Here is a 53153-nt window from a genome sequence, read left to right as displayed (position 1 = left end):
GGTACTTCACGATTGCATCACGACGTACGAATGGCGCCAGGCGACACGCCCGGCGCCATTCGCCACTTTTGCCCCATCTACCTCGTCTTTCTCTGGCGTCCATCACGACACGGTAAAGAACTTGAGTTTCTTCTGTAACAGGTGAGGGTAGTCACACGAATCACTGAATGACCGCGTCAATTACGCAGTGCCTGTCAGCGGTCCTCGGGTCAAACGGTCGGGGAAGGACCGCAACCATGAAGATGCACAGTGTTCGTCAGACAGTCATCACCGCCCTCAGGATGATCACGCTTGCCGGGGCCCTCGCCATCGCCGCACTTGCGGTCTCGATGGGCACGTCGGCAGGCACCGCCAACGCGGACTCCATGAACTGGGACGCCATCGCACAGTGCGAATCGGGCGGCAACTGGGGGGCGAACACCGGGAACGGCCACTACGGCGGACTCCAGTTCAAGCCCGCGACCTGGGCCTCCAACGGTGGCATGGGGTCGCCGGCGACCGCGTCGCGGGAGGAGCAGATCCGCGTCGCGGAGAACGTTCTCGTCAGCCAAGGCTCGGGCGCCTGGCCCAAGTGCGGTGCCCAGGGCGGCGCCCCCACGATCTGGAACGTGTCGAACTCCACCGCCGCGCCGACCGGCTGCCAGGCGATGCCGACCAACGGCTTGCTCGGATTCGTCAACTTCCGCCAGATGTGCACCGCCCTACTCAACCCGCTGGGGACGTTCGGACGCTGAACTCGTTACCGTCCGGGTCGACGAGGTGCTCCGGGTCGACCTGGTGCTGCGGGTCGACGAGGTGCTCCGGGTCGACGAGTGAGTCCGGCCAGTCGGACACGGTCCACCGCCACCGGTTGGGAGCCACCCGCTGGTCGTCCACCTCGTTGAACTTCCACACGACGTCGAAATCTCGCGTCACGTCCATCCAGCCTGCGCACCCGGAGAGATAGCGGGGCACCCCATCCGGGCCGGGATCGACATCCGCGCCGACCGCGGCCGCCCACCACGCGGCCAACCGCCGGGGGTCGGAGCTATCGGTGCAGATCGCGAACACCTGCGCCAGGGGCACCGGTTCGAGAGCCGGCTCGATGAACGCGCAGAACTCATTGCCCTCGACGTCGGCCATGGTGGCCCTCATCGGCGGGTAGTCGTCCAGCACAGTGGCCCCCAAGTTCAGCAGGACCGCTAGCTCGCGGACGTAGACGTCGAAGTGCACCCGGTTCTTGACGGTCTTCGGCTGCCGCTCCGACTCGACTGTCATCAGGCGTCCGAAGACCTCGTCGCCGAGCGCGGCGCGCCAGAAGCGCGTCACCGCCGTTGGGTCCGCCGCCTCGACGACCAGTGGACCGAGGGTGACGGTCATCGCTCGACGGGAAGGACGAAGGCCGAGCGCCCCGCCACCGCCGCGAGGTGGCGCGTCAGGACGACTTCGGGCACCACGGCCGACGCCCGCATCGCCGCGGCGCTGAGAAGCGCGGGCTGTGCGTTGACGATCCGGCCCACGAGTCTGGACTCTAGTGCCAATGCGCGAGTCCGCGGCTTGCGGAACGCCGCGAATCTCGCGAACACCCCTGGAAGGTCGGCGGGAAGGGTGGGTCCAGAACCGAGGACGTGCGCCAGCGTGGCGGCGTCCTCCAGCCCCTGGCAACCACCCTGCCCCAGGTGGGGGCGCATCGGGTGCGCGGCGTCCCCGACGATGACGACGGGACCTCGCGACCACTGGCGGGCCACCTCGCGGTCGTAGAGGTCATTGCGCAGCACGGCGTCCTGGTCGGTCGCGTCGAGCAGCGCCGGGATGGGGTCCGCCCACGCTCGGTACTTGGCGCGGAGGTAGGCCAGTTCGCCGACGGGTGAGGCGGTGCCCTCGGGGCGGCGTTCGGTGCCGAACCAGTAGGTGTGGTCGGGCCCGAGGGGTACGTGGCCGAATTCGGTTCCGGCGCCGACGGTCTCGCCCGCGAGCTCGAGGTCCAGGGCATGCTCGGCGATGCCGCGCCACGCGGTGTAGCCCGCGTAGCGGTGGCGCAGCGACCCGTTGAGATGGCGCGCCACCATCGATCCGACACCGTCCGCACCCACCACCGCGGCGACGTCACGAATGCTGTTGTCCGACATCGTGACCCGTACGCCCGTCGCGGTGAGCACCAGCTCCTCGGCGGCGAGGCCCGATTCGATGGTGCCGTCGGCCAGGGCGTCGACGAGCAGGTTCGTCAGCACCGCGCGCCGCACCACCACCAACGGTTCGCCGAGCGCCTTGACGATGCGCTCCGGGGCGGGGTGCCGAAGCCACGAGCCATCCGACCACCGCATGGCGCCCGCTGCGACGCGCCCGCCTGCGGCACGGACGGCGTCGCCGAGCCCGATCTCGTCGAGAGCGGCCAGGGCGTTGGGCCAGATGCTGATCCCGGCGCCCACCGAGGTATCGATGCGCTCCTCGACGATCGTCGCCTCGAAGCCGCGGCGCTGGAGCGCCACCGCGGTCGCCAGCCCTGCGATCCCTGCGCCAACGACCAGAATTCGCTGCGTCACACGACGAAACTAGCCGTCTCGGCTCGACCTAGACGTCGAACACCAGCAACGTGCTCGATGCGGTCGCGACCAGTGCACCTGCCGCGTCGGTCACGACGCCCTCGGTGAAGCCGACCCGCGATCCCGACTTGACCACGGTGCCGGTGGCGGTGAGCAGACCGCTGGATACTCGGACGGCCTTCAGGTAGTTGACCTTGATCTCGATCGACGTATAGCCCTTGCCCTGAGGCAGCGTGCTGTGCAGGGCGCATCCCAGAACGGAGTCCAGCAGTGTGCAGACCAGGCCCCCGTGAACGGCGCCGATCGGGTTGTACGCCGATTCGTCTGGCTGACAGGCGAACACCACCCGACCCGGCTCGGCTTCGACCATCGTGAAGTCCATCAGTCCCGAGATCGGCGGTGGGGGCAGCGTGCCGTCGACCATCGCCCGCAGGTAGTCGATCCCCGGCATGGACAGCCCGGCCGACGTGGTGGGCGCGGGGTCATGCCAGGTGACGACCTTCGAGCGCTTGGCCCCCCAGCCGCGAAGCTCGGTGTCGGCGGTGATGTCGGTGGTCACGTGGTCTCCTCGGATTTGACGAAGGTGCGGTAGCGCGACGGTCGGAGGGGATCGTCGGCGGCGACGGCGTGTTCAGCGCCCCACGCGAGCAAGGCGTCCAGAACGGGAAGCAGGTCCCGGCCCGACGCGGTCAGTCCGTACTCGTCGCGTCGGGGGTGGTCCTGATAGGGCGTCCGTTCGATGACACCCGCGGCCTCCAATGTCCTGAGGCGCGCGGCGATCCGGTCGCGGGGTGCCCCGGTGCCCGCCACGATGGCGCCGAACCGGCTGGCCCCCAACGCGATCTCCCGGACGACGAGCAGTGCCCACCGCTCGCCGACGACCTCCAGCGCGGCCGCGATCGGGCACGGTCGACCCGCCAAATCGGCAAGCGGCACGGTCGACATGGTGTTAGCGTGCCAGGAGTGAGTTTGAAAATCAAACCTAAGTTGAGATCGCTGCGGCCGATCGCGGCAGGCACGGCCCTCGTCCTGGTGACCTACGTGACCCCGATGGGAACCCTCGCCGCGACGGCGGTCGGCGTCGGCGCCGGGCCCGGTGCGCAGGCATGGCTGCTCAGTTCGATGTCGGTCGGCCTGGCGGCCGGGCTGCTGGCTGCGGGAGTAATCGGGGACAACGTGGGGCGGCGACGCGTCTATGTCGCCGGACTGGCCGCGCTGGCCCTCGGCGCGCTCGGTTGCGCCGTCGCGGCCAACTCCGCCGTATTCGTCGCCTGCCGCACCGTCGAGGGGTTGGGCGGCGCGGCCGTGCTGGCCTGTGGTTTGGCCATCCTCGCCAACGACTTTCCCGAGGCGCGCAGCCGCACCCACGCGACGGCGGTGTGGGGGACCAGCGTCGGCGTCGGCATCACGGGTGGGGCGCTACTGGCGGCGGCGTTCGGGGCGACTCGTTGGCGGGAGCCGTACCTGGTGGTTGCGGTGCTCGCCGTGATTCTGTTGTGGCCCAGCCTCTCCCGTATCGGCGAGTCACGAGCGGCCACTCGTCGACGGCTCGACGGCGGTGGGCTCGGGTTGTTCGCGACCGCCATGGTGCTCCTGGTGTGTGCGCTGACCCTGGGCCGGGGTGGCCTACACGTCGTGCCCGTGGTCGTCGGTGCGGCCGGGCTGCTGACGTTGATTGCCTTCGCGATCACCGAACTGCGAGTGCGGGCACCCTTGGTCGAGCCGAAGCTGCTGCGACACTACCGCTTCCGGGCCGCGACCATCGGCTCGCTGACACTCGGTGCCGGCATCATCGCGTCGGTGTCGTTCGTCCCGACATTGGCTCAGGTCGGGCTCGGGTCCGGGCTGTGGGCGGCGAGCCTGCTGGTCGTGGCGTGGTCGGGAACCAGCGTGGCGACCGCGTATCTCTCGCGCCACGTCAAGCGACCCATGCACGGGCCCATGCCGATCGCCGTGAGTCTGGTGGTGGTGGCTGCGGGCCAGGCACTCGGCTACGGGCTGGACGCCGCGTCGAGCCCATGGCGACTGGTGCCGTCGTTGCTGGTGGCCGGGGTGGCGACGGGACTGCTCAATGCACTGCTCGGCCGCGAAGCGGTGGCCAGCGTCGAGGCCGACCGTGCGGCCATGGGGAGCGGGGCCAACAACACCGCCCGCTACTTCGGGGCCGCGGTCGGCATCACCCTGTTCGTGGTGATCGCCACGCACGTGGGCGACGACCTCGCCGCGGGCTGGAACGTCGCCATTCTCGTCTCGACCACGATCTCGCTGCTCGGCGCGGCCGTCGTCGCCCTGGTGGGTCGAAGGCCCCGCGTCGAGGCGGGGGTGTCGTAGGCGTCGTCGGATGTCCTAGACATGTTCTCCCGCAATGAATTACACCCGGATCAGTAGGCGGGAGGCTCGCCTTCGGCGGCAGGTCCCTTCTCGATCGGGGTGTGTTCGATGATGGCCTTGTAGGCGGCGTTCTCGTGCTTGATCATCCGCACGAAGAAGCCCACGAACAGCAGGACCGCCAGGATGAACACGATCCATACGCCGACCGAGAAGCCGCCGAAGGTGAACACCACCGTGGCATCGTCGTAGTTGTCGAATGGGTTGAACATCTACTTCGCCTCCTCGGCGACCAGCAAGTCGGTGCCGTTGACTCGCATTGCGGTGACGGGAATCCCCTCGGGGTACGGGGTGGCGGGCACCTCGGAGAGATCCAGGCCCTGCTCCTCGACCTCCGGCGGGATGCGCAGCATGTTGAGCTTCTTCAGAACCCACGACACCAGGTACGCAGGGATGAAGCCGAGTGCGGCGAACGTCAGTGCACCGACGAGCTGACCCCACAGCGAGATCGGCGGCAGACCTTCGGCATTGGGGTAGCCCGCCAAGAAGATGCCGGCCATCACCACGGAGTACAGGCCGATGCCGCCGTGGACGGAGACCGCGCCCACCACGTCGTCGATCTTGAACTTCTCGATGAGCCTGCCGATGAACGGAATGATGGCGCCGGCACCCAGCGCGATGATGAAGCCCAGCGCGGGGTGGTACAGGTCCATGCCCGATGCGACGCCGATGACGCCTGCCAGACCGCCCGAGATGGTCCAGAAGGGCTCGCCCTTCGACGTCAGGTAGGCGCCGATGATGCCACCCGCGAGACCCATCAGGGTGTTGAACGCGAACGCGGACAACGTCGTCGGGGTGCCGTAGATGGTGGCGTAGCCGGCGTCGGTGTAGATGACACAGCCCATCAGGAAGCCGAAGAATCCGGCGAAGATCAGCATCAGGCCGAGCATCGTGAGCGGCAGGTTGTGCGGCCGGATCGTGACTGCGCTGCCATCGGAACGGAAGCGGCCGATGCGCGGGCCGAGGTTGATCAGGACCCCGAGCGTCGCGAACCCCGCGATCATGTGCACGCATCCGGCGGCACCGACGTCGTGGAAGCCGAGTTTGAGCAGCATCCAGCCTGCGCCGTGCCAACCCCATGCGGCGCCGATGATCCAGACCACCGAGCCGACCAGAACGGTGAGAATCAGGAAGGCGCTGGTGCGGATTCGTTCGAGCACGGCGCCGGACATGATCGATCCGGTGGTCGCGGCGAACAGAGCGAACGCACCCCAGAAGATGCCGCTCGCGGGATCGTCGATGTTCGGGCCCATGTTGTCACTCCACGGCAGGGCCGCCTTGGCCGCGTCGGTCATCTCGATGAACCCGCTCGGCATCGCGTTGTAGAGGAACCAGCCGACGAAGAAGAACGACGCGACGATGGTGGCGAACGCGAGCAGGTTCTTCATCGCCGTGGCCAACACGTTCTTCGATCGCGATGCGCCGACCTCGTAGGCGAGGAAGCCCGCGTGGATGAACATCATCAGCGCGATGGACATCCAGTAGAAGAACTCGTTGTTCGTCGCCGTCATGGACGATATGGCGTCCTCGACTTCTGGGGTCAACGCAACCTCCGGGGGACGGGAACCCCGCGCGGGCGGGTTTCTTGGTAGTGGCCCTGATGTACCAATGGTGTACGAAGCTTGACGCTAGCTGTGGAGTTGTGAAGCACCGGTCACCGCGCGTTAAATCGCGATGAAGTCGAGGCACGTCACGTCGTGACGCTCCGCCCCGATCGCGCGGAGGGGGCCACCCGGGTGAGTAGCGTCGTTCCCCATGACCGACGGTGACCCGCTGCTGCGCAATAGCGTCGGAAGCGCAGTCGAACGCGATCCCGCCGAACCGCTGACCGCCCCCGGCCTCGAGGGCGCGATCGCACGCAACGTCAGGGCGCTGCGGACCCAGGCGGGATTCTCCGTCTCGGAGATGGCGGAGAAGATCGCGATCTCCAAGGCGATGCTCTCGAAGATCGAGAACGCCCAGACGTCCTGCAGTCTGGCGACACTGGCGCGGCTGGCGGCCGGGCTGGACGTGCCGGTGACGTCGCTGTTCCGCGGCGTCGACGCCGAACGAGCCGCCGTCTACACCCCGGCGGGGACCGGACCGCGGATCGCCCGCAACGGAACTCAGGTCGGCCACCACTACGAGCTGCTCGGTGCGCTCCGCGGTCAACACAAGCGGCTCGAATCGCTGCTGGTGACGCTCACCACCGACAGCGAGACGTACCCGCTGTTCCAGCACCCCGGCACCGAATTCATCTATCAACTCCAAGGGGTGATGGAGTACGGCCACGGCGCCTCGGTCTACCGGCTGGCTCCCGGGGATTCGCTGCAATTCGACGGCGAGGGTGCGCACGGTCCGACGACGCTGATCGAACTCCCGATCCGTTTCCTGTCGATCATCGCCTTCCCCGACGGCGCGCCGTACTGACCGTCGGGAGACCGACATCGAGGACGTCTTCGGCGCACCGGTCGGCCCGTGGCCGGGGCGTCTCGTTCCGGGTGGACCCACGGCCGGCCCCGGCGACGCCGATGATCGCGACGGAGAACGGGGTCGACTCGACGCGCGCCGAGCCCACTGTGCTACGCAGGGAGACATGAGCAGCCCGACGCCCTTCGGCGACCTCGATGCATTTCTGGCCATCCCGCGCGTGTCTGGTCTCGCAGTGTCGCCCGACGGAGCTCGTGCCGTGACCACGGTCAGCGAGATCAACGAGGCGGGAACCGAATTCGTGACCGCGGTGTGGGAGATCGACGTGTCGGGGCAGGCTCCGGCGCGTCGGCTGACCCGCGGTGCGAAGGGCGAGTCGGCGCCGGTGCTCACCGCGGCTGGCGACCTGCTGTTCATCGCGTCTCGTCCGACCTCCGACGGCGCCGAGGCGGGCGATGGGCCGCCGGCCTCGCTATGGCGACTCCCCGCGTCGGGCGGCGAGGCCGAGGCGCTGCTCGACCTGCCGGGCGGCGTCGACGCGGTGTACGCGGCCCGCGATGCCGACGTGACCCTGGTGATGGCCGGGTTGATGCCGTCGGCCACCGGTGTCGAGGACGACGGGCGGTTGCGCAAGCTCCGCAAGGACAACAAGGTCTCGGCCCTGTTGCACACCAGTTATCCGGTTCGTCACTGGGATCACGACATCGGGCCTGCGCAACCACACCTCATCGGGCTGGACGGCGTGCGCGACCTGACTCCCACGCCCGGTGACGGGCTTCGGGAAGCGGCCGCCGACGTCAGCGCCGATGGATCCTTCGTCGTGACGTCATGGTCGGTGCCGGGTCCCGACGCGTCGCTGCGCACCGTTCTGGTACGCATCGACGTCGCGACGGGGCAGCGCACGACGATCGCCGACGATCCGGTAGCCGACCTGGGCCGACCGGCGATCTCGCCCGACGGCTCAGCGGTCGCGTTCCTCCGCGAGACACACTCCACGCCGGAGCGAGCGCCGCGGATCACGTTGGCTCTCTTGAAGTTCGGTGAACCGTTCACCGAGCTCGCCACCGACTGGGACCGCTGGCCGAACTCGGTGAGCTGGACTACCGACGGAACGGCGTTGATCGTCACCGCGGACGAGGCGGGCCGGTGCCCGGTCTTCGTCGTCGACCCGGTCACCTCGTCGATCACCCGGCTGACCGCCGACGACTACGGCTACACCGACGTCCGCCCCGCTCCCGGTGGCGTCGTCTTCGCGATCCGCAGCTCGTATGCCACGCCGCCGCACCCCGTTCGCATCGATGCCGACGGCGCCATCACGCGCCTGCCATGCGTCGAGATGCCTGCGCTTCCAGGCGAACTCACCGAGGTGACGGCGACCGCATCCGACGGCACCGAGATTCGATCCTGGCTAACGCTGCCGGACGGTGACGCTCCGGCGCCGCTGGTGCTCTGGATCCACGGGGGGCCGCTCGGCAGTTGGAACGCTTGGCATTGGCGCTGGAACCCCTGGTTGCTGACCGCCCGTGGGTACGCCGTGCTGATGCCCGATCCCGCGTTGTCGACGGGCTACGGTCAGGACTTCATCCAACGCGGTTGGGGAGCCTGGGGATTCGCCCCGTACACCGACCTGATGGCGGCCACCGACGCAGCGCTGGCGCATCCGAGGGTCGACGAGACCCGCTCCGCGGCGATGGGGGGTTCGTTCGGCGGCTACATGGCAAACTGGATCGCCGGCCACACCGATCGATTCGATGCGATCGTCACGCATGCCAGCCTGTGGGCCCTTGACCAATTCGGTCCAACCACCGACGGTGGCTATTGGTGGGCGCGTGAGATGACGACGGCGATGACGGAGCGGAACTCGCCGCACCGCCACGTCGGGGCGATCACCACCCCGACGCTGGTGATCCACGGCGACAAGGACTACCGGGTGCCGATCGGCGAGGGGCTGCGGCTGTGGTTCGAGCTGCTCACACAGTCGGGGCTCCCCGCCGCCGACGACGGCACCAGCCCCCATCAGTTCCTGTACTTCCCGACAGAGGGGCACTGGGTCCTCGCGCCGCAGCACGCCAAGGTCTGGTACCAGGTGGTCCTGGCATTCCTGGGACGCCACCTGCTCGGTGAGGAGTCCGGGCCGCCCGAGATCCTGGGGTAGGGCCCGAGGCGGCCGGGTCCGCCCGACCGACCGGTAGGTTGACACCATGACAGCTCCCCAGCGTGAGTTCGACATCGTGCTCTACGGAGCCACCGGCTTCGTTGGCAAGTTGACGGCCGAGTACCTCGCCACCGCGGGCGGCGGGGCCCGCATCGCCCTGGCCGGGCGGTCCCCGAAGAAACTGCTCACCGTGCGCCAGTCGCTCGGCGACGCCGCGCAGGAGTGGCCCCTGATCGAAGCCGACGCCACGTCGCCGTCCACTCTCAACGACATGGCCGCGCGCGCTCGGGTCGTCATCAGCACCGTCGGGCCGTACACCAGGTACGGGCTGCCGCTGGTGTCGGCGTGTGCGGCGGCAGGCACCGACTACGTCGACCTGACCGGCGAGACGATGTTCATTCGCGAGAGCATCGACGTGTTCGGCAAGGAGGCGGCCGACAACGGCGCCCGCATCGTGCATTCCTGCGGATTCGACTCCGTCCCTTCCGATCTCACGGTCTACGCGTTGTACCGACGGGCTTCTGAGGATGGTACGGGCACGCTCGGTGAGACCAACTTCGTCGTTCGCGGCATGGCGGGCGGGCTCTCCGGGGGCACCGTCGCGTCGATCATGGAGGTGTTCCACACGACGTCAACCGACCCCGTGGCGCGACGTGCGATGAACGATCCCTACACCCTGACCACCGACCGTGGCGCCGAGCCCGAACTCGGCCAGCAGTCCGATACCCCGTGGCGACGCGGTCGTGACATCGCGCCCGAGCTCGACGGCGTGTGGACGGGCGCGTTCGGGATGGGGGCCACCAACTCCCGGCTCGTCCGCCGGAGCAATGCCCTGCTGGGCTGGGCGTATGGCCGAACCTTCCGCTACGCGGAGAACATGAGCCTCGGCTCGTCGGTGATCGCGCCCGTCGCATCGGCACTGGGCACCGCCGTCAACGCCGCCGCGTTCGGCCTCGGCAGCAGGTACTTCGACAAGCTGCCGCGCCGAGCCCTGGAACGCATTCTCCCCAAGCCGGGCTCCGGTCCGAGCGAACGGGCCAGGGAGAACGGCCACTACAGGGTCGAGACGTTCACGACCACGACGTCGGGTGCCCGCTACCGTGCGACGATGGCGCAGCGCGGGGATCCCGGCTACAAGGCCACCTCGGTGTTGCTGGGGGAGTGCGCGCTGGCGCTCGCCTTCGACCGCGACGATCTCTCCGACCTCCGCGGCGTCCTGACCCCCGCGGCCTGCATGGGCGACGCCCTGCTGAGGCGGCTGCCAGCAGCGGGTGTGACGTTGCAGGTGGAACGGCTGTGACACGGGATCCCCGGGGTTAGTGTCGATTTGTGCTCTTGCACACCCCAGCGACGAAGGTGGACGGCTCATGGCTGGTCTTGACGATCTCTTCAATCAGATTCCGACTCAACAGATTGCCGGCAAACTCGGCGTCGACGAGGGCGAGGTGAACAGCGCGGTTCACACGCTGGTTCCCCTGCTGCTCGGCAGCTTGCAACAGAACGCCAAGAACCCAGGACACGTGTCGAAGATCGAGAATGCCGCGTCCCATCACGCCGCCAGCGGACTCCTCGACGGTGGGGTCAGCGTCGACCAGATCGACGAGGCGGACGGCTCCAAGGCGGTCGCCAAGATCTTCGGCGGCAACGGCACCGATCAGGTCGCGGCGGCGCTGGCGGGCGGCGGCGCAGGCAACAGTGGTCTGCTCAAGCAGCTGCTGCCGATCCTCGTGCCCATCGTGCTCGCCTACCTCGGCAAGCAGCTGACCGGCGGCGGGGGAGGCGCGGCACCCGCCAACCCCCAGTCGCCGGGGTCCGGCGGTGGCGGCATCGGTGACATCCTCGGCAGCATCCTGAGCGGTGCCGGTGGCGGTGGCAGGGGCGGCAACGACAACCCGCTGGGCAGCATCCTGGGCAGCGTGCTCGGTGGTGGCCAGGGGGGCGGCGGGCTCGGCGACATCCTGGGTGGGCTGCTGGGTGGGAAGAAGTAGGCGGGCTTTTGGGTGGGAAGAGGTAAGGGTGGGCTGCTGGGTGGGAAGAAGTAGGCGGACTTCGGGGTGGGAAGAGTAGTTCCTAGACTGTCTGGGTGACCGCAAGCCCGAAATCCGCAGATCGCCCAGGGGTGGAGTCCCTCCCCAAGTCATGGGACCCGGGCGCGGTAGAGAGCGACCTGTACCAGGGGTGGGTCGACGCGGGCTATTTCACGGCCGACGCGTCGAGTGAGAAGCCCCCGTACTCGATCGTGCTGCCCCCGCCGAACGTGACTGGCAGCCTGCACATGGGCCACGCGTTGGATCACACGTTGATGGATGCCCTGACCCGCCGCAAGCGGATGCAGGGCTACGAGGTGCTGTGGCTGCCTGGCATGGACCATGCAGGCATCGCCACCCAGAGCGTGGTGGAGAAGCAGCTTGCCGCGGAGGGCAAGACGAAGGAAGACTTCGGCCGCGAGCTGTTCATCGACAAGGTGTGGGACTGGAAGCACGATTCCGGCGGCACCATCGGTGCGCAGATGCGTCGGCTCGGCGACGGCGTCGACTGGAGCCGCGACCGCTTCACCATGGACGACGGCCTGTCCCGCGCCGTACGGACCATCTTCAAGAGGCTCTACGACGCCGGGCTGATCTACCGCGCGGAGCGGCTGGTCAACTGGTCGCCCGTGCTCGAGACGGCGATCTCGGACCTCGAGGTGAAGTACGAGGACGTCGAAGGCGAGCTGATCTCCTTCCGCTACGGGTCGATGGACGACTCGCAGCCACACCTGGTGGTGGCCACCACCCGCATCGAGACGATGCTCGGTGACACCGCCATCGCCGTGCATCCCGACGACGAGCGGTACCGGGCGCTGGTCGGCAAGAGCCTGCCGCATCCGTTCCTGGACACGCAGGTGGTCATCGTCGCCGACGCCCACGTCGACCCCGAATTCGGCACTGGCGCAGTCAAGGTCACGCCCGCGCATGACCCGAACGACTTCGAGATCGGCGTGCGGCACAACCTGCCGATGCCCTCGATCCTGGACAGCAAGGGCCGCATCGCCGGTACCGGCACCCGGTTCGACGGCATGGACCGGTTCGACGCCAGGGTGGCCGTCCGCGAGGCCTTGGCGGCGGAGGGTCGCATCGTCGAGGAGAAGCGGCCATACCTGCACAGCGTTGGGCACTCCGAGCGCAGCGGTGAGCCCATCGAGCCGAGACTCTCCCTGCAGTGGTGGGTGAACGTGGCATCGTTGGCGACGGCCGCCGGTGACGCGGTCCGCAAGGGCGACACCGTCATTCACCCTGCCAGCCTGGAGCCGCGATGGTTCGCCTGGGTCGACAACATGCACGACTGGTGCATCTCGCGGCAACTGTGGTGGGGACACCGCATCCCGATCTGGCACGGTCCCGACGGTCAAATGGTCTGTGTCGGGCCGGACGAGACGCCGCCCGACGGGTGGGAGCAGGATCCCGACGTGCTGGACACGTGGTTTTCGTCGGCCCTGTGGCCGTTCTCCACGATGGGCTGGCCCGAGCGCACTCCCGAGATCGAGAAGTTCTATCCCACCAGCGTTCTCGTCACCGGCTACGACATCCTGTTCTTCTGGGTGGCCCGGATGATGATGTTCGGCACCTTCGTCGGTGACGACGACGTGATCACGCTCGACGGCACGCGCGGTGCGCAGGTGCCGTTCGAGAACGTCTTCCTGCACGGCCTCATCCGCGACGAGTTCGGGCGCAAGATGAGCAAGTCGAAGGGCAACGGCATCGATCCGCTGGACTGGGTCGAGACGTTCGGTGCGGACGCGCTGCGCTTCACCCTGGCCCGCGGCGCCAACCCGGGTGGCGACATGTCGATCGGCGAGGACCATGCCCGCGCGTCGCGCAACTTCGCCACGAAGTTGTTCAACGCCACCAGATTCGCGTTGATGAACGGGGCGACGATGAGCCTCGGCGACGAGCAGACGGTTCAGTCGGCGCTCCTCGATGCCGGCGCGCTCACCGATGCCGATCGGTGGATCCTCGGCAGGCTCGAAGAGGTTCGCGCCGAAGTGGACTTGGCGTTCGACGGCTACGAGTTCAGCCGTGCCTGCGAGTCGCTCTACCACTTCGCGTGGGACGAGTTCTGCGACTGGTACCTCGAGCTGGCCAAGGTGCAGCTCGCGGCGGACGCAGACGGACCAACCAACGCCGTGCTCGCCACCGTGCTCGACGCGCTGCTCAAACTGCTGCACCCGGTGATGCCGTTCGTCACCGAGACACTGTGGAAGGCATTGAGGGGGGACAGCCCTGGCCCCGAGTCGGTGGTGATCGCCGCTTGGCCCGAGCCCTCTGGGTTTGCCTTGGACGGCACCGCCGGTCAGCGCATCGCGGACATGCAGAAGCTGGTCACCGAGGTACGACGGTTCCGCAGCGATCAAGGCCTCAACGACCGTCAGCGGGTGCCTGCCCGGCTGGTGGGGATCTCGGCCGCCGACGTCGACACCCAAGTCGATGCGATCACCGCGCTGGCGTGGCTGACGGCGCCCGCCGACGACTTCAATCCCTCTGCGGCAGTGGAGGTGCGGCTCTCGCGCGGCACCGTCCTCGTCGAGCTCGACACCTCGGGCACGGTGGACCTGGCGGCCGAGCGCCGACGGCTGGAGAAGGACCTGGCCGCCGCGCAGAAGGAATTGGCGCAGGCCTCGACCAAGCTGGGCAACGAGGAGTTCCTCGCCAAGGCCCCCGACGCCGTCGTCGACAAGATCCGGGGACGTCAACAGGTGGCGACCGAAGAGGTGGAGCGGATCACGGCCCGGCTCGCCGGACTCGCATGACCGCACCCACGCCCGACGAGATCGCCTCGCTGCTGCAGGTCGAGCACCTTCTCGACCAGCGGTGGCCGGAGACCAAACTCGAACCGAGCACCGCCCGAATCGCCGCGCTGATGGAGCTGCTCGGTTCGCCGCAGCGGACGTATCCGACCATTCACGTCGCGGGCACGAACGGCAAGACGTCGGTGGCCCGCATCATCGACGCGCTCCTCACGGCGCTGCACCGCCGCACCGGCCGCACCACCAGCCCGCACCTGCAGTCCGCGGTCGAACGCATCTCGATCGACGGTGCCCCCATCACACCGGCCCGCTACGTCGAGGTCTACCGCGAGGTGGAACCGTTCGTGGAACTGGTCGACAAGCAATCCGAGGAAGGCTTGCTGCCCGGCGGACCGGGCCCTCGGATGAGCAAGTTCGAGGTCGTCACGGCGATGGCGTTCGCGGCGTTCGCCGACGCGCCCATCGACGTGGCGGTGGTCGAGGTCGGCATGGGTGGTCGCTGGGACGCCACGAACGTGGTCGACGCCCCCGTCGCCGTCGTCACCCCCATCGGCATCGACCACACCGAGTACCTCGGCGACACGATCGCCGAGATCGCCGCCGAGAAGGCCGGGATCATCATCAGGCAGCCCGAGGATCCGATCGCGCCTGGGGTGGATCTCAGCACCGTCGCGATCATCGGCAAGCAGGCCCCCGAGGCCATGGAAGTCCTTCTGGCCGAAGCGGTCAGGGCCGACGCCGCCGTCGCCCGCGAGGACTCCGAGTTCGCCGTGCTTGGCCGCAAGGTCGCGATCGGCGGGCAGCTTCTCCAGCTGCAGGGCCTCGGCGGTGTCTATCCCGAGGTATTCCTGCCGCTGCACGGTGAGCACCAGGCGCACAACGCGGTCGTCGCGCTGGCGGCGGTCGAGGCGTTCTTCGGCGCGGGTGCCGATCGCCAGCTCGACGTCGACGCGGTGCGCGAGGGCTTCGCGAACGTCACCAGCCCAGGCCGTCTGGAGCGAATGCGCAGTGCCCCAACCGTATTCATCGATGCCGCGCACAATCCCGCGGGTGCGGCCGCGTTGGCGAGAGCACTGGATGAGGAGTTCGACTTCCGATCTCTGGTCGGAGTCGTCTCGGTGATGGCCGACAAGGACGTCGACGGGATCCTCGAGGCGCTCGAACCCGCCTTCGACCAGATCGTGGTCACCACCAACGGGTCACCGCGCGCGATGGACGTCGAGGGTCTGGCGTTGCGGGCCGAGGAGCGGTTCGGCCCCGACCGGGTGATCCCGTCGGCGACGTTGCCCGACGCGATCGAGACCGCTACCGCGCTCGCCGAGCAGAACGGCAACGACGAAGCCGGGTTCTCGGGCAGCGGAATCGTCATCACGGGATCCGTCGTCACCGCGGGCGCGGCGCGCACCCTGTTCGGACGGGATCCCGCGTGAGCGACCCAGCCGAACCGCCGGTGAATGCGCCCGATCCCTGGAAGAGCTTCCGCGGCGTGATGGCTGGCACGTTGATCCTCGAGGCGATCGTCGTGCTGCTCGCCCTGCCCGTCGTCTCGTTCTCCCACGGCGGGCTCACCGCGGTGAGCGGCGGATACCTGATCGGCATGGCCGTCGTGATGATCCTGCTTGCGGGGATGCAGGGCAGGCCGTGGGCACTCAAGGCGAACATCGCCGTGCAGGTGGTGCTGATCGCCGGGGTGATGATCCACGCCGTGATCGGCTTCATCGGAGTGCTCTTCGCCGCGGTGTGGTTGCTGATCGCCCGGCTGCGCGCCGAGGTCAAACGCCGCCAGGACCGCGGCCTGCTGCCCGGTCAGCAGCGCACACCGTCCGACGAGTAGGCTTCGGCGTCGTGACTGAGCGGACTTTGGTACTGGTCAAGCCCGACGGCGTGAAGCGCCATCTCGTCGGCGAGATCCTCAGCAGAATCGAACGCAAGGGCCTGACGATTGCGGCCCTCGAACTCAAGAACGTCGACGAGGACCTCGCCCGCGCCCACTATGCCGAGCACGAGGGCAAGCCCTTCTTCCCCTCACTGCTCGAATTCATCACTTCCGGTCCTGTCGTGGCCGCCATCGTCGAGGGCCCGCGGGCGGTTGCCGCGTTCCGTCAGATCGCGGGCGGCACCGACCCGGTGGAGAAGGCGGCGCCCGGCACCATCCGCGGTGACCTGGCCTTGGTGACCCAGGACAACTTGGTGCACGGGTCGGATTCGCCCGATTCGGCAGTCCGCGAGATCGAGCTCTGGTTCCCCGGCCGATAGCCGGTCGTTAGCTGGCTAGGGGCCCTTCGAGAGGCCGCCGGAGGGCGCCTCGTCGGAAACTCCTCCGCGATGTGGGATACTGGGCCAGGGTGACCTGCTTCGTAACGGAGTGGGACACCCGGATGAAGACTTAGACGAGCGCGACCACCTAGGGCATTTCCAAGTGCGGCGCCTACCGTCCAGCCGTCATTCAGCCAGGCACTGAGAGTTCTCACGAGCTGCTCGGAGCGAGACCATGACAAGCCCGGGAAGAGTTCCACGGGTCCATAGCGGAAGCCCTCGCGTGGCCGCGTCATCACGACGCGCCCGGGGGCTTGAGGAGAGTACGTGGCCGACGATGCACCATTCGACCTATCAGAAGACACCCGACCGGAGGACCTACCAGCTCAGCTGAGTCAGGACCCCGTTGCGGACGTCTTCTCGTCCCCGTTCGTCGAGGCCTCGCAGGCCCTTGACTCGCAGGCCCTTGAGGTGGACCCCGAACCGCCCCCGGTCCCGGAGCCGCTGCCACCCAGCACGGCGCCCGCCGCGTACATGCCGCTGTTCGTCGCGCCGCAACCCGTCGCCTTCGTCGCCCCCAGGGTGGCCGATGACGACGATGACGAAGAAGAAGACGTCGACGACGAAGACGACGTCTCAGGCGACGCCGACGCCGACGACGACGTTGACGGTGACCGCCCAGCGAACCGTCGCCGCCGCAGGGGTCGCCGTGGCCGTGGCCGTGGCCGTGGCGAGCAGAGCGCCGACGACGACGGTGACGGCCTCGACGAGAAGGCCGACCAGGGTGACGCCGAGAGCGCCGGCGACGATGACGGGTCCGACGACGACGACGGCACCGACGACGACGACGAGAACGCCACCGGTGATGGCGCGGCCAACCGCCGCCGTCGTCGCCGCAGGCGCCGCAAGTCCAGCGGTGGCGACGGTGACGAGGCCGGTTCGCCGGATGATCCCCCGAACACCGTGGTGCACGAGCGGCCGCCGCGCAGCGAGAAACCCGCCAAGGACAACAACGAGATTCAAGGCATCGCCGGCTCCACCCGGCTGGAGGCCAAACGGCAGCGCCGTCGCGACGGCCGTGACGCCGGCCGCCGCCGTCCGCCCATCCTGAGCGAGGCCGAGTTCCTCGCCCGCCGCGAGGCGGTCCAGCGGATGATGGTGATCCGCGACAAGGTCCGCACCGAACCGCCCCACGAAGGTGCCCGCTACACGCAGATCGCCGTGCTCGAAGACGGCGTGGTGGTCGAGCACTTCGTCACCAGCGCCGCGTCGGCATCTCTGGTCGGCAACGTCTATCTCGGCATCGTGCAGAACGTCCTGCCGTCGATGGAGGCGGCGTTCGTTGACATCGGCCGTGGGCGCAACGGCGTGCTGTACGCCGGTGAGGTCAACTGGGAGGCCGCCGGTCTCGGCGGAGCCAACCGCAAGATCGAGCAGGCGCTTAAGCCCGGTGACTACGTCATCGTCCAGGTCAGCAAGGACCCGGTCGGACACAAGGGCGCCCGCCTGACGACACAGGTGTCGCTGGCGGGCCGGTACCTGGTGTACGTGCCTGGGGCGTCGTCGACGGGTATCAGCCGCAAGTTGCCCGACACCGAGCGGCAACGCCTCAAGGAGATCCTGCGCGAGGTGGTGCCCGCCGACGCGGGCGTGATCATCCGGACGGCGTCCGAAGGCGTCAAGGAAGACGACATCCGCACCGACGTGAATCGGCTGCAGGAGCGCTGGAGTCAGATCGAGGCAAAGGGCGCGGAAGTCATCGCGAAGGCGGCAGGCGCCGCGATCCCCCTTTACGAAGAGCCCGACGTCCTGGTCAAGGTGATCCGCGATCTGTTCAACGAGGACTTCACGGGCCTGATCGTGTCCGGCGACGAGGCTTGGACCACCATCAGTGAGTACGTGACTTCGGTTGCGCCGGAGCTGCTTCCGCGCATGACCAAGTACGAACCGTCCGCCCCGGACGGGCCCGACGTCTTCGCCGTGCACCGCATCGACGAGCAGCTGACCAAGGCGATGGACCGCAAGGTGTGGCTGCCCTCGGGTGGCACGCTCGTCATCGACCGCACCGAGGCGATGACCGTCGTCGACGTCAACACCGGCAAGTTCACCGGCTCGGGGGGAAACCTCGAACAGACCGTCACGCGCAACAACCTGGAGGCCGCCGAGGAGACCGTCCGGCAACTTCGTTTGCGGGACATCGGCGGCATCATCGTCATCGACTTCATCGACATGGTCCTGGAGTCCAACCGGGATCTGGTGCTGCGCCGCCTCACCGAGGCGCTGGCGCGGGATCGCACCAGGCACCAGGTGTCCGAGGTGACGTCGCTCGGGCTGGTTCAGCTCACGCGCAAGAAACTCGGCACCGGACTCATCGAGGCCTTCTCGACCACGTGCAGCCACTGCGCCGGGCGCGGCATCGTGCTGCACAGCGATCCCGTCGACTCCACCTCGACCGCGGGCCGCAAGAGCGAGCCGGGCGCGGGGCGCCGCAGCAAGCGGGGCAAGAAGACCGGCCGTGCCGACGAGGTTCAGGTCGCCAAGATCCCGTCGCATACCGGTGAGCACCCGATGTTCAAGGCGATGGCGGCGGCGACGGGTCGCGAAGAAGGTGACGAGGACGAGCTCGACGACAGCTCTGCCGACGTTGCGGTGACCGAAGGCACGGACGAGGCCGACGACATCATCGGTGACGGTTCCGAGGACGCCGTCGTGAGTGCGACCTTGGAGGACGACGAGTCGGAGGACGACTTGGATTCCGATGACGAGGATGCCGACGACGAGGATGCCGACGACGAGGACGACCTCGTGGCCGAGGATGACTCCGACGACGAGGACGACGAGGACGACGACGACATCGAGGTCATCGACACCGACGACGATGACGATTCGGATGACGAGGACGACGACGAGTCTGACGATGATGATGACGACGACACGGACGATGACGACGACACGGACGACGACGACGACACGGACGATGACGATGATGACTCGGATGACGACACGGACTCGGACGCTGATGACGAACCGCTCGTCACCGCAGGCCGGCCACGACGTCGCCGGGCTGCTGCACGGCCTGCCGGGCCCCCGGTCGGGTGATGGTCGCCTCGTCGTCGGCAGGCGGTTTGACCCCTTACCCGCTGGTCACGTAACCTTGCACAGTTGTCTGAAGGCTCCGCAACGTCTGAGCCCGTGACACGCGGGGCATTTGACCCCCGCACCCCAGACCCGCGCACGCAGCCCCCGGGTGGCGCGCGCCCGTAAGCGAAGCAGAGGAAGACGCACACGATGGCGACTTACGCAATCGTCAAGACCGGCGGCAAGCAGTACAAGGTCGCGGTCGGAGACATAGTCAAGGTCGAGAAGCTGGAGCTCGAGGCCGGCGATTCCGTCTCGCTGCCCGTGGCGCTCGTCGTCGATGGCGCGAACGTCACCACCGCTGCCAAGGATTTGGAGAAGGTCGCGGTGACGGCCGAGGTTCTGGAGCACACCAAGGGCCCCAAGATCCGCATCCACAAGTTCAAGAACAAGACCGGTTACCACAAGCGCCAGGGCCACCGTCAGAAGCTGACGGTCGTCAAGGTCACGGGCATCGCGTGATGAGCGCCTGCGCGAAGAACATCCAGAACTAGTAGAGGGAGCGAACTCATGGCACACAAGAAGGGCGCTTCCAGCTCACGCAACGGTCGCGACTCCAACTCACAGCGCCTCGGCGTCAAGCGGTTCGGTGGTCAGGTCGTGAAGGCCGGCGAGATCATCGTCCGCCAGCGCGGCACCCACTTCCACCCCGGCATCAACGTCGGGCGTGGCGGCGACGACACCCTGTTCGCCACCGCTCCTGGCGCCGTCCAGTTCGGTGAGAAGCGCGGCCGCAAGACCGTCAACATCGTCCGCACCGTACGCGTGGGGTCCGATGTCGCCACCGGAGCGGCTCCGGAGGCCTAACTCCAAGTCGAGATCGACGTTTTGCAGCTCGGCTCTCGCGCAAGCTCAGCAAAACGTAGGTTTCGTCATGGAAGGGAAGTCCGATGGCCCGGTTCGTCGACCGCGTGGTCATCCACGCCAAGGCAGGCAACGGCGGTAGGGGCTGCGCGTCGGTCCACCGCGAGAAGTTCAAGCCGCTCGGCGGCCCCGACGGCGGTAACGGCGGTCGAGGCGGCAGCATCGTGCTGGTCGTCGACCCGCAGGTGCACACGCTTCTCGACTTTCACTTCCATCCGCACGTCGACGCCCCGTCCGGCAAGCAGGGCATGGGCAACAACCGGGACGGCGCCTTCGGCGACGACCTCGTCCTGAGGGTGCCCGACGGCACGATCGTGCTCGACGAAGACGGCAGGCTGCTGGCCGACCTGACCGGTGCGGGCACCCGCTTCGAGGCCGCCGCGGGGGGCCGCGGCGGACTCGGCAACGCGTCGCTGGCTTCGCGGGCCCGCAAGGCTCCAGGGTTCGCGCTTCTCGGCGAGCCGGGCCAGGCCCGTGATCTCACCCTGGAACTCAAGACCGTGGCCGACGTCGGCCTCGTCGGCTTCCCGTCGGCGGGCAAGTCCTCGCTGGTGTCGGTGATCTCGGCGGCCAAGCCGAAGATCGCCGACTATCCGTTCACGACGCTGGTGCCGAACCTCGGCGTGGTGTCCGCGGGTGAGCACACCTTCACCGTCGCCGACGTGCCCGGCCTCATCCCTGGAGCCTCCGAGGGCCGCGGGCTCGGCCTGGACTTCCTGCGTCACATCGAGCGATGTGCCGTCCTGGTGCACGTGGTGGATTGCGCGACGATGGATCCGGGGCGAGACCCCCTCTCCGACATCGACGCGTTGGAGGCCGAGCTCGCCGCGTACACCCCGACGCTGCAGGGTGATACGACGCTCGGCGACCTCACCGAGCGACCGCGTGCCGTGGTGCTCAACAAGATCGACGTCCCCGACGCCCGCGAACTGGCCGACTTCGTCCGTGACGAGGTAGCCACCCGCTACGGGTGGCCCGTGTTCGAGGTGTCCACGGTGAGTCGGGATGGATTGCGGCCGTTGACATTTGCGCTGTGGGACATGGTCAAGGCGTACCGCGACGCGCAGCCCGTGGTGGCGGCGAAGCGCCCGGTGATCCGCCCGATCGCGACCAACGAGAGCGGTTTCACCGTGACCGCCGACGCCGACGGCGGCTTCGTCGTCCGCGGCACCCGGCCCGAGCGCTGGATCGGCCAGACCGACTTCACCAATGACGAGGCCGTCGGCTACCTCGGCGACCGTCTTGCGCGCCTCGGTGTCGAAGACGAGTTGCTCAAGCTCGGCGCCAAGCCCGGGTGCGCGGTCACCATTGGCAACATGACCTTCGATTGGGAGCCGCAGACGCCTGCCGGTGTCGACGTCACGATGTCTGGCCGTGGCACCGACCTGCGGCTGGAACAGGACGACAGGGTCAGGGCCGACGAACGCAAGATCGCCCGCAAGCAACGACGGGAAAGTCGCGAGCACCCCGTCGCCACCGACGAGTAGCCGTGACCAGCCCGCACCGCGAGGCAATCCGCACGGCGCGCAGCGTCGTCGTGAAGATCGGCACTACCGCGCTGACCACGTCCACTGGCATGTTCGAGGCGAGTCGGCTGGCTTCGCTGGCCGATGCGATCGAGGCGCGGATGAAGGCGGGATCGGACGTCGTCATCGTCTCGTCGGGCGCGATCGCGGCGGGCATCGAGCCGCTGGGTCTGACCAAACGTCCCACTGATCTCGCCACCAAACAAGCCGCGGCGAGCGTCGGGCAGGTAGCGCTGGTGAACGCCTGGAGCGCGGCGTTCGGCCGGTACGACCGCACGGTCGGGCAGGTGCTGCTCACCGCCCAGGACATCTCGATGCGCGTGCAGCACACCAACGCTCAGCGGACGCTCGATCGGTTGCGCGCGTTGCACGCCGTCGCGATCGTCAACGAGAACGACACCGTCGCCACCAACGAGATCCGGTTCGGCGACAACGATCGACTCTCGGCGCTGGTCGCGCACCTCGTCGGCGCGGACGCGTTGGTGCTGCTCTCCGACATCGACGGTCTGTATGACGGGGATCCGCGCAAGGCCACCGCCGAGCACCCCGCCCGGTTCATCGGTGAGGTGGCTGCCCCGGATGATCTGGATGGCGTGGTGGCCGGCGGCGGGAGCAGGCTCGGGACCGGGGGCATGGCATCGAAGTTGTCCTCGGCGTTGCTCGCCGCTGACGCCGGGGTGCCGGTGCTGCTGGCGGCGGCCGCCGATGCGGGCGCGGCGCTGGCCGATGCTTCGGTGGGGACGGTGTTCGCGCCGCGCTCCGAACGCATGACGGCGCGCCGGTTCTGGGTGCGCTACGCCGCGGAGTCCACGGGTGCGCTGATGCTCGACGACGGGGCCGTGCGCGCCGTGGTGCGACAGCGTCGATCGCTACTGCCCGCAGGCATCACCGAGGTGTCGGGCCGATTTCACGGTGGTGACGTCGTCGAGCTGCGCGGCGTGGACGGCACCGTGGTTGGACGAGGCGTAGTTGCCTATGACGCAACGGAATTGGCGACGATGGTGGGTCGTTCCACGTCGGACCTGCCTGCAGACATGCGTCGGCCCGCGGTGCACGCCGACGACCTGGTGGCCGTCAAGGTCGCCGTTTAGGGCGCTTCCAGATACAGTGCGCTCCAAGCGATCTGGCTCAGCGCTTCGGCCAACTCGGAGTCATGTGATGCCGGTCTGCCCGGCAGCTCCTGCTGGCAGGCGCGTTCGACCATCCAGGTGATGCTGCTCGCGACCGTGGTGGCCGAGAGTTCCCGACGGATCGAGCCGTCGGCCTGGCCCCGTTCGATGACGGCGGCGAACCGGGCTGAGATGGCGCTCAGGATCTGCCGGTAGGTGTGGCCGACCTGCGGGTCGTAGCCTGCCATCTCGCCGAGGGCGACGAGCAGCGCCTGGTGCCGTCGGTAGCCGGCGATGATGCCGTTCAGCGCGGCCCTGGCGTCTTCTGGATCACGACGCTGCGCCACGCCCCACCAGCGCTCCCCGGCGTCGGCCAGATCGGCGAAGACCTGGCCTGCGAGGCGCACCAGGAGGTCGCCCTTGTCCTCGAAAAAGATGTAGAAGCTGGCGCGGGAAATGCCTGCCTCGGTGGCCAGTTTGTCGACGCTGAGCTCGGTGTAGCTGACACCACCGGCCATTAGGCGTTCGGTGGCGTCGAGCAGTCCGCGTTCGATCTGCTCGCGCCGCTCCTGCCGCCTGGCCTGCGGCTTTCTGGTCACCGACGGCATGGGAGTGAGCGTAGCCGCAACGTGCGCATCTTGACTAGACACACTGTCTAGACCTATCGTCCAGTCATGACTGTGTCGCCGCTCACATCGCCTTCGGTGCGCCCCTACGATCCGATCGACCTGTCGTCGCGCGCCTTCTGGTCCACCACCGCAGCCGACCGCGAGAAGTCGTTCGCCGCGCTGCGGAGCAACAGGCCCGTCAGCTGGCACCCGCCGGTGGAGGACGCGCTGATGCACGACCCCGCGGACCTCGGCTATTGGGCGGTGACTCGGCACGCCGACATCGTCGCGGTCAGCCGGGACAGCGAGACGTATCTGTCCGGCAAGGGCGTGCTGTTCGAGAACGCGCCCGAGGAACTGCTCGAAGCGTCACAGTCCTTCCTGGCGATGGACGCGCCGCGGCACACCATGATTCGCAAGGTGGTCCACGCCGCGTTCACGCCGCGACAGGTGCGTCGCATCGAGGACTCGATCAAGGCCAACGCGAAGGACGTCGTTGGCGAGCTACGCGAGGCGGGCAGCGGCGCGGACTTCGTCGGCCACTGCGCCAAGGAACTCCCGATCCGCACGCTGTCGGACATGGTCGGCATCCCGGAGTCCGAACGCGCGCAGGTGGCCGACGCCGCGGACGCGATGGTGTCGTGGGGCGACCCGGAGTACCTGGCGGGTCGAAACCCGTTGGAGGTCTTGGTCGGCAGCCAGATGTACCTACATCAGGTGGCGGGCGCACTGGCCGCCGACCGACGCCACAACCCCGGGGACGACTTGATCAGCGCGCTGGTGCACGCCGAGGTGGACGGTGACCGGCTGACCGACGCCGAGGTCGCGGCGTTCTTCGTGCTGCTCGCCGTGGCGGGCAACGACACCACGCGCCAGACGGCCAGCCACACCATGAAGGCGTTGACCGACTTCGGTGACCAGCGGGCCTGGCTGGCCGCCGACTTCGACGACCGCATCTCCTGCGCCGTCGAGGAGTTCGTCCGCTGGGCCACCCCGGTGATGACGTTCCGCCGCACGGCCGCCACCGATTGCCGTCTCGGCGAACAGGACATCGCGGCGGGGGAGAAGGTCGTCATGTTCTACGCGTCGGGCAACTTCGACGACACGGCGTTCGAGTCCCCCGAGCGCTTCGACCTGAGCCGCAAGCCCAACCCGCACTTGGGCTTCGGCGGTGGTGGCAGGCACTTCTGCCTCGGCGCGCACGTGGCCCGCGCGCAATTACGGGCCTTGTTCGGCGAGGTGCTGGCGCAGCTGCCGAATCTCGAGGCGGGCGAACCGTCTTACGTCGCAGGCAACTTCATCCACGGCGTGCGGTCGATGCCCGTCACCTTCTAGCGGGCCGAGAACGCCGACAGCTCGTCGGCGAGCAGGGCGAGCAGCTCAGAGCAACCCGCGTCGAGCTTCACGGTGGCCAGCGCGTCGCCGCGGGTCGGCCCACGGTTGATGATCGCGACGGGCTTGGTGGCCGCGGCCGCATGTCGGACGAACCGCAGACCGGAGAACACCGTCAGCGACGACCCGGCGACGAGAAGCGCGTCGGCGTCGTCGACGAGCGAATAGGCCTCCGCCACTCTCGCTTTCGGGACGCTCTCACCGAAGTACACGATGTCGGGCTTGAGCATGCCGCCGCAGCGCGGGCAGTCGACGTAGCGGAACGTGGAGGTCTCCTCGACCATTGCGTCCGCGTCCGGCGCCACCGCGATGCCGCCGACCTTCTCGGCCCGCTCGAGGAAGCCGGGGTTGAGCGCCTCCAGCTGGTCGGCCAGCTCGTCGCGGGTGATGGTGAAGCCGCAGCTCAGGCACACCACCTGGGCGTAGGTACCGTGCAGATTCACCACCGACTGGCTGCCCGCCTTGGTGTGCAGCAGGTCGACGTTCTGGGTGATGACCCCGGTGACGACCCCCGCACGCTCGAGTTCGGCCAGCGCACGGTGTCCGGCGTTCGGCAGCGTGTCGTGCATGTGGCGCCAACCGACGTGGTTGCGGGCCCAGTAGCGCTGCCGGAACACGGGGTCCGACGTGAACTGGCGGATGGTCATGGGATTGCTCGGCGGCGAGTCGGGACCGCGGTAGTCGGGGATGCCGGAATCCGTCGACAACCCGGCACCGGTGAGTACCGCGACGCGCCGACCGTCCAGCAGCCTGACGAGCCCGGGTGCGTCCATGCCATCAAGGGTAGGCGCGGTACCGCACCGGCGAGCGGATGTACACCGGCGGCACCCGAGTTATCGTCCCTGCATGGACGTCACCGTGCGGAAACTCCGTTACTTCGCGGTCGTCGCCGAGGAGCGGCACTTCACCCGTGCCGCGGCCCGTCTGTTCGTCGCGCAGCAATCGCTGTCGCGTCAGATTCGCGATCTCGAGGAGGAGGTCGGCGCCCAACTGTTCTTCAGGACCACCCGGTCGGTGGAGCTGACGCCAGCGGGGGAGGCCTTTCTCGTCGGTGTGCAGTCGGCGCTGGCCAGCCTGGACGCGGGCATCGAGGCGGCCCGTCGGCACGACGCAGGTGCGGTCGGACATCTGCGCATCGGGTTCGGGCTCGGGGCGGCGCTGGAGTTGACGCCCTTCATCGTCGAGGAATTCTCGCGACAGTTTCCCCACGTCGAGATCGAGATGCGGGAGTTCGGGCTGCCGGATCAGAGCGCCGGCCTGTCCGAGCACTGGGCCGACGTCGCGATCATCCGCCCCCCGCTGGCCGATCCGAGCATCGTCGCGCACACGCTGTTCGTGGAGCCGCGGGTCCTGACGGTGTCGGTGCGTCACGCCCTCGCGCAGCGCGACACGGTTTCCGTGGCCGACATCCTCGACGTTCCGTTGGCGGTGGGTCGCTCGTCCGACGAGGAGTATCGGCGGTTCTGGAGTCTGCAGGACTTCCGCACCGGAGTCACCGAGCCGCTGCTGACGCCGACGACGAGCAACACCGAGGAGATCGAGCTGATCGCGGCCGGACTCGCCTGCACGGTCAACCCGGCCGCGATCATGCGCTACATCCCGCACTCGGGCGTGCGGTACATCCCCATCGTCGACGTACCGGGGTCGGCCCTGGCCATCGCCTGGCGACGGGATCGGGTCTCACCGCTGGCGCTGGCCTTCAACCGCGTGGCCCAAGAGGTCCGCGACCGTGAGGCCGCGACCGTCGAGGGCATCGAGAATCCCTTCCGCGGAGTGGAATTCACGCACCCGCCGTCGAACCCTGAAACTTCGCCACACCGGCCTCGCCCCGCTTGATGCGGCCCCTCAACACCAGCACGTGCCAGAGCACCGCCAGGACCGTCGCGCCCGCCACGACCTTCACCGCGCCGTGGAAGTCGGCGGGGATCGTCAGGATCAACAGGGCGGAGACGATCCACAGCAGGCCGACGATCATCAGCGGCACGCCCCATCGGCCCAGGTTGAACGCCCCGGGCGCGGCCGCCAGCGTCGGCCGCCGCCGCATGTACGACCCGACGATCAGCAGGTAGACCAGATACGGCGCGATGGACGTCGCGCCGACCAGCGTGGTGAACGAATCCGTTTGCAGGAAGCCATAGACCATGAAGCCGACGCTCACCACACCGCCCACGACGAGGGCGCGCATCGGCGTGCGAGTGCGCACGTTGACCAGTCGGAAGTGCTGCGAGAACGGCAACATGTTGTCCCGTCCCATCGAGTACATCAGCCGGGCCTGGGCGGCCTGGTTGGCGATGACGAGCGCGATCATGGAGAACGCCACCACCACGATGAACGCCTTCACCACGGCAGTCGGCAGGTAGAAGTCGGCGATCGTCACGATCGGCGCGCTCGACGCCTGGGCGGCTCCCAGATCGGGCATGGCCACGGTGAAGCAGATCAGGGCCAGCATGCCGAGCACCGCCGAACCGATCACCCCCATCAGCACCCCCCGCGGGACGGCCTTCTGCGAGTCGACCGCCTCCTCGGTGAGGTCCGCCGACAGTTCGAAGCCGACCATCGTGTAGATGCCAAGCAGCCCCGCGAGCACGAAGTGGCCGATGCCCGATCCCGAGGTCCCCGTGCTGTCGGTCAGATTCGCGACCGACCCGCCGTCGCCGCCGGCGTACATCCCGAAGGCGACGATGACGGTGACGGCCAGAAGCACCGTCCCGATGATCTCGGCGATCACCGCGGTGTTGTTGACCCGCGCGGCCAACTGCACGCTGACGATGTTGATCAAGACGGTGAAGAGCAGGATGGCGATGGCCACCCCGAGCAGCACGCCGTCGGACGCGTCGACGCCGAGTGCCTCGAAGAGCAGCGGCGTGGCGCCCAACAGGATGATCGCCCCACCCGTGATGCTCATGTACAGCAGACCGAAGAAGCCGGTGTACCAACCATAGGTGGACCCGACCAGGCGCGCGCCCCATTGGTAGGCGTAGCCCGCCAGCGGGATCTTGGTGCTCAGCTCTGCGATCAGCAACGCCATGACGATCTGGCCTGCCGCGGCGATCGGCCAGGTCCAAATCGATGCGCCACCAAACTGATTGATCGCGAAGCCGTAGTTCAGGAAGATTCCCGTGGAGATGGAGACGATCGAGAAGGAGATGGCGAACAGCGAGAAGAAGCGCAGCGTCCGCTTGAGCTCCTGGGTGTATCCGAAGGACGCCAACGTCGCGTCGTTGGGGTTCTCGACGTCAGGTGGCGCTGCATTGCGCTCGTCTGCGGGGCGGTCGATCGTCATGGGTTCTCCTTGCTTCGGCGGAGCGGGATCAATTGGGACCGAAATGCTTTCGCACTGCGGCGAACGCGACCTCGGTGCCCTGCAGCGCCCGGTCGATGACGGCGTCGTCCATTGCGCAGGACATGAACCAGTTGTGCTTGGGATGCAGGTAGACGCCGGAGGCCAGCGCAGCCTCGGCGAAACACGTCATGCGACGCCGGTCGGTGTCTCCCGCGAAGGTCAGGTACGGCATGACGTCGGGGCCGGTGTAGGCGATGGTGAGTCCACTGGCGGCGGCCTGGGCGAGGATGCCCATGCGCAACCGCGCGCCCGCCCGCTGCATCAGCGCCAAGCCGTCGATGTCGCGAAGGCGGCGGATCGTCGCGAGCGCGGCGGCCATCGGCGTCGAGTTCATCCAGAAGGAACCCGTGAGGAACACCGTTGTCGCCGCGTCACGCACGGCTTCGCAGCCCGTCACGGCCGCAAGGGGATAGCCATTCGCGATCGCCTTGCTCCAGGCGCTGAGGTCGGTACGCACCCCGATCGATTCCCAACTGCCGCCATGGGCCAGGCGAAACCCGCACCGGACGTCGTCCACGATCAGCAAGGCGTCGAGTTGGTCACAACGATTGCGGACGTGCCGAGCGAATTCGACGTCGACGAGTTCCTGATCCTCGCCCTCGACGTGGCGAAACGGCGTCAGCATCACAGCGGCGAGGTCACCGCCTGCCGCCTGGACGGCTCGGTCGAAGTCGTCTGCGTCGTTGTAGTCGAAGTAGCCCATCGCGGCCCGGTCGCTCGCCAGCGTTCCGTTCGGCACGGGCGTGCACCACGGTGCCGCACCGTGATACACCCCGCGAGCCACCAGCACCACCGACCTCGACGTGTGTGCCCGCGCAATCGTCAAACACGCCGTGGTGGCATCGGTTCCGTTCTTGCCGAACAGGATCCACTCGGCGTCGCTGATCGCGTCGACGAGGGTCTCGGCCAGCTCGACGAAGACCGGCCCCGGCCCGTCGAGACAGTCACCCATCTCCATCTGAGCGCGTACCGCATCGTTGACGACGGGGTCTCGGTGTCCCAGCACGACGGGGCCCCAGCTGCACATCAGGTCGACGTACTCGTTGCCGTCGACGTCGGTGATCAGTGCACCGTCGCCGGTGAGGAAGAACTGCGGGTAGGAATCCGACATGTGCCTGATCGCCTGATGCCCGTACATCCCGCCGGGTACGACCTTGGCAGCGCGTCGGGACAGGTCGACGTCGGCGCTCTGGATCGCGGCTGAGGTCACGTGTGACTCCTTCGGGGGCGGGCGGGTTCGGGGTTACCGGCCATGATTGGCGACCCCGCATCGGGAGGGAAACACCTGTTGCGCCCACATTCACAACGGCGATGTTGTCAATGCGCAGAAATCTGGCTCATTGCCCCGACCGATACGTCGTCGAGACCATCCACGAGGCGGGTGCGCCCTGCACTTTGCGACAATCGGCTGGTGGACTTCTACTCCGCCTATCGGCACGATTTCGTGCGGGTGGCTGCGTGCACCCATCACACGACGCTGGCCGATCCGTTGGCGAACGCCCGATCGGTGCTGAGGATGGCCGTGGAGTGCCACGACGACGGGGTCGCCCTCGCCGTCTTTCCGGAGCTGACGCTGTGCGGCTACTCGCTCGAGGACATCCTGTTGCAGGGGGCGCTGCTCGACGCGGTCGAGGAGGCGATCGACCAGATCGTGGCGGCATCCATGGAACTTCTGCCGGTGCTGGTCGTCGGCGCACCGCTGCGCCACCGAAACCGCATCTACAACACCGCCGTCGTCATTCACCGTGGTGACGTACTCGGGGTGGTACCGAAGTCGTATCTGCCGACCTACCGGGAGTTCTACGAGCGCCGCCAGATCGCGCCCGGCGACGACCAGGGCGGCGTCATCCTGCTCGGCGGAAGCGAGGTGCCCTTCGGCCCAGATCTGCTGTTCACCGCGACCGATCTGCCTGGTTTCGTCCTGCACGTGGAGATCTGCGAGGACATGTGGGTGCCGATACCCCCGAGCGCGGAGGCCGCACTCGCGGGCGCCACGGTACTGGCCAACCTCTCCGGCAGCCCCATCACCATCGGAAGGGCCGACGATCGCAAACTGCTGGCGCAGTCCGCGTCCTCACGCTGCCTGGCGGCCTACGTCTACGCCGCCGCCGGCGAGGGCGAGTCCACCACCGATCTGGCCTGGGACGGCCAGACGATGATCTACGAGAACGGCGTCCTGCTCGCCGAGTCCGAACGGTTCCCCAAGGGCGAACGGATGTCGGTGGCCGACGTCGACACCGAGCTGTTGCGTGCCGAGCGGCTGCGCATGGGCACCTTCGACGACAACCGGCGCCATCACGCCATCGGCGCCGACGCCTTTCGTCGCGTCGAGTTCACCGTCGAGCCACCCGAGGGTGACATCGGTCTGCGGCGGGCGATCGAGCGGCTTCCGTTCGTACCGTCGGATCCGGAACGGCTGCAACGGGATTGCTACGAGGCCTACAACATTCAGGTCTCCGGTCTCGAGCAGCGGTTGCGCGCCTTGAACTTTCCCAAGGTCGTGATCGGGGTGTCGGGTGGTCTCGACTCGACCCACGCGCTGATCGTGGCCGCCCGCGCGATGGACAGGGAGCAGCGGCCACGCAGTGACATCCTGGCTTTCACCCTGCCCGGCTTCGCGACCGGTGATCGCACGAAGGGCAACGCGATCGCCCTTGGCAAGGCGCTCGGCGTGACGTTCGCGGAGATCGACATTCGCGACACCGCTGCGCTGATGCTCTCGGAGATGGACCACCCGTTCTCCCGCGGCGAGAAGGTGTACGACATCACCTTCGAGAACGTGCAGGCGGGGCTGCGGACCGACTATCTGTTCCGGCTGGCCAATCAACGAGGCGGCATCGTGCTCGGCACCGGCGACCTCTCGGAGCTGGCGCTGGGGTGGTCGACGTACGGCGTCGGCGACCAGATGTCGCACTACAACGTCAACGGCGGCGTGCCGAAGACGTTGATCCAGCACCTGATCAGGTGGGTCATCTCGTCTGGACAGTTCGCTGATGACGTCAACACGGTGCTGCGGTCGGTGTTGGACACCGAGATCACTCCGGAACTGGTGCCCACGGGAGAGGATGAGCAGATCCAGAGCAGCGAGGCCAAGGTGGGGCCCTATGTGCTGCAGGACTTCTCGTTGTATCACGTGCTTCGGCACGGCTACCGTCCGTCGAAGGTCGCGTTCCTGGCATGGCATGCCTGGCATGACGCGGAGGACGGTCAGTGGCCGACCGGGTACCCGCTGGACAAGCGACCCGCCTACTCGTTGAAGGAGATTCGGCATTGGCTGCAGGTGTTCGTGCAGCGTTTCTACTCGTTCAGCCAGTTCAAGCGGTCCGCCCTGCCGAATGGACCGAAGGTGTCCTCGGGTGGAGCGTTGTCGCCCCGAGGCGATTGGCGCGCACCGTCGGACATGTCGGCGAGGGTGTGGCTCGACGAGATCGAGCGCGAGGTACCGGAGTCGTGACCAGGACGCCGGGGCAGGCGGTCAGGCCTCGGCGGCCTCAGCGGTCTCGGCCGACTTCAACTCCTCGGGTTCGGCGTCCTCTCGGCGATTGCGCCGCACGCTCGACAGGAACGCCGCGCCGATCAGGAAGACACCGACCAGACCGGTGATGATCTCGTTGATGTGGACGCCGATCGAGACGAGGAGGATGAACGCCAGCGCGCCGATCGCCCAATGCGCACCGTGTTCGAGGTAGACGTACTCGCCGAGAGTTCCCCGCCGAACCAGGTACACGGTGATGGACCGAACGAACATCGCGCCGATGAACCCGAGCCCGAGCGCGATGATGATCGGGTCCGCGGTGATCGCGAACGCACCGATCACGCCGTCGAACGAGAACGACGCGTCCAGCACCTCCAGATAGAGGAACAGGAAGAACCCGGCCTTACCGGTGGCCTTGACGGCTTCCGAGGGGCCGGTGTGGTCCTCCGGGTGGAACATCGAGCCGAGCCCGTCGACCGTGATGTAGGTGATGAGACCGAGAATGCCCGCGAGAAGCACCGTTTCGGACTGACCCTCGGGGGCGAGGAACTCCGCCGCCAGCACCAGGGCGACGCCCGCGACCACGACGGCCAGCTGGTCGAGTTTCCCGAGCTTGGCCAGCGGGGCCTCAAGCCACGTGAGCCACTTGATCTCCCGATCCTCGAAGATGTAGTTGAGGAACAGCATCAGCAGGAACATCCCGCCGAACGCCGCGATCTGCGGGTGGGCACTGGTCAGCAGTTCCTCGTAGCTCGGCTGCCCCGAACCCTCGGGTGGTGGATTGAGCGCGAGGTCGAACGCCGCGACGGGCCCCAGCCCGGCAGTGACCCAGACGATCGCCAGGGGGAACACCAGCCGCATGCCGAAGACGGCGATGAGGATGCCGATGGTGAGGAAGATCTTCTGCCAGAACTCGCTCATCCGTTCCAGGATGGTGGCGTTGATGACCGCATTGTCGAAGGACAGCGATACTTCCAGGACGCCAAGGATGGCGCAGAGCACCAACGCCTCGAGGGCATTACCCGTCGTCGCCCCGTAGAAGAATGCGGCGGCGAGCGACGCGATCGTGATCACGATCGAGAGCCCGAATACGCGGATTACCAAGGGGTGACTGCCTCATCTACTAGTGGGAAAACGGGTGATGCCTCGTCGAGGCGTCGGGTCAGACGTTCACGCCGTAGTCGCGTGCGATGCCTGCCAGTCCGGAGGCGTAACCCTGGCCGATGGCGCGGAACTTCCACTCGGCGCCGTTGCGGTAGAGCTCGCCGAACACCATGGCCGTCTCGGTGGAGGCATCCTCACTGAGGTCGTACCTGGCCAGTTCGGTGCCGTTGGCGCGGTCGACGACGCGGATGTAGGCGTTGCGGACCTGCCCGAACGACTGCGAGCGGGTATCGGCGTCATAGATCGACACCGGGAAGAAGATGCTGGTGATCGTGGGTGGCGTGGCAGCGAGGTCGACGTTGATGACCTCGTCGTCGCCCTCGCCCTCGCCGGTGGTGTTGTCGCCGGTGTGCTCGATGGCGCCCTCAGGGGAGCGCAGGTTGTTGAAGAACACGAAGTGCTGATCGGAGAGAACCTTCTTGGACTCGCCCGTGGCGATGGCACTGGCATCGAGGTCGAAGTCGGCACCGGTGGTGGAGCGGATGTCCCATCCCAGTCCGACGGAGACCGCCGTCAGGTTCGGCGCTTCCTTCGTAAGAGAGACATTCCCGCCCTTGCTCAAGCTGACACCCATGTCAGTTCCTTTCAACGTGGAGATCGAAGTCCGTCAGGCCATGCGGCGAGGCAACTGGGTCACAGGTACCCCGCAGGTGCAACTGTAATGGCAAGTTTCGGCATGCCGGTCGGTTGATGCGAGTCAACGAGCCGACCTCGCTCAGGTAAGTACCATCACAACGTGACGAGCCGGTGGGGGGGCCGCTTCTTTCGGCGGCCCCGTATCGATGAGTCGCCGACCCATGCCCAGAGCCCGGCTCCAGCGGCCCTCACCGAGGCGTTCCTGGACATGGACAAGCGTCAGAGCATTGCCGAGTCCGCGGTTCAGGCTTCTGAGCAGCTCTTCCCCGAGCAGCGGATGCGCGCCCAATGGGATCCCATCGCCACCGGATGTTACGAGGCGTCGGCCGCCTACCTCGCGGTCACCGGCGACGTCGGCTCACCGGGCGGCGACCCGCGGCAGCCGCAGCCGTTTACTCAAAGTTCATCCACCTCGTTCGACGCAACGCTGCGCCAACTTCAGGCCGCCTCGCACGCCGTCGACCAGTTCTACAACGCCAACCGAACGAAGCTCGAACACGCGGTGGCGACGCTGGCCGCCGTGCCGAACGTCGCCCAGCAGGCCGCTTCCGCAGCCAACGCCGTGCGGCTGCGGATGCAGGGCGTCGAGCCGCGCCTGCTCGGGTACGCCTCGGTCCGCGTGGCCGGTCAGGGGCTGGACGCCGCCGTCGCCGCGCTCGACGCCGCCCTGGCCGCGGGCAGCGCGGTCCCGATCCGCGCCGCGGCCGACGACGTGCGCACGGCGGCCACCGAGCTGGACGAGGCGCTGTCCGCGGCGCCAGGCAAGGACAACCTGGCCCGCCACGGCCTGGCCTCGGTGAGCACGCGCATCGCAGGCGTGCGCACCAGGGCTGAGCGGCTCGCCCCCGCGTACTCGGCGCTGCTCAGGGAATTCAACGCCGCGAGCTCGGCCGATCTGCACGACAACGAACGCTCCAGCGCTCGGTTCATCGACATGGCCGAGGCGGACCTGACGGCGGCGAAGAGAGCTCTGGCGGAGGGCGATCCCGAGCGCGCCCTCGATCTCACCGCGGACGTGCGCGCCCATCTGACCGACGCGGAGGAACTCGTCGACGCCGTGACCGACCGACTCGACCTGCTGCGGACGGTCCGGGACAACCCGAAGGCCAAGGAGAACGAGGTCCGCTTCAAGCTGCGCGACGCGCAGATGCTCGCGATGAGTCGCGGTGTCGTCAAGGACTGGGCATCGGTTCTCGACGCGCAGGTCGAGCGCATCGATCGCGCGTCGCAGCAACTCGTAGGAAGAAACCCCGACTATTGGGGCTATGTTTCCGGACTGGATGCCGTGGCGTCATTCATCTCCGGTGTCGTGCAACGAATGCGGACACAGTCGCCCGACCCCCGTGACTCGGGTGCGCGGTGAGGCACTTCGGTCAGTTCGAGGACCACGTCACCCGGTCGCTGTTCTTCCGAACGCCGGAGTCGTTCACCGACCGGGAGGATCGTCGGTTCCTCGCCGTCGCGCTCGGCGCCACGCTGTACGTACCCGCCACCCGGCCCGAGCTCGCGGCGACGGTGGCGCGACGGGCGGCTGAGGGGGTGTGCTCGATGGTCCTCGACCTCGAGGACGCCGTCGGCGACCACGAGGTGGACGACGCGATTCGCAACGTCGTCGTCGCGCTCGACGAGTTGGCCGCGACCCCGGCGTCGAAGTTGCTGATGTTCGTCAGGGTGCGCCATCCCGACGCAATCCGCACCATCGCGGAGTCCCTGGTGGCAGGCGCCGACGTGCTGACCGGGTTCGTGGCTCCGAAGTTCAGCAGTGCGAACGGCGCGCGGTACCTCGACGAAGTGGCGCAGGCGTCGCAGCTGCTCGGCAAGCACCTCTTCGTGATGCCGGTGCTCGAATCACGCGAACTGGTCTTCCGGGAGACCCGCGAGCGCGAGCTGGGTCTGGTGTCCGCTCTGCTCGGCGGGCGCCGCGACGACGTGCTGGCGGTCCGCATCGGCGCGACCGACATGTGTGGCACCTTCGGCATCCGCCGGGACCGTGATCTGACCGTGTACGACGTCCGCGTCGTCGTCGACGTGATCGCCGACATCGTGAACTACTTCGGGCGAGCGGACGGCACCGGCTTCGTCATCACCGGTCCCGTGTGGGAGTACTTCGCCGACCGGGAGCGCATGTTCCGGCCGCTGCTGCGCACCACGCCCTTCGCCGAACACGATGCGGTCATCTTCCGGCAACACCTCGTCAGCCGCGACCTCGACGGGCTGCTCCGCGAGACGGCGCTCGACAGGGCCAATGGATTGCAGGGCAAGACGGTCATCCATCCCTCACACGTCGCGCCCGTTCACGCGCTGTCGGCGGTCACCCACGAGGAGTACCACGACGCCCGCGACATCGTCGAGTCCGCCTCGGGTGTGCAAGCCTCCGGATATCGCAACAAGATGAACGAGACCAAACCCCACCGCAACTGGGCCGACCAGACCCTGTTGCGCGCCAGGGTGTTCGGCGTGACCGACAAGGGCGTGACCTTCGTGGACCTGCTGACCGCTCTGGTGGGCGGATGAGCCACGCGCTCAGCGCCCCGTGGGCCTCAAGAGAACTCGGCATCGAGCTTCGTCACGTCAGTTCGACGGCGGGATACACGGTGCCCGAGTTGGTCATACCGGGGCTCCGGCGCAATCCTCGGCGCGCCCACCTTCTGGTGTCCACCGTCCTGGGCAAGCACGTACCTGCCACTCCGGCCGCCGTGCTGGCTGCGGGCGACCGGTTGGGGGACCTGGTCGCCGACACGCTCGGCGGTGTCGCCACGGACGCCGTGGTGCTTGGCTTCGCCGAGACCGCAACCGGTTTGGGGCATTGTGTCGCCACCCGGCTGCGGGCCCGGTGCTACTTGCACTCCACGCGCAGGCAGGTTCCCGGTGTCGACGTGCTGGCAGGCTTCGAGGAGGGTCACTCCCACGCCACCAGCCACATGCTGCAACCCTCGGGTGCCGAACTCTTCGACAACGACCATCCGCTGGTGCTCGTCGACGACGAGATCTCCACCGGCGCCACCGCCATCGAGGCCATTCGGGCACTGCACCGGCACCACCCGAGGCGCCACTACGTGATCGCCTCACTGGTGGACATGCGCACCGACGAGCACCATCTCTTGGCTGCCGACGCGGCGAACGAACTGCGCGTCCGGCTGGACTCGGTGAGCCTGGCCGAGGGCCGGACCGTGCTGCCCGAGGGCCTCGTCGAATCCGTGGCGGCACTGGCGGATCCTCGATTCAATCCGACAGCGGATCGGCGCGGCACCTTCACGCGCGTCGAGTTGCCTTGGCCCCGAATGGTTCCCGACGGTGGCAGGCATGGCTTCCTGGACGAGGACCGTCCGGCCTTCGATAGCGCCGTCGCGGCGTCCGCCGACGCCCTGCTGCCGCATCTTGACCCGGCGAGGCCCGTGATCGTCATCGGTCACGAGGAGCTGATGTACCTGCCCTTGCGCATCGCCGACGTGCTTGCCCGGCAAGGCTTCTCGGCACGCTTCCAAACGACGACCCGATCGCCCGCCTACGTGCTCGACGAGGAAGGCTATCCGCTCCGGCGGGGATTCCGCTTCAGCGCACCGGAGTTCGACGAGACCGCGAAGCGGTATCTGTACAACGCGCAGTGGCCGGTCGCGGATGAGCGCTTGCGCGAAGACCATGTCGCGGATGAGCGCTTGCGCGAAGACCAGGTCGCGGATGAGCGCTTGCGCGAAGACCATGTCGCGGCGGTGGTGGCGGCACCCCTGCTGGTCGTCGTCGTCGATCCACCCGCCGACACGGCCGGGCTCACCGAACCCGGTGGCCTGGTGGACGTCTTGACCGCCGCGGGATCCGACGTCCTGATCGCGGTGGTGCCCGCGGTCGACGTCGACGCGCTGCGCGCCGCCAGGAGGCACGTGTCGTGACGCGACCACTGACGGGTCCGGAGTTCGGGTCCTACGCCGCGGACGACGTGCGGTGGCTGCTCAAGGATCTCTCGCACCTAGCCCTGGAGGCCGACGTCGCGCAGCGCGAGGCGGCCATCCAGGCCGGCACGGCGCACTACGCCGAATCACTGCCGGTCGAGTACCAACCCGACGCTCAGTACCGCGAGCTGTTCGCCCGCGTCCTGCAGGACAGTGCCGAACGCCTGGCGCTGGCAGTCGGTACCGTCACCGAGCTCGTCCTCGCCGAACGCGGCTCCGACGTGGTGCTGGTCTCGTTGGCCAGGGCCGGCACGCCGATCGGCGTGCTGATGCGGCGGTGGGCGCAACGGACGCGCGGGCTGGACCTGCCGCACTACTCGGTGTCGATCGTGCGGGGCAGGGGCATCGACGAGGTCGCGCTGAACTACCTTGCCCAACACCACGAGCCGTCATCGGTGGTCTTCGTCGACGGGTGGACCGGCAAGGGCGCCATCACTCGCGAGCTGACGGCCGCGTTGCACGAGTTCCACCTCGCCGGGGGCGTCGAGTTCAACGACGATCTGGCGGTGCTGGCCGACCCCGGTCAGTGCGTGCGGACCTACGGCACCAGGGACGACTTTCTGATCGCGTCGGCGTGCCTGAATTCGACCGTCTCCGGGCTGGTCTCGCGGACCGTGCTGAACGACGTGGTGATCGGGCCTGGGGAGTTTCACGGGGCGAAGTTCTATCGCGAGCTGGCCGCGGACGACGTGTCGAACTATCTGATCGACGAGGTGTGCGACCGATTTCCCGCCGTCGCACAACGGGTTGCGCCGGAGGTCGACGCGCTGCGCGGCTCGGACCGCACGCCCACGTGGGCGGGCTGGCGCTCCGTGGAGGACGTCCGCGAGGCCTACGGCGTGTCGACGGTGAACTTCGTCAAGCCTGGTGTCGGCGAGACCACCAGGGTGCTACTGCGCCGCGTGCCGTGGCGCGTGCTGGTCCGTGAACCCGACGCCCCGGAGCACGAGCACATCCGGATGTTGGCCGCCGCCAGGGGAGTTCCCGTCGACGTGGTCCCCGATCTGGCGTACTCCTGCATGGGTTTGGTCAAGGACCTTCGCGAATGACGGTGATCGCGACCGATCTCGACAGGACGATGATCTACTCCCGCAATGCGGTCGGCCCAGGATTCGACGAATCGGACCTGGTGTGCGTCGAGTACTACCAGGGCGCCCCGCTGTCCTACATGACGGTGACGGCGGTGGCCGCGCTCCGCAAACTGGCCGCCGGTGTCCGCGTGGTCCCCACGACCACTCGCACCATCGAGCAGTTCGAGCGTATCGAACTTCCAGGGGCCCCTTGGCGATACGCCATCACCAGCAACGGCGGCAACATCCTCGTCGACGGTGTCGCCGACCGGCAGTGGCGCGCCTCGATCGAGGATTCGACTCATCGGGGCGGCGCATCGCTGAGCGCGGTTGCCACCGAGCTGCGCCATCACATCGACGACGACTGGGTGGACAAGTTCCGCATCGCCGACGACCTGTTCTGCTACCTGGTGGTGCGTCCGGAGCTGGTGCCGGCCGACTTTCGACCACGCTGGGGCCGGTGGTGCGCCGAGCGAGGGTGGACGGTGTCACAGCAGGGCCGCAAGATCTACATGATGCCGCAGGCCATCTGCAAGAGTCGGGCGATCGCCGAGGTGCGCTCACGGCTGGTGGCGGACGGTGAAATCGACTCTGACAACCAGCTTCTCGCAGCAGGCGACGGTGGGCTGGATGCCGAGATGCTGGCGAGCGCCGACGCCGCCATCCGACCGCGCCACGGCGAGCTGCACACCCTCGGCTGGACGAACCCAAACCTGACCATCACCGAGGGCACGGGAATCCTTGCGGGTGAGGAGATTCTGCGCTGGTTCGCCGAACGGGTCGCACGACGAGGCCCGAGCTAACCCGGGTCCCCCTCGTCGCGATTTGGGTCGAGGAGGCGTTCGGGGTGGTGGTAGTCGTTGATGCGGGTTTGTCCGGTGTCGAGGTGCGGGGGTGGGATCCATTCGACGTGACCGTCTCTGATGACGACGGTCCAGCCGGCTTCGGCGAGGCGGTTGTCGCCGGGACAGGCCAGGACTTCTTCGTCGATGTTGGTTTGGCCGTCGCGGGAGGCCCAGTGGTTGACGTGATGGACCTGGGTGCCATGGGCGGGGACGGTGCAGCCGGGTTTGGTGCACCCGCGGTCGCGGGCGTAGAGCACGATCCGTTGTCCGACCGATGCGATGCGTTTGGTGCGGCCCAGATACAGCGCGACGTTGGTGTGCTTGTCGAATATCGCCAGGTAGTGATAGGCGTGGGAGGCGAGTCGGATGACGTCGGCCATCGGGATGACGGTGCCGCCTGCGGTCACCCCGGACCCGGCCGCGTTCTGGAGGTCTTGCAGGGTGGTGGTGACGATGACCGACACGGGCAGCCCGTTGTGCTGACCGAGTTCCCCGGAGGCCAGCGCGTGACGGCCGATCGCGATGAACGCGTCGTGCAACCGTTGGCCGCTGGTGCGGATGTCCTCATCGATCTGCGTCTGGCTCGGTGTCCCCGAGGTACGGGGGTGTTCATCGTCGGGGTTGCACATCCCTGGTGCGCCCCACTTGGCCTGGATCGCTTCGATGGTGGCCAGGGCTTCGGGGTCCAGGCAGCCGGTGATCTTGGCGGTCCCGTCGGCACGTTGCTTGCCGATGGAGATGAACCTCTTGCGGGCGCGCTCGGTGTCGTCGGGTTCGGGTCCGTCCTGATCGATCACGGTGGCCAGACGGTGCGCGACCTTGGCGAATGCATCCGGCCCGAGCGCGGCGGCGTGGCCGACCAGATCCGCCTCGGACTGCTCGCGGGTGGTCGGGTCCACCCAGGAGGGCAGGGTGGCAAAGAACTTCCCGATCGTCGCGACGTGTTCGGGTCCGATGCGGCCCTTCTGCTGCGCTTCTGCGGTGTGGGCGCGGATCGGTTCCAACGGTTCCCCTGTCAGCGCGGTGCGAGGGCCGAGCAGCTTGGCGTCGTCGAGGCGGTGCTGGGCTTCGCCGCCGGAGATGCGTAGCCGCTCGGTCAGCACCGCTTTGAGGGACTTCGCTCCCAACTCCACGGGGGCGGCCTCCGCGGCGAGGCGGGCGATGAGCGGGCGACCGAGGGTGGGTGTGCGCCAGGCGAGGTTCTCCAGCCGGTCGAGCACCGAGAGCAGTTCGGGGTGGGTCAACGTGTCGAAGGACAGTCCGGCGACGGTGTCGAACGCCGCGGTCAGTCCGTCGAGGGCCGCGACGATCTCCTCACGATCGTGAACGACCCCGGCTTCCATGTGTAGAACGCTAGTTCGAACCACCGACAAGCCAACGTCAAACTGAGGCTGCTGAAACCAAAGTGACAGAAGAGATTTCGCCAGAAATCGCCGACGCGCAAGATCAGGTGCGCTGCTGGGCCTGCTGGGACATCTGAGACGCGATCACCGCGTTGAGTCGTTGCAGCCCAGGCGAACTGATGCCGTGTAGCTGACCCTCGATGGTCCTGACGATGATGCTGTCGTCCATGATCTTCTCGCTGGACTGGATGAGAACCGTTCCCGCGCCGGTGAAGTCGAACTGACGTTCCTCGCCGGAGTTGATGCCCATCCGCGCCGCGCCAGCCGCCATGAAGCTGGTGATCCACGTCTGGTCGTAGTGATGACTGGGCGACGGGCAGTCCGCCCAGCCGACGAGCGCCTCTGGATCGACCCGCAACGGTGGCTCGGCGAACATCACCGGGCCGTTGGACGACGCGAGGAACTTGCCGGTGCCGATGAGAGTGAGGAAGCCGGGCACGATCGACTGCTTGAGTGCCAGACCGGGCTGGAACGCAAGGAGATTCGCGGCCCGGATGGTGAGGTTGCCCTCGTCGAGATCGTAGGAGTTGATGTCGTACCCGCGGTCGCCGATGATCAGCTTCCCGTACCCCTCGGCCACCGAGTAGTCGCCGAGATACAGCGGCGCCGAGAACTGCTGGGCCACCATCTGCAGCGCGCCACCGACGAGCCCGTGCGTCAGCGCCTTGAACTCCATCTGCCCGTAGTAGGCGATCATCGCGCCGCGACGGATGAACCACGGTGCGTTCAGATCGATGCAGTAGGCGTAGCTGTTGTCGGGAATGTTGTCGTCGCCGACCAGCACCGACGGATTGAGTACCTGGCTCACAGCTTCTCCTCCGATGCCTGCACGTAGACGACTCCCTGGCCGACGCAGTTCAGCTGCATCGCCTCACCGGAGCCGCGGCCGACGGCGTCACGCCAACTCATCGCCGTCTTCAGTTCGGTTTGGACGTTGCCGTAGGCGCCGACGAAGGCCTGCGGGTCGACGACCACGGGCGCCCCGCCGACCTGGAGTTCCATCACCCCGCCGTGCGAGATCACCACCGCGGCGCCGTGCCCGGACAACTGGGTGGTGAACATGCCCTGTCCGGTCAGGGCGCCCGACGCGGCGCCGCGCAGCGCACCCATGAAACCGCCACCGCCGCCTCCGCCGCCCGAACTGGCCACCGACACCACCGAACTCTGCAGGCCCGCGGTGTTGGCCAGCAGACGCGACGCCTCGACGCGGAGCACGGCGCCGGGGGTGACCTCGATGACGTGGACCTCGAGCCCGGCGAACCCGTAGTGCACGTCGCCCGTGCCCTGCGCCATCATGGTGCGCTCGTGCTCGCCCTGCATCATCCGGCCCGCCATCCTGGCGAAGCCGCCCATGCCGCCCATCTGGCCGGCGCCGGGAACCTGGTGGGGGGAGAAGCGCACGTCGCCGGTGTAGAAGAGCATCGACCCGGTCCGTGCGACGACGCCACCGGCCTGGCCGACGTTCACGCTGACGACCTTGGAGTTGACCTTGGTGAACACCATGTCGGGGCCTACCGTTCCGCCGGCTGGATGGAGACGAGGCCGTTGCCCTCCCAGCGCAGCGAGAAGGCCTCGCCGCTGCCCTGCCCAACCGCCGTCCGCCAGGAGACGTCGGTGACGAAGGACTGTGTCAGGTTGCCCTTTGCGCAGACGAAGGCGTCGGGGTCGACGACCAGCGGGTACTGCGGTGAGACCTCGAGGTGGATCAGCGGCCCGCCCGCCGACAGCAGCGCCACCTGTCCCTGGCCGGTGACCGTCGTGGTGAACAAACCCTGGCCCGCGCTGGCACCGCGGAGACCGGCGAACGTCACGTTCGTCTGCAGGTTGCCCGCCATCGCCAACAGCTGCCGCGACTCGACCTTGAGTTGCTCGTTGTTCAGGTCGACGACCGTGACGTGCTGAGCGTTGACGGCGAGGAACACCCGGCCGTTGCCGGTGCACTCCATCAACGAAAGGGCTTCTCCGGTGGCGCGCTGTTTCAGGCCCGCCATGATTCCCGAGCCTCCGCCGAAACCTGCGGACTTGAACTGCACGGTGCCCTCGTAGGCAACCATCGAGCCGCTCAGAGCCTTGATGCTCGTGCCCGAGAGCTGCGCTTCTATGACCTTTTTGGATCGCTCCAGCAACTGCGCCATGTATCCCCGTAAACGTGTGTTGGAAGCCGTCGTCGACACGATAGCGCCAAGTCGTCGTCCGTCCCATGCGATCTGCAGATGCGCCCCGCGCCACTCGCCGCCTTCAGTACAGTCGAAGCTGTCTCCCAGACTCCGCAATCACCCGAATGAAGGACTGCCTTGTCTGCATCGCTCGCCAAAGGTCAAAACGGCCCGATCGACGCCACCGACATCGTCGTGGCAGTGCGGCTCACGGCACCCGCGGATCTGTCCGCGCTGTTGGTCACCGAAACGGGCAAGGTCCGCTCCGACGCGGACTTCGTGTTCTTCAACCAGCCGGAGGGCCCAGGGGTACGCCTGACCCCCGGACCGGCGGGCCAGCCTGCCAGCCTGGCGCTGTCGCTGGGCGCGGTGCCCGCCGACATCGCCCAGATCCGGGCCGTCATCACCCTCGACAACGCCAACAGCACCTTCGGGCAGTCGGCACCGCCGACGGCCGTCGTCACCGATGCGGCCGGAAACCCGTTGTACGAGTACGTCGTCGAGGGCCTCAGTTCCGAATCGATCGTCATCGCGCTCGAGGTCTACCGTCGCCAGGGGACATGGAAGGTGCGCGCCGTCGGCCAGGGCTACGCGGGTGGGTTCGCGGCGTTGGTCACCGATCACGGTGTCTCCGTTGACGATGCGCCCACCCCGGCCCAGCAGGCCCCGCCACCACCGCCGCCTCCGCCACCTCCGCCACCTCCACCTCCGCCGCCACCTCCACCGCCGCCACCTCCGCCGCCACCACCTCCTCCGCCGCCGCCGGCCTACCCGCCGCCTGCGGCACCACCCAGCTATCCGCCACCGTCTGCGCCGCCGCCCCCGCCTGCTGCGTCGGCCGGAGAGGTCAGCCTCACCAAGGGACGCCCGGTCAGCCTCAGCAAGGGCCAGAAGGTCACCCTCCGCAAGGACGGCGGCGTCGCACTCACCCGCATCCGGATGGGGCTCGGCTGGGATCCGGTGAAGACCAGGGGCATGTTCGGCAACCGCACGCCCGACATCGACCTCGACGCGTCCGTGGCGCTGTTCGCCGACCACACGCTGGTCGACGTCTGCTACTACGGGCAGCTGGCGAGCAAGGACGGCTCGGTCAGGCACCAGGGCGACAACCTCACCGGCGAAGGCGAGGGCGACGACGAGGTCATCAATGTTGATCTGCAACGGATTCCGCCGCACGTCACATCGCTGGTGTTCATCGTCACGTCGTATCAGGGTCACACGTTCGACCAGCTGGCCAACGCCTTCTGCCGACTGATCGACGACACCAACAACTCCGAACTCGCCCGCTACACGTTGATGGGCACCGGCCTGCGGTACACCGGCATGGTGATGGCCAAGTTCTACCGGGAAGGCAGCGACTGGAAGCTGCAGGCGATCGGCGAACCCATGATGGCCAAGCACGTGGGAGAGGCCGCGCCTCAGTTGACGCGCCACCTCTAGGGGGTCGTCGTGACGCTCACCTTGGTCGCAGGTCAAAATTCGCCGCTGCAGCAACGCATGCTGCGATTCACGGCCTCTTGTGACGTCGCGATCGACGTCTCGGCGCTGATCGTGCGGGCCGACCTCACCGTCGCGAGTAGTGCCGACTTCGTCTTCTACAACCAAGCCAGCGCTGGCGGCGTAGCGCTGCGGGACGCCTGCATCGAGATCGACCTCGACGGTGTCCGTCCCGACGCGTCGGGCGTGCTGTGCGTTGTCAGTGCCGACCCACAGGCCGCCGGGTCCCCGCCGCCCACCCGGCTCTCCGGCCGACTGGCCGACGCGGCAGGCCATGCGGTGGTCGACTTCGCGGTTCCGTTGGCGGCCAACGAGACCGCGGTGATCTGCTTCGAGCTCTACCGCCGCGCCGCGGCCTGGAAGGTGCGTGCCGTCGGCCAGGGATACGCGGGTGGCTTGGCCCAGCTCCTCGTCGTGCACGGAGTGGAGGTCGATGACGCTCCCGAGCCCCAGGCCGCTCCCGAGGCCCAGGCTGCTCCCGCGGCCGCGGCGCCGCCCACGACGGCGGCCGTCCTGCCCATCCCGCCGGTCGATCCGCACGACCCCGTCGGCCGGATCCGGATGATCTTCGAGGACGCCGCCCGCACGACGGCCACGTACGTCTCCGCCCGCGACTACGCGGTGGCACGTCTCGACGACGAGCTGTCGGCTGCGGTGGCCGACCCCGCGACCCGCAACGGCCCCGCGGCCACCAAGGCGCGAGCGGATGCCCAACGCCGCCACGACGAACTGGTCGCCACCGCAGAGACGCGCTACCAGGCCGACGCGGGACACCTGATCCACGAACTCCGCGCGATCGATCCCGAACTGCCGCGGTCGCTGTCGTCGTGGGCCTCTTCGTCCTGGGCCCCGATCGGAGGGAATACTCTGCCGAGCAACGGAATTCGAGTCGGTGAGGTCACCGCGCCAAACCGGCCGGACCTACGCGTGCCGTTCTGCCTGTCGACACCGCTGTACCGCCCGATCTGGATCGACACCACGTCGTCGAAGGCCGCCGCGCCCGTCGTGGTCGCGATCGTCATGCGCCTGCTCGCGGCAACGCCGTCGCCGACGCCGATCCTGGACGTCGTGGACCTCACCACCTCGCTGTCGGCGTTGACCGGACCGCTGCAGCCACTGATGCGGGACCCCGTGGTCACCAGCCATCAGGACCTCGCGGCCAAGCTGACCGGCCTGGTGAGCGCCGTCGACCTTGCCGAACTCAGCGCGCAGAGCGGATTCGGCGACGTCGACGTGCCCGCGCGGGTGCTGGTGTTGTCCGACTTCGGACCCGGGCTCGGCCACGACGATCTGCAACGCGTCGCCATCCTGGCGACCAGGGGAGTCAACGCCAGGCTGTCGGTGGTGATCGTCGGAGACGACGAATCTCGGTCGGAGGAGTCGCTGATGCGGGAACTGTCCGAGCACTGCATCCACGTCCCGGCGGCCGCGGCGGGTGACGCGTTGATCATCGACCAGTGGACGCGCAACGAATGGCACTTCACCCCCGACGCCGTGCCGCAGGACGCCGACCGCGTCCAGCGGTTCATGGCGTCCTTCCTGCCGCGCTGACTACTGCCGACTACTGCGCCTCGACGCCGCGCTGACCCGTCGCCTCCGCCGACGCCTCGTCGATGGCCTCCCGGTCGGGCGCGCAGTCACCCGCGCCCCGCACCAGCGTCGCGAGCGCACCTGCTGCGCACGCCCGGCGCAAGGCATACTCCTGGCCGCCGAGCCAGTCCGCGGCGAGCACGCCCGCGAACACGTCACCGGCACCGGTCGTGTCGACCGCGTCGACGGCGGGGGCGCCCACCATGATCTCGATGCCGTCCGGCCCGGCGTAAGTCGCCCCCTCCGCGCCCCGGGTGGTCACCAGATGTGGTACGGCCCAACGCCATTCGGCAGCCTCGGACTCGTTGACCACGACGACGTCGGACTCCTTGGCGATCTCCGCCAGCGCCGCGCTGTCGGCACCCGCCGGGGAGGCGTTCAACATCACCACCGCGCCGGCCTGACGACCGATGCGGGCGGCGGCGAGAACGGTGTCAAGCGGTATCTCCAACTGCAGCAGGACCACCTCGGCGTCGGCGACGATGCGCCGCGTGGCCGCCGAGGCCATCGACAGATGCGCGTTGGCGCCGGGCGCCACCACGATGGTGTTCTCGGCCCCGGAGTCGACGACGATCGCCGCGGCGCCGCTTGGCCCCGGCACCGACAGCACGCCGTCCACCTCGACGCCGTTCTCGCGGAGATGGTCGCGCAGCCGGTCCGCCGCGGCGTCGTCGCCGAGCGCTGCGACCAGACGCACCGAGGCGCCCGCGCGGGACGCGGCGACGGCCTGGTTGCCGCCCTTGCCGCCCGGAGCCGCCGACAAGCCGGAGGCGAGCACGGTCTCGCCGGGCCGGGGCAACACGTCCACGGTGAAGGACTGGTCGAGATTCACGCTGCCGACCACACAGACTCGAGTCACGCTCGTACGGTAGCCCGGCCGGTCCATACCCGGGATAGCTCGTTACGCTGGTCCAATGAGTGTGGAAGCGCTTTCGGAGGGCAGGAGCGAAGCGACCCGGGACGATGCTCGGGCGGGTGACCTGCGCACGCAGGTCCACGATGCGGCCCGCCGGGCGCGGTTCGCGGCCAGAACCCTGGGCTCCCTGACCACCGCAGCCAAGGATCGCGCGCTGCATGCGGCGGCCGACTCCGTCCTGGCTCGCGTCCACGAGGTCTTGGCCGCCAACGCCGCCGATCTGGATGTCGCACGGGCTGCGGGCACCCCGGAGGCCATGCTGGATCGACTTGCGCTCAACCCGCAGCGCGTCGACGGCATCGCGGCGGGACTGCGGCAGGTCGCCGGACTGCCGGACCCCGTCGGTGAGGTGCTCCGCGGTCGCACGCTGGCCAACGGGCTGCAGATCCGGCAGCAGCGCGTGCCGCTCGGCGTCGTGGGGATGGTCTACGAGGGCAGGCCCAACGTCACCGTCGACGCCTTCGGGTTGACGTTGAAGTCCGGCAACGCGGCGCTGCTGCGGGGCAGTTCGTCGGCGGCCAGGTCCAACGAGGCGCTCGTCGCTGCCCTTCGGGTCGCGCTGCTCGGCGAAGGGTTGCCGGAGGACGCCGTCCAGTTGCTGCCCAGTGTCGACCGGTCCACCGTCACGCACCTGATCCAGGCCCGCGGCCTGGTGGACGTCGTGATCCCCCGCGGGGGAGCGGGTTTGATCGATGCAGTGGTACGCGATGCCACCGTGCCCACCATCGAGACCGGCGTCGGCAACTGTCACGTGTACGTCCACGAGGCCGCCGATCTGGACGTCGCGGAGCGAATTCTGTTGAACGCCAAGACTCGTCGTCCGAGCGTGTGCAACGCCGCCGAAACGCTGCTCGTCGATGCCTCGATCGCCGACCACGCGCTGCCCAGATTGGTCAACGCGTTGCAGAACGCGGGCGTGACGGTCCACCTCGATGCGACCGAGGAGGAACTCCGTGCCGAGTTCCTCTCGATGGACATCGCCGTGGCCGTGGTGGCGGACGTCGATGCCGCGGTCGCACACGTCAATGAGTACGGCACGGGGCACACCGAGGCGATTGTCACGACGAATCTGGCTGCCGCGCAACGCTTCACCGAACAGGTGGACGCCGCCGCCGTGATGGTGAACGCATCGACCGCGTTCACCGACGGGGAGCAGTTCGGTTTCGGTGCCGAGATCGGAATCTCCACCCAGAAATTGCATGCCAGGGGCCCGATGGGGCTCCCGGAGTTGACGTCGACCAAGTGGATCGTGTGGGGAGACGGCCAGACCCGCCCAGCCTAGCCTCGCCATCCAGCCAAGGAGAGCGCCACCCCATGAGTGTCCCCGCACGCCCCGCGCCGCTGTTCACCGACATCGACGACGTGGCCAACCGGCTCGCCGAGACGGGCTACCTGCCCGACACCGCCACTGCCACGGCGGTCTTCCTCGCTGACCGACTCGGCAAGCCCCTGCTGGTCGAAGGGCCAGCAGGCGTCGGCAAGACCGAACTGGCGCGCGCCGTTGCTCAGTGCACCGGCTCCGGCCTGGTGCGGCTGCAGTGCTATGAGGGCGTCGACGAGGCCCGCGCACTGTACGAGTGGAACCACGCCAAGCAGATCCTGCGGATCCAGTCCGCCAGTGCCGGCTCCGCCGGCGGTGACTGGGACCAGACCAAGATGGACGTCTTCAGCGAGGAGTTCCTGTTGCAGCGGCCGCTGCTGACGGCCATCCGGCGCACCGATCCGACCGTGCTCTTGATCGACGAGACCGACAAGGCCGACATCGAGATCGAAGGCCTTCTACTGGAAGTGCTTTCCGACTTCGCGGTCACCGTGCCGGAGCTGGGCACGATCACCGCGACGCGCACGCCGTTCGTGCTGCTGACCTCGAATGCGACCCGGGAGCTGTCGGAGGCACTCAAGCGTCGTTGTCTGTTCCTGCACATCGACTTTCCCGACGCCGACCTCGAGCGGCGCATCCTGCTGTCGCGGGTGCCCGAGCTGCCGGAGAAGCTCGCATCGGAGTTGGTGCGCATCGTCGGCGTCCTCCGCGGCATGCAGCTCAAGAAGGTGCCGTCGGTTGCCGAGACCATCGACTGGGGCCGCACCGTGCTTGCCCTCGGTATGGACACCATCGACGACGAGATGATCGCCGCGACACTGGGAGTGGTTCTCAAACACCAGTCGGACCAGGTGAAGGCGAGCGGTGAGTTGAGGCTCAACTGATGCCCGCCCGCCGGACGCGCCCCGCGCAACCCCTTGCCCCGCACGGGATCCCGGGGCACCTGGTGGGGTTCGTCGAAGCACTGCGCGGGGTTGGCATCGCGGTGGGACCGTCCGAGACGGTCGACGCAGGTCGGGTGATGACGGTGCTCGGTCTCGGCGACCGTGAGGTGCTGCGAGAGGGACTGGCGTGCGCGGTGCTGCGGCGTGCCGATCACCGTGACACCTACGACGCGCTGTTCGACCTGTGGTTCCCCGCGGCGCTCGGTTCGCGCACCGTGGTGGAGGACGACGAAACGGGCGAGGGCGGAGACCCCGGTGGGGAGCCGCCGGACATCGAAGCCCTGCGGGCCGCGCTCGTCGACATGCTCTCCGGCGAGGAGGACGCCGGCAGTGTCGACGACCGGCTGGCGGCGATGATCGCCCAGATCGTCGAGGCCTTTGGCCGCTACAGCTCCAGCCGCGGGCCCTCGTACTCGTCGTATCAGGCCCTCAAGGCGATGGCGCTCGACGAGCTGGAGGGCAAGCTTCTCGCCGGCTTGCTGGCGCCCTATGGCGACGAGCCGACGCCCACCCAGGAACAGATCGCCAAGGCCATTGCCTCCAGACGCATTTCGCAGCTGCGTCGGATGGTGGAGGCCGAAACCAAGCGGCGCACCGCCGAGCAACTCGGTCGTGACCACGTCCAGACGTACGGCATCCCGCAGCTGTCGGAGAACGTCGAGTTCCTCCGGGCATCCGGGGAGCAGTTGCGCAACATGCGTCGGGTCGTCGCGCCGCTGGCCCGCACCCTGGCCTCACGGCTGGCCGCCAGGCGCAGGCGGTCACGGGCCGGTGAGATCGATCTGCGCAAGACGCTACGCAAGTCGATGTCCACCGGTGGCGTGCCCATCGACGTCGTGCTCAAGAAACCGCACCCGGCGCGGCCCGAGCTCGTCGTGCTGTGCGACGTCTCCGGCTCCGTCGCCGGCTTCAGCCACTTCACGCTGCTGTTGGTCCACGCGTTGCGTCAGCAGTTCTCCCGGGTGCGGGTGTTCGCCTTCATCGACACCACCGACGAGGTCACCGAGATGTTCGGTCCCGACTCCGACCTGGCGGTCGCGGTGCAGCGGATCACCCGCGAGGCGGGTGTCTACACCCGCGACGGGCACTCCGACTATGGGCACGCGTTCGTGTCGTTCCTGGAGAAGTACCCCACCGTGCTGTCGCCGCGGAGCTCGCTGCTGGTGCTTGGCGACGGCCGGAACAACTACCGCAACCCGGAAGTCGACCTGCTCACCCACATGGTGACGGCAAGCCGTCATGCCCACTGGCTCAACCCCGAACCCAAGCACCTGTGGGGTAGCGGGGATTCGGCCGTGCCGCGGTACGAGGGCGTCATCGCCATGCACGAGTGCCGATCGGCCAAGCAGCTCGCCGCGGTGATCGACCAACTGCTGCCCGTCTGAACTCCCGTAAGCTGCCTAATCGTGACTCGACGCAGGCTGGGCGTGATGGGCGGGACGTTCGACCCCATTCACCATGGTCACCTCGTCGCGGCGAGCGAGGTCGCCGATCTCTTCGAACTCGACGAGGTCGTGTTCGTCCCCACCGGTCAACCGTGGCAGAAGCGCGAACGCGCCGTCACCGCAGCCGAGGACCGGTACCTGATGACCGTCATCGCGACGGCCGCCAACCCGCGATTCTCGGTCAGCAGGGTCGACATCGACCGAGGTGGGCCGACCTACACCAAGGACACGCTTCGCGACCTCGGGGCACTGAACCCCGACGCCGACCTGTACTTCATCACGGGTGCGGACGCCCTCGGTTCGATCCTGTCCTGGCAGAACTGGGAGGACCTGTTCTCGATGGCACGGTTCGTGGGTGTCAGCCGTCCCGGCTACGAACTCGACGGTGAACACATCGAGGCGGCGATGAAGGAGCTGCCGGACGGTGCGCTGCAGCTCGTCGAGGTGCCTGCGCTGGCGATCTCCTCCAGCGACTGCCGGAGGCGCGCCGAGCTCGGACGACCGATCTGGTACCTGGTACCCGACGGCGTCGTGCAGTACGTGACCAAGCGCGGCCTGTATCCCGCCAATGCCCTCGCGGCGAGAGGTAGCAATCCATGACGGCAACAGACGAGGCCATCCACATGGCCACGGTCGCGGCCCAGGCGGCGTCGGCCAAGCTGGCCGACGACGTCGTGGTCATCGACGTGTCCGATCAGCTCGTCATCACCGACTGCTTCGTGGTCGCGTCGGCGAACAACGACCGCCAGGTCAATGCGATCGTGGACGACGTCGAGGAGAAGATGCGGGTGGCGGGTTACAAGCCAGCCCGCCGCGAGGGCACCCGCGAGGGCCGGTGGGTGCTGCTCGACTACGTCGACATCGTCGTCCACGTCCAGCACCAGGACGAGCGCAATTTCTACGCCCTTGACCGGCTGTGGCGGGATTGCCCGCTGGTGCCGGTGGACCTCGACGGCAGGGATTCAGGGCTTTGAGGATTCGACTATGAGGGTTCGCCGACTCGTACTGCTGCGGCACGGCCAGACCGATTGGAACGCAGGCAGCCGCATGCAGGGCCAGCTCGACACCGATCTGACCGATCTGGGGCGTGAGCAGGCCGCCCACGCGGCAGAGGTGCTGGCCAAGCGTCAGCCGCTGGTGATCGTGTCGTCGGACCTTCGCCGCGCCCTCGACACGGCGACAACGCTTGCCGAGCGGGCCGGACTACCCGTCGCGGTCGACACCCGGCTTCGGGAAACCCATCTCGGGGACTGGCAGGGTCTGACGCACCTCGAGGTGGACGGTGTTGCTCCCGGCGCGCGACTCGCCTGGCGGGACGACGCGCGGTGGGCACCCCACGGCGGCGAGAGCCGGGTCGACGTGGCCGAGCGCAGCACACCGGTGGTCGACGAACTCATCACCGAACTCGCCGAGTGGGGTTCGGCAGGGGGAGGCGATGCCTCGGACCGGCCCGTGGTCCTGGTCGCCCACGGCGGCCTGATCGCCGCGCTCACGGCTGCGCTGTTGGCTCTGCCGGTGGACAACTGGCCGGTGCTCGGCGGCATGGGGAATGCGAGCTGGGTGCAACTGTCCGGACACTCCGACGACGATGCGGCGCCCGAGGACGTCCGATGGCGGCTCGACGTGTGGAACGCTTCTGCGCAGGTCGCCAACGATGTCCTCTAGCGAACCCCGCAGGACCTTGCTGGTCTTCTGCGACTCGCTGTCGTACTACGGCCCCACCGGCGGACTGCCCGCCGATGACCCGCGCATCTGGCCCAATATCGTTGCTTCCCAACTGCATTGGGATCTCGAACTGATCGGCAAGATCGGCTGGACCTGTCGCGACGTGTGGTGGGCCGCGATCCAGGATCCTCGATCGTGGGCGTCGTTGCCAAGGGCGGGCGCGGTGATCTTCGCGACGTCGGGCATGGACTCGCTCCCATCGCCGCTGCCGACCGCGCTGCGCGAGCTGATCCGGTACGTCCGGCCGCCGTGGTTGCGCCGCCTGGTGCGTGACGGTTACGGATGGCTGCAGCCGCGGCTATCGCCCGTCGCGCGACCGGCGCTTCCCCCACACCTCAGCGTGGAGTATCTCGAACAGACCCGCGCGGCAATCGACTTCAACCGTCCCGGCATCCCGCAGGTGGCGTCCATCCCGTCGGTGCACGTCGCGCAGAGCTACGGCAAGTCGCACCGCTGGCGGGACGCAACGGCCGCCGCCATCACCGAATGGGGGGAGCGGCACGATGTTCCCATCGTCGACCTG

49 protein-coding genes (1 of these 49 running past the window's edge) are annotated in these 53153 nt (G+C 68.0%); 32 read left to right on the top strand and 17 right to left on the bottom strand.

Annotated elements, in window-relative coordinates; genetic code table 11:
• Positions 1 to 242: 242 nt before the first annotated feature.
• On the top strand, positions 243 to 734 hold the full coding sequence (locus tag ABW137_RS05830) for a transglycosylase family protein (RefSeq protein ID WP_526397826.1): 492 nt from the start codon (positions 243 to 245) through the stop codon (positions 732 to 734).
• Here ABW137_RS05830 and ABW137_RS05825 read toward each other — a convergent pair.
• From ABW137_RS05825 to ABW137_RS05810, 4 genes are read right to left on the bottom strand one after another with little or no spacing between them, the layout of a single operon-like run.
• Positions 706 to 1359: a VOC family protein gene (locus ABW137_RS05825; RefSeq protein ID WP_526397800.1), complete on the bottom strand. Its 654-nt coding sequence runs from the start codon at positions 1357 to 1359 to the stop codon at positions 706 to 708. The genes ABW137_RS05830 and ABW137_RS05825 overlap by 29 nt on opposite strands.
• A complete protein-coding gene (locus ABW137_RS05820; protein WP_526397798.1) occupies positions 1356 to 2522 on the bottom strand; it encodes an FAD-dependent oxidoreductase in 1167 nt (388 codons plus the stop codon). The genes ABW137_RS05825 and ABW137_RS05820 overlap by 4 nt, the downstream gene beginning before the upstream one ends.
• A 28-nt stretch (positions 2523 to 2550) precedes the next feature.
• The gene (locus tag ABW137_RS05815; protein ID WP_526397796.1) at positions 2551 to 3081 is read right to left on the bottom strand and encodes a PaaI family thioesterase; all 531 of its coding nucleotides are present in this window, start codon (positions 3079 to 3081) and stop codon (positions 2551 to 2553) included.
• Positions 3078 to 3467 (bottom strand): winged helix-turn-helix transcriptional regulator, encoded by a 390-nt coding sequence (locus tag ABW137_RS05810; RefSeq protein WP_526397794.1) that lies wholly within the window; start codon positions 3465 to 3467, stop codon positions 3078 to 3080. Before ABW137_RS05810 ends, ABW137_RS05815 begins: the two co-directional genes overlap by 4 nt.
• Before the next feature lie 24 nt (positions 3468 to 3491).
• On the opposite strand from ABW137_RS05810, the gene ABW137_RS05805 reads away from it, so the two are divergent.
• On the top strand, positions 3492 to 4853 hold the full coding sequence (locus ABW137_RS05805) for an MFS transporter (protein ID WP_526397792.1): 1362 nt from the start codon (positions 3492 to 3494) through the stop codon (positions 4851 to 4853).
• Between the two features lie 50 nt (positions 4854 to 4903).
• Here the strand turns inward: ABW137_RS05805 and ABW137_RS05800 are convergent, their stop codons facing one another.
• Both ABW137_RS05800 and ABW137_RS05795 read right to left on the bottom strand, forming a co-directional pair.
• On the bottom strand, positions 4904 to 5122 hold the full coding sequence (locus ABW137_RS05800) for a hypothetical protein (RefSeq protein ID WP_526397790.1): 219 nt from the start codon (positions 5120 to 5122) through the stop codon (positions 4904 to 4906).
• Positions 5123 to 6454: an ammonium transporter gene (locus ABW137_RS05795; RefSeq protein ID WP_526397788.1), complete on the bottom strand. Its 1332-nt coding sequence runs from the start codon at positions 6452 to 6454 to the stop codon at positions 5123 to 5125. It lies immediately after the preceding gene.
• A 211-nt stretch (positions 6455 to 6665) separates the two neighbouring features.
• Between ABW137_RS05795 and ABW137_RS05790 the strand changes: the two genes are divergently transcribed.
• The 13 genes from ABW137_RS05790 (at position 6666) to proB (ending at position 23135) form a co-directional block, all read left to right on the top strand.
• A complete protein-coding gene (locus ABW137_RS05790; RefSeq protein ID WP_526397786.1) occupies positions 6666 to 7319 on the top strand; it encodes a helix-turn-helix domain-containing protein in 654 nt (217 codons plus the stop codon).
• Between the two features lie 166 nt (positions 7320 to 7485).
• On the top strand, positions 7486 to 9474 hold the full coding sequence (locus ABW137_RS05785) for a S9 family peptidase (RefSeq protein ID WP_526397784.1): 1989 nt from the start codon (positions 7486 to 7488) through the stop codon (positions 9472 to 9474).
• A 46-nt stretch (positions 9475 to 9520) separates the two neighbouring features.
• The gene (locus tag ABW137_RS05780) at positions 9521 to 10774 is read left to right on the top strand and encodes a saccharopine dehydrogenase family protein (RefSeq protein WP_526397782.1); all 1254 of its coding nucleotides are present in this window, start codon (positions 9521 to 9523) and stop codon (positions 10772 to 10774) included.
• A gap of 67 nt (positions 10775 to 10841) precedes the next feature.
• Entirely contained in the window at positions 10842 to 11462 is a 621-nt protein-coding gene (locus ABW137_RS05775) for a DUF937 domain-containing protein (RefSeq protein ID WP_526397780.1), read from the top strand.
• Between the two features lie 95 nt (positions 11463 to 11557).
• On the top strand, positions 11558 to 14263 hold the full coding sequence (locus tag ABW137_RS05770; RefSeq protein WP_526397778.1) for a valine--tRNA ligase: 2706 nt from the start codon (positions 11558 to 11560) through the stop codon (positions 14261 to 14263).
• Positions 14260 to 15690 (top strand): bifunctional tetrahydrofolate synthase/dihydrofolate synthase, encoded by a 1431-nt coding sequence (gene folC, locus ABW137_RS05765; protein ID WP_526397776.1) that lies wholly within the window; start codon positions 14260 to 14262, stop codon positions 15688 to 15690. Before ABW137_RS05770 ends, folC begins: the two co-directional genes overlap by 4 nt.
• A gap of 59 nt (positions 15691 to 15749) precedes the next feature.
• The gene (locus ABW137_RS05760) at positions 15750 to 16094 is read left to right on the top strand and encodes a DUF4233 domain-containing protein (protein ID WP_526397824.1); all 345 of its coding nucleotides are present in this window, start codon (positions 15750 to 15752) and stop codon (positions 16092 to 16094) included.
• An 11-nt stretch (positions 16095 to 16105) separates the two neighbouring features.
• The gene (ndk, locus tag ABW137_RS05755) at positions 16106 to 16516 is read left to right on the top strand and encodes a nucleoside-diphosphate kinase (RefSeq protein WP_526397774.1); all 411 of its coding nucleotides are present in this window, start codon (positions 16106 to 16108) and stop codon (positions 16514 to 16516) included.
• Between the two features lie 327 nt (positions 16517 to 16843).
• Positions 16844 to 19615, top strand: coding sequence for an Rne/Rng family ribonuclease (locus tag ABW137_RS05750; RefSeq protein WP_526397772.1), 2772 nt, complete (start codon positions 16844 to 16846; stop codon positions 19613 to 19615).
• Between the two features lie 189 nt (positions 19616 to 19804).
• Complete coding sequence (rplU, locus tag ABW137_RS05745) at positions 19805 to 20116, top strand: 50S ribosomal protein L21 (RefSeq protein WP_149482549.1); 312 nt, start codon at positions 19805 to 19807, stop codon at positions 20114 to 20116.
• A gap of 48 nt (positions 20117 to 20164) precedes the next feature.
• Entirely contained in the window at positions 20165 to 20461 is a 297-nt protein-coding gene (gene rpmA / locus ABW137_RS05740; protein WP_526397770.1) for a 50S ribosomal protein L27, read from the top strand.
• Between the two features lie 83 nt (positions 20462 to 20544).
• Positions 20545 to 22005 carry a GTPase ObgE gene (gene obgE, locus ABW137_RS05735; RefSeq protein ID WP_526397768.1) on the top strand — a complete coding sequence of 487 codons (1461 nt, stop codon included), beginning with the start codon at positions 20545 to 20547 and terminating at the stop codon, positions 22003 to 22005.
• Between the two features lie 2 nt (positions 22006 to 22007).
• Complete coding sequence (gene proB / locus ABW137_RS05730) at positions 22008 to 23135, top strand: glutamate 5-kinase (protein ID WP_526397766.1); 1128 nt, start codon at positions 22008 to 22010, stop codon at positions 23133 to 23135.
• Here proB and ABW137_RS05725 read toward each other — a convergent pair.
• Positions 23132 to 23761 carry a TetR/AcrR family transcriptional regulator gene (locus ABW137_RS05725; RefSeq protein WP_526397764.1) on the bottom strand — a complete coding sequence of 210 codons (630 nt, stop codon included), beginning with the start codon at positions 23759 to 23761 and terminating at the stop codon, positions 23132 to 23134. The genes proB and ABW137_RS05725 overlap by 4 nt on opposite strands.
• 66 nt (positions 23762 to 23827) lie before the next feature.
• Here ABW137_RS05725 and ABW137_RS05720 point away from each other — a divergent pair, with 66 nt between their 5' ends.
• Entirely contained in the window at positions 23828 to 25096 is a 1269-nt protein-coding gene (locus ABW137_RS05720; RefSeq protein ID WP_526397762.1) for a cytochrome P450, read from the top strand.
• Here ABW137_RS05720 and ABW137_RS05715 read toward each other — a convergent pair.
• The gene (locus ABW137_RS05715) at positions 25093 to 25926 is read right to left on the bottom strand and encodes an SIR2 family NAD-dependent protein deacylase (RefSeq protein ID WP_526397760.1); all 834 of its coding nucleotides are present in this window, start codon (positions 25924 to 25926) and stop codon (positions 25093 to 25095) included. The genes ABW137_RS05720 and ABW137_RS05715 overlap by 4 nt on opposite strands.
• 73 nt (positions 25927 to 25999) lie before the next feature.
• Here ABW137_RS05715 and ABW137_RS05710 point away from each other — a divergent pair, with 73 nt between their 5' ends.
• Complete coding sequence (locus ABW137_RS05710; protein WP_526397758.1) at positions 26000 to 26989, top strand: LysR family transcriptional regulator; 990 nt, start codon at positions 26000 to 26002, stop codon at positions 26987 to 26989.
• Here ABW137_RS05710 and ABW137_RS05705 read toward each other — a convergent pair.
• Complete coding sequence (locus ABW137_RS05705) at positions 26934 to 28436, bottom strand: amino acid permease (RefSeq protein ID WP_526397756.1); 1503 nt, start codon at positions 28434 to 28436, stop codon at positions 26934 to 26936. The two genes, ABW137_RS05710 and ABW137_RS05705, sit on opposite strands and share 56 nt — an antisense overlap.
• A 28-nt stretch (positions 28437 to 28464) precedes the next feature.
• The gene (locus tag ABW137_RS05700) at positions 28465 to 29706 is read right to left on the bottom strand and encodes an aminotransferase class III-fold pyridoxal phosphate-dependent enzyme (RefSeq protein ID WP_526397754.1); all 1242 of its coding nucleotides are present in this window, start codon (positions 29704 to 29706) and stop codon (positions 28465 to 28467) included.
• A gap of 201 nt (positions 29707 to 29907) precedes the next feature.
• Between ABW137_RS05700 and ABW137_RS05695 the strand changes: the two genes are divergently transcribed.
• Entirely contained in the window at positions 29908 to 31950 is a 2043-nt protein-coding gene (locus ABW137_RS05695) for an NAD(+) synthase (protein ID WP_526397752.1), read from the top strand.
• 21 nt (positions 31951 to 31971) lie between these two features.
• On the opposite strand, the gene ABW137_RS05690 is transcribed toward ABW137_RS05695, so the two are convergent.
• Together ABW137_RS05690 and ABW137_RS05685 are read right to left on the bottom strand one after the other, a co-directional pair.
• A complete protein-coding gene (locus tag ABW137_RS05690) occupies positions 31972 to 33075 on the bottom strand; it encodes a DUF475 domain-containing protein (RefSeq protein ID WP_526397750.1) in 1104 nt (367 codons plus the stop codon).
• Positions 33076 to 33133: 58 nt separating this feature from the next.
• Positions 33134 to 33709 carry a TerD family protein gene (locus tag ABW137_RS05685; RefSeq protein ID WP_526397748.1) on the bottom strand — a complete coding sequence of 192 codons (576 nt, stop codon included), beginning with the start codon at positions 33707 to 33709 and terminating at the stop codon, positions 33134 to 33136.
• Positions 33710 to 33871: 162 nt separating this feature from the next.
• Between ABW137_RS05685 and ABW137_RS05680 the strand changes: the two genes are divergently transcribed.
• Genes ABW137_RS05680 through ABW137_RS05660 form a run of 5 tightly spaced genes read left to right on the top strand, consistent with a single transcriptional unit; the run spans position 33872 to position 39591 of the window.
• Positions 33872 to 35134 (top strand): hypothetical protein, encoded by a 1263-nt coding sequence (locus ABW137_RS05680; RefSeq protein ID WP_526397746.1) that lies wholly within the window; start codon positions 33872 to 33874, stop codon positions 35132 to 35134.
• Positions 35131 to 36285, top strand: coding sequence for an HpcH/HpaI aldolase/citrate lyase family protein (locus ABW137_RS05675; protein ID WP_526397744.1), 1155 nt, complete (start codon positions 35131 to 35133; stop codon positions 36283 to 36285). The genes ABW137_RS05680 and ABW137_RS05675 overlap by 4 nt, the downstream gene beginning before the upstream one ends.
• Entirely contained in the window at positions 36282 to 37658 is a 1377-nt protein-coding gene (locus tag ABW137_RS05670; RefSeq protein ID WP_526397742.1) for a phosphoribosyltransferase, read from the top strand. The genes ABW137_RS05675 and ABW137_RS05670 overlap by 4 nt, the downstream gene beginning before the upstream one ends.
• Entirely contained in the window at positions 37655 to 38767 is a 1113-nt protein-coding gene (locus tag ABW137_RS05665) for a cysteine protease StiP domain-containing protein (RefSeq protein WP_526397740.1), read from the top strand. Before ABW137_RS05670 ends, ABW137_RS05665 begins: the two co-directional genes overlap by 4 nt.
• Complete coding sequence (locus ABW137_RS05660; protein WP_526397738.1) at positions 38764 to 39591, top strand: HAD family hydrolase; 828 nt, start codon at positions 38764 to 38766, stop codon at positions 39589 to 39591. Before ABW137_RS05665 ends, ABW137_RS05660 begins: the two co-directional genes overlap by 4 nt.
• Here ABW137_RS05660 and ABW137_RS05655 read toward each other — a convergent pair.
• From ABW137_RS05655 to ABW137_RS05640, 4 genes are all read right to left on the bottom strand, one after another.
• Entirely contained in the window at positions 39588 to 40976 is a 1389-nt protein-coding gene (locus ABW137_RS05655) for an HNH endonuclease signature motif containing protein (RefSeq protein ID WP_526397736.1), read from the bottom strand. The two genes, ABW137_RS05660 and ABW137_RS05655, sit on opposite strands and share 4 nt — an antisense overlap.
• 103 nt (positions 40977 to 41079) lie before the next feature.
• Complete coding sequence (locus ABW137_RS05650) at positions 41080 to 41844, bottom strand: AIM24 family protein (RefSeq protein WP_526397734.1); 765 nt, start codon at positions 41842 to 41844, stop codon at positions 41080 to 41082.
• Positions 41841 to 42539, bottom strand: coding sequence for an AIM24 family protein (locus tag ABW137_RS05645; RefSeq protein WP_526397732.1), 699 nt, complete (start codon positions 42537 to 42539; stop codon positions 41841 to 41843). Before ABW137_RS05645 ends, ABW137_RS05650 begins: the two co-directional genes overlap by 4 nt.
• An 8-nt stretch (positions 42540 to 42547) precedes the next feature.
• Positions 42548 to 43171: an AIM24 family protein gene (locus ABW137_RS05640; protein WP_526397730.1), complete on the bottom strand. Its 624-nt coding sequence runs from the start codon at positions 43169 to 43171 to the stop codon at positions 42548 to 42550.
• A 159-nt stretch (positions 43172 to 43330) separates the two neighbouring features.
• Between ABW137_RS05640 and ABW137_RS05635 the strand changes: the two genes are divergently transcribed.
• Positions 43331 to 44632 carry a TerD family protein gene (locus ABW137_RS05635; protein ID WP_526397728.1) on the top strand — a complete coding sequence of 434 codons (1302 nt, stop codon included), beginning with the start codon at positions 43331 to 43333 and terminating at the stop codon, positions 44630 to 44632.
• Between the two features lie 9 nt (positions 44633 to 44641).
• Positions 44642 to 46240: a TerD family protein gene (locus tag ABW137_RS05630; RefSeq protein ID WP_526397726.1), complete on the top strand. Its 1599-nt coding sequence runs from the start codon at positions 44642 to 44644 to the stop codon at positions 46238 to 46240.
• A 10-nt stretch (positions 46241 to 46250) separates the two neighbouring features.
• Here the strand turns inward: ABW137_RS05630 and ABW137_RS05625 are convergent, their stop codons facing one another.
• A complete protein-coding gene (locus ABW137_RS05625) occupies positions 46251 to 47165 on the bottom strand; it encodes a ribokinase (protein ID WP_526397724.1) in 915 nt (304 codons plus the stop codon).
• Between the two features lie 28 nt (positions 47166 to 47193).
• On the opposite strand from ABW137_RS05625, the gene ABW137_RS05620 reads away from it, so the two are divergent.
• The 7 genes in view from ABW137_RS05620 to octT are tightly spaced (at most 36 nt apart) and all read left to right on the top strand, a layout consistent with a single transcriptional unit that may run on beyond the window.
• Complete coding sequence (locus ABW137_RS05620; RefSeq protein ID WP_526397722.1) at positions 47194 to 48477, top strand: glutamate-5-semialdehyde dehydrogenase; 1284 nt, start codon at positions 47194 to 47196, stop codon at positions 48475 to 48477.
• A 32-nt stretch (positions 48478 to 48509) separates the two neighbouring features.
• Positions 48510 to 49400 carry an AAA family ATPase gene (locus ABW137_RS05615; RefSeq protein ID WP_526397720.1) on the top strand — a complete coding sequence of 297 codons (891 nt, stop codon included), beginning with the start codon at positions 48510 to 48512 and terminating at the stop codon, positions 49398 to 49400.
• Positions 49400 to 50845: a vWA domain-containing protein gene (locus ABW137_RS05610; RefSeq protein ID WP_526397718.1), complete on the top strand. Its 1446-nt coding sequence runs from the start codon at positions 49400 to 49402 to the stop codon at positions 50843 to 50845. Before ABW137_RS05615 ends, ABW137_RS05610 begins: the two co-directional genes overlap by 1 nt.
• Positions 50846 to 50881: 36 nt before the next feature.
• Positions 50882 to 51505 carry a nicotinate-nucleotide adenylyltransferase gene (nadD, locus tag ABW137_RS05605; RefSeq protein WP_526397822.1) on the top strand — a complete coding sequence of 208 codons (624 nt, stop codon included), beginning with the start codon at positions 50882 to 50884 and terminating at the stop codon, positions 51503 to 51505.
• On the top strand, positions 51502 to 51879 hold the full coding sequence (gene rsfS, locus ABW137_RS05600) for a ribosome silencing factor (RefSeq protein WP_526397716.1): 378 nt from the start codon (positions 51502 to 51504) through the stop codon (positions 51877 to 51879). Before nadD ends, rsfS begins: the two co-directional genes overlap by 4 nt.
• A gap of 10 nt (positions 51880 to 51889) precedes the next feature.
• Positions 51890 to 52570 (top strand): glucosyl-3-phosphoglycerate phosphatase, encoded by a 681-nt coding sequence (gpgP, locus tag ABW137_RS05595; protein ID WP_526397714.1) that lies wholly within the window; start codon positions 51890 to 51892, stop codon positions 52568 to 52570.
• Positions 52560 to 53153 carry the 5' portion of a diglucosylglycerate octanoyltransferase gene (gene octT / locus ABW137_RS05590; protein ID WP_526397712.1) on the top strand. It continues 147 nt past the right edge of the window, so 594 of the gene's 741 nt are visible here — the first part of the coding sequence; it begins with the start codon at positions 52560 to 52562; its stop codon lies off the right edge, out of view. Before gpgP ends, octT begins: the two co-directional genes overlap by 11 nt.

This window comes from Mycobacterium sp., assembly GCF_040509115.1.
Taxonomy (GTDB): Bacteria; Actinomycetota; Actinomycetes; order Mycobacteriales; family Mycobacteriaceae; genus Mycobacterium.
The sequence above is the reverse complement of the archived record's forward strand: the minus strand, read 5'-3'. Positions and strand labels throughout refer to the sequence as shown.

Bases quoted from the DNA above. Each gene is read 5' to 3' on its own strand.
- ABW137_RS05790 (WP_526397786.1), top strand. From the start codon at position 6,666: ATGACCGACGGTGACCCGCTGCTGCGCAATAGCGTCGGAAGCGCAGTC.
- ABW137_RS05705 (WP_526397756.1), bottom strand. From the start codon at position 28,436: ATGACGATCGACCGCCCCGCAGACGAGCGCAATGCAGCGCCACCTGAC.
- ABW137_RS05780 (WP_526397782.1), top strand. From the start codon at position 9,521: ATGACAGCTCCCCAGCGTGAGTTCGACATCGTGCTCTACGGAGCCACC.
- gpgP (WP_526397714.1), top strand. From the start codon at position 51,890: ATGAGGGTTCGCCGACTCGTACTGCTGCGGCACGGCCAGACCGATTGG.
- ABW137_RS05670 (WP_526397742.1), top strand. From the start codon at position 36,282: ATGAGCCACGCGCTCAGCGCCCCGTGGGCCTCAAGAGAACTCGGCATC.
- ABW137_RS05660 (WP_526397738.1), top strand. From the start codon at position 38,764: ATGACGGTGATCGCGACCGATCTCGACAGGACGATGATCTACTCCCGC.
- obgE (WP_526397768.1), top strand. From the start codon at position 20,545: ATGGCCCGGTTCGTCGACCGCGTGGTCATCCACGCCAAGGCAGGCAAC.
- ABW137_RS05715 (WP_526397760.1), bottom strand. From the start codon at position 25,926: ATGGACGCACCCGGGCTCGTCAGGCTGCTGGACGGTCGGCGCGTCGCG.
- ABW137_RS05625 (WP_526397724.1), bottom strand. From the start codon at position 47,165: ATGGACCGGCCGGGCTACCGTACGAGCGTGACTCGAGTCTGTGTGGTC.
- rpmA (WP_526397770.1), top strand. From the start codon at position 20,165: ATGGCACACAAGAAGGGCGCTTCCAGCTCACGCAACGGTCGCGACTCC.
- ABW137_RS05720 (WP_526397762.1), top strand. From the start codon at position 23,828: ATGACTGTGTCGCCGCTCACATCGCCTTCGGTGCGCCCCTACGATCCG.
- ABW137_RS05725 (WP_526397764.1), bottom strand. From the start codon at position 23,761: ATGCCGTCGGTGACCAGAAAGCCGCAGGCCAGGCGGCAGGAGCGGCGC.
- rplU (WP_149482549.1), top strand. From the start codon at position 19,805: ATGGCGACTTACGCAATCGTCAAGACCGGCGGCAAGCAGTACAAGGTC.
- ABW137_RS05685 (WP_526397748.1), bottom strand. From the start codon at position 33,709: ATGGGTGTCAGCTTGAGCAAGGGCGGGAATGTCTCTCTTACGAAGGAA.
- folC (WP_526397776.1), top strand. From the start codon at position 14,260: ATGACCGCACCCACGCCCGACGAGATCGCCTCGCTGCTGCAGGTCGAG.
- ABW137_RS05640 (WP_526397730.1), bottom strand. From the start codon at position 43,171: ATGGCGCAGTTGCTGGAGCGATCCAAAAAGGTCATAGAAGCGCAGCTC.
- ABW137_RS05645 (WP_526397732.1), bottom strand. From the start codon at position 42,539: ATGGTGTTCACCAAGGTCAACTCCAAGGTCGTCAGCGTGAACGTCGGC.
- ABW137_RS05655 (WP_526397736.1), bottom strand. From the start codon at position 40,976: ATGGAAGCCGGGGTCGTTCACGATCGTGAGGAGATCGTCGCGGCCCTC.
- ABW137_RS05800 (WP_526397790.1), bottom strand. From the start codon at position 5,122: ATGTTCAACCCATTCGACAACTACGACGATGCCACGGTGGTGTTCACC.
- ABW137_RS05615 (WP_526397720.1), top strand. From the start codon at position 48,510: ATGAGTGTCCCCGCACGCCCCGCGCCGCTGTTCACCGACATCGACGAC.
- ABW137_RS05760 (WP_526397824.1), top strand. From the start codon at position 15,750: ATGGCTGGCACGTTGATCCTCGAGGCGATCGTCGTGCTGCTCGCCCTG.
- ABW137_RS05775 (WP_526397780.1), top strand. From the start codon at position 10,842: ATGGCTGGTCTTGACGATCTCTTCAATCAGATTCCGACTCAACAGATT.
- ABW137_RS05810 (WP_526397794.1), bottom strand. From the start codon at position 3,467: ATGTCGACCGTGCCGCTTGCCGATTTGGCGGGTCGACCGTGCCCGATC.
- rsfS (WP_526397716.1), top strand. From the start codon at position 51,502: ATGACGGCAACAGACGAGGCCATCCACATGGCCACGGTCGCGGCCCAG.
- ABW137_RS05620 (WP_526397722.1), top strand. From the start codon at position 47,194: ATGAGTGTGGAAGCGCTTTCGGAGGGCAGGAGCGAAGCGACCCGGGAC.
- ABW137_RS05710 (WP_526397758.1), top strand. From the start codon at position 26,000: ATGGACGTCACCGTGCGGAAACTCCGTTACTTCGCGGTCGTCGCCGAG.
- ABW137_RS05830 (WP_526397826.1), top strand. From the start codon at position 243: ATGCACAGTGTTCGTCAGACAGTCATCACCGCCCTCAGGATGATCACG.
- ABW137_RS05610 (WP_526397718.1), top strand. From the start codon at position 49,400: ATGCCCGCCCGCCGGACGCGCCCCGCGCAACCCCTTGCCCCGCACGGG.
- ABW137_RS05785 (WP_526397784.1), top strand. From the start codon at position 7,486: ATGAGCAGCCCGACGCCCTTCGGCGACCTCGATGCATTTCTGGCCATC.
- ABW137_RS05825 (WP_526397800.1), bottom strand. From the start codon at position 1,359: ATGACCGTCACCCTCGGTCCACTGGTCGTCGAGGCGGCGGACCCAACG.